This is a genomic window from uncultured Paraglaciecola sp. (genome assembly GCF_943787955.1).
GTDB lineage: Bacteria > Pseudomonadota > Gammaproteobacteria > Enterobacterales > Alteromonadaceae > Paraglaciecola.
Window position 1 is genome coordinate 57,672 of the sequence record NZ_CALSOK010000008.1, and the last position, 57,671, is coordinate 115,342.

The 57,671-nt window shown below is 39.1% G+C and carries 46 protein-coding genes, 4 tRNA genes, 1 other RNA gene and 3 pseudogenes (2 of these 54 cut by a window edge); 36 read left to right on the forward strand and 18 right to left on the reverse strand.

Going from position 1 to position 57,671, the window contains the following annotated elements; genetic code table 11:
- Positions 1-3,361, forward strand: partial view of a phosphoribosylformylglycinamidine synthase gene (gene purL, locus Q0Y52_RS06600; protein ID WP_297819665.1) — the 3' portion only. 530 nt of this gene lie to the left of the window's left edge; 3,361 of the gene's 3,891 nt are visible here — the last part of the coding sequence; the start codon falls outside the window, past its left edge; the stop codon is at positions 3,359-3,361.
- 283 nt (positions 3,362-3,644) lie between these two features.
- Complete coding sequence (locus Q0Y52_RS06605) at positions 3,645-3,803, forward strand: hypothetical protein (protein ID WP_297819668.1); 159 nt, start codon at positions 3,645-3,647, stop codon at positions 3,801-3,803.
- A 31-nt stretch (positions 3,804-3,834) separates the two neighbouring features.
- On the opposite strand, the gene smrA is transcribed toward Q0Y52_RS06605, so the two are convergent.
- Positions 3,835-4,425, reverse strand: a complete 591-nt coding sequence (gene smrA, locus Q0Y52_RS06610) for a DNA endonuclease SmrA (protein WP_297819671.1) — start codon at positions 4,423-4,425, stop codon at positions 3,835-3,837.
- A 137-nt stretch (positions 4,426-4,562) separates the two neighbouring features.
- Here smrA and Q0Y52_RS06615 point away from each other — a divergent pair, with 137 nt between their 5' ends.
- Entirely contained in the window at positions 4,563-6,491 is a 1,929-nt protein-coding gene (locus Q0Y52_RS06615; RefSeq protein ID WP_297819674.1) for a M1 family metallopeptidase, read from the forward strand.
- A gap of 90 nt (positions 6,492-6,581) precedes the next feature.
- On the opposite strand, the gene Q0Y52_RS06620 is transcribed toward Q0Y52_RS06615, so the two are convergent.
- Positions 6,582-6,776, reverse strand: coding sequence for a bacterioferritin-associated ferredoxin (locus tag Q0Y52_RS06620; RefSeq protein WP_297819677.1), 195 nt, complete (start codon positions 6,774-6,776; stop codon positions 6,582-6,584).
- Between the two features lie 264 nt (positions 6,777-7,040).
- On the opposite strand from Q0Y52_RS06620, the pseudogene Q0Y52_RS06625 reads away from it, so the two are divergent.
- Positions 7,041-7,552 (forward strand): annotated as a pseudogene (locus Q0Y52_RS06625) (redoxin domain-containing protein).
- Between the two features lie 54 nt (positions 7,553-7,606).
- Here Q0Y52_RS06625 and rnt read toward each other — a convergent pair.
- The gene (gene rnt / locus Q0Y52_RS06630; RefSeq protein WP_297819680.1) at positions 7,607-8,233 is read right to left on the reverse strand and encodes a ribonuclease T; all 627 of its coding nucleotides are present in this window, start codon (positions 8,231-8,233) and stop codon (positions 7,607-7,609) included.
- 155 nt (positions 8,234-8,388) lie between these two features.
- On the opposite strand from rnt, the pseudogene Q0Y52_RS06635 reads away from it, so the two are divergent.
- Both Q0Y52_RS06635 and Q0Y52_RS06640 read left to right on the forward strand, forming a co-directional pair.
- Positions 8,389-9,267 (forward strand): annotated as a pseudogene (locus Q0Y52_RS06635) (OmpA family protein).
- A 231-nt stretch (positions 9,268-9,498) separates the two neighbouring features.
- Positions 9,499-9,714, forward strand: a complete 216-nt coding sequence (locus tag Q0Y52_RS06640) for a TIGR02450 family Trp-rich protein (RefSeq protein ID WP_297819682.1) — start codon at positions 9,499-9,501, stop codon at positions 9,712-9,714.
- A 301-nt stretch (positions 9,715-10,015) separates the two neighbouring features.
- Here Q0Y52_RS06640 and Q0Y52_RS06645 read toward each other — a convergent pair whose 3' ends face one another.
- A complete protein-coding gene (locus tag Q0Y52_RS06645) occupies positions 10,016-10,657 on the reverse strand; it encodes a TetR/AcrR family transcriptional regulator (protein WP_297819685.1) in 642 nt (213 codons plus the stop codon).
- Positions 10,658-10,810: 153 nt separating this feature from the next.
- On the opposite strand from Q0Y52_RS06645, the gene Q0Y52_RS06650 reads away from it, so the two are divergent.
- Entirely contained in the window at positions 10,811-11,662 is an 852-nt protein-coding gene (locus Q0Y52_RS06650) for a crotonase/enoyl-CoA hydratase family protein (protein WP_297819688.1), read from the forward strand.
- 41 nt (positions 11,663-11,703) lie between these two features.
- Positions 11,704-13,752, forward strand: a complete 2,049-nt coding sequence (locus tag Q0Y52_RS06655) for an NADPH-dependent 2,4-dienoyl-CoA reductase (RefSeq protein WP_297819691.1) — start codon at positions 11,704-11,706, stop codon at positions 13,750-13,752.
- 419 nt (positions 13,753-14,171) lie between these two features.
- Here Q0Y52_RS06655 and Q0Y52_RS06660 read toward each other — a convergent pair whose 3' ends face one another.
- From Q0Y52_RS06660 to Q0Y52_RS06675, 4 genes are all read right to left on the reverse strand, one after another.
- A complete protein-coding gene (locus Q0Y52_RS06660; protein ID WP_297819694.1) occupies positions 14,172-15,275 on the reverse strand; it encodes an NADH:flavin oxidoreductase in 1,104 nt (367 codons plus the stop codon).
- Between the two features lie 43 nt (positions 15,276-15,318).
- Positions 15,319-15,618 carry a VF530 family protein gene (locus tag Q0Y52_RS06665; RefSeq protein ID WP_297819697.1) on the reverse strand — a complete coding sequence of 100 codons (300 nt, stop codon included), beginning with the start codon at positions 15,616-15,618 and terminating at the stop codon, positions 15,319-15,321.
- Between the two features lie 10 nt (positions 15,619-15,628).
- Positions 15,629-16,558, reverse strand: coding sequence for an S-adenosyl-l-methionine hydroxide adenosyltransferase family protein (locus Q0Y52_RS06670; protein ID WP_297819700.1), 930 nt, complete (start codon positions 16,556-16,558; stop codon positions 15,629-15,631).
- Positions 16,559-16,665: 107 nt separating this feature from the next.
- The gene (locus Q0Y52_RS06675; protein ID WP_297819703.1) at positions 16,666-17,247 is read right to left on the reverse strand and encodes a Fe-Mn family superoxide dismutase; all 582 of its coding nucleotides are present in this window, start codon (positions 17,245-17,247) and stop codon (positions 16,666-16,668) included.
- A gap of 292 nt (positions 17,248-17,539) precedes the next feature.
- On the opposite strand from Q0Y52_RS06675, the gene Q0Y52_RS06680 reads away from it, so the two are divergent.
- Complete coding sequence (locus Q0Y52_RS06680) at positions 17,540-17,881, forward strand: Grx4 family monothiol glutaredoxin (protein WP_297819706.1); 342 nt, start codon at positions 17,540-17,542, stop codon at positions 17,879-17,881.
- Between the two features lie 61 nt (positions 17,882-17,942).
- Here Q0Y52_RS06680 and Q0Y52_RS06685 read toward each other — a convergent pair whose 3' ends face one another.
- Entirely contained in the window at positions 17,943-18,728 is a 786-nt protein-coding gene (locus Q0Y52_RS06685; protein ID WP_297819709.1) for a hypothetical protein, read from the reverse strand.
- A 90-nt stretch (positions 18,729-18,818) separates the two neighbouring features.
- Positions 18,819-18,893, reverse strand: a tRNA-Arg gene (locus Q0Y52_RS06690).
- Positions 18,894-19,720: 827 nt separating this feature from the next.
- Between Q0Y52_RS06690 and Q0Y52_RS19415 the strand changes: the two genes are divergently transcribed.
- From Q0Y52_RS19415 to Q0Y52_RS06710, 5 genes are all read left to right on the forward strand, one after another.
- Complete coding sequence (locus Q0Y52_RS19415) at positions 19,721-19,816, forward strand: transposase (RefSeq protein ID WP_366939258.1); 96 nt, start codon at positions 19,721-19,723, stop codon at positions 19,814-19,816.
- Positions 19,817-20,996: 1,180 nt separating this feature from the next.
- A complete protein-coding gene (gene metA, locus Q0Y52_RS06695; protein ID WP_297819712.1) occupies positions 20,997-21,917 on the forward strand; it encodes a homoserine O-succinyltransferase in 921 nt (306 codons plus the stop codon).
- A 54-nt stretch (positions 21,918-21,971) separates the two neighbouring features.
- A complete protein-coding gene (locus tag Q0Y52_RS06700) occupies positions 21,972-23,030 on the forward strand; it encodes a homocysteine S-methyltransferase family protein (RefSeq protein ID WP_297820018.1) in 1,059 nt (352 codons plus the stop codon).
- A gap of 9 nt (positions 23,031-23,039) precedes the next feature.
- The gene (metH, locus tag Q0Y52_RS06705; RefSeq protein WP_297819715.1) at positions 23,040-25,703 is read left to right on the forward strand and encodes a methionine synthase; all 2,664 of its coding nucleotides are present in this window, start codon (positions 23,040-23,042) and stop codon (positions 25,701-25,703) included.
- Between the two features lie 19 nt (positions 25,704-25,722).
- On the forward strand, positions 25,723-26,310 hold the full coding sequence (locus Q0Y52_RS06710; RefSeq protein WP_297819718.1) for a DUF938 domain-containing protein: 588 nt from the start codon (positions 25,723-25,725) through the stop codon (positions 26,308-26,310).
- Between the two features lie 29 nt (positions 26,311-26,339).
- Here Q0Y52_RS06710 and Q0Y52_RS06715 read toward each other — a convergent pair whose 3' ends face one another.
- Positions 26,340-27,503 carry a GNAT family N-acetyltransferase gene (locus Q0Y52_RS06715; RefSeq protein WP_297819721.1) on the reverse strand — a complete coding sequence of 388 codons (1,164 nt, stop codon included), beginning with the start codon at positions 27,501-27,503 and terminating at the stop codon, positions 26,340-26,342.
- A gap of 617 nt (positions 27,504-28,120) precedes the next feature.
- On the opposite strand from Q0Y52_RS06715, the gene alaS reads away from it, so the two are divergent.
- The 8 genes from alaS (at position 28,121) to Q0Y52_RS06755 (ending at position 35,229) form a co-directional block, all read left to right on the forward strand.
- On the forward strand, positions 28,121-30,718 hold the full coding sequence (alaS, locus tag Q0Y52_RS06720; protein ID WP_297819724.1) for an alanine--tRNA ligase: 2,598 nt from the start codon (positions 28,121-28,123) through the stop codon (positions 30,716-30,718).
- A gap of 167 nt (positions 30,719-30,885) precedes the next feature.
- Complete coding sequence (gene csrA, locus Q0Y52_RS06725; protein WP_297819727.1) at positions 30,886-31,101, forward strand: carbon storage regulator CsrA; 216 nt, start codon at positions 30,886-30,888, stop codon at positions 31,099-31,101.
- 310 nt (positions 31,102-31,411) lie between these two features.
- Positions 31,412-31,501, forward strand: a tRNA-Ser gene (locus Q0Y52_RS06730).
- 23 nt (positions 31,502-31,524) lie between these two features.
- Positions 31,525-31,601, forward strand: a tRNA-Arg gene (locus tag Q0Y52_RS06735).
- Positions 31,602-31,654: 53 nt separating this feature from the next.
- Positions 31,655-31,731 (forward strand) — tRNA-Arg (locus Q0Y52_RS06740).
- A gap of 275 nt (positions 31,732-32,006) precedes the next feature.
- Positions 32,007-32,273, forward strand: coding sequence for an OadG family protein (locus Q0Y52_RS06745; RefSeq protein WP_297819730.1), 267 nt, complete (start codon positions 32,007-32,009; stop codon positions 32,271-32,273).
- A gap of 25 nt (positions 32,274-32,298) precedes the next feature.
- Positions 32,299-34,089, forward strand: a complete 1,791-nt coding sequence (gene oadA / locus Q0Y52_RS06750; protein ID WP_297819733.1) for a sodium-extruding oxaloacetate decarboxylase subunit alpha — start codon at positions 32,299-32,301, stop codon at positions 34,087-34,089.
- Positions 34,090-34,098: 9 nt separating this feature from the next.
- Positions 34,099-35,229, forward strand: coding sequence for a sodium ion-translocating decarboxylase subunit beta (locus Q0Y52_RS06755; RefSeq protein ID WP_297819736.1), 1,131 nt, complete (start codon positions 34,099-34,101; stop codon positions 35,227-35,229).
- 68 nt (positions 35,230-35,297) lie between these two features.
- Here the strand turns inward: Q0Y52_RS06755 and Q0Y52_RS06760 are convergent, their stop codons facing one another.
- The 6 genes from Q0Y52_RS06760 to pspF form a co-directional block, all read right to left on the reverse strand.
- The gene (locus Q0Y52_RS06760; protein ID WP_297819739.1) at positions 35,298-36,089 is read right to left on the reverse strand and encodes an ATP-binding cassette domain-containing protein; all 792 of its coding nucleotides are present in this window, start codon (positions 36,087-36,089) and stop codon (positions 35,298-35,300) included.
- Complete coding sequence (locus Q0Y52_RS06765; RefSeq protein WP_297819742.1) at positions 36,089-37,084, reverse strand: oligopeptide/dipeptide ABC transporter ATP-binding protein; 996 nt, start codon at positions 37,082-37,084, stop codon at positions 36,089-36,091. Before Q0Y52_RS06765 ends, Q0Y52_RS06760 begins: the two co-directional genes overlap by 1 nt.
- Entirely contained in the window at positions 37,084-37,977 is an 894-nt protein-coding gene (locus tag Q0Y52_RS06770) for an ABC transporter permease subunit (protein ID WP_297819745.1), read from the reverse strand. The genes Q0Y52_RS06765 and Q0Y52_RS06770 overlap by 1 nt, the downstream gene beginning before the upstream one ends.
- On the reverse strand, positions 37,964-38,995 hold the full coding sequence (locus Q0Y52_RS06775) for an ABC transporter permease subunit (protein ID WP_297819748.1): 1,032 nt from the start codon (positions 38,993-38,995) through the stop codon (positions 37,964-37,966). The genes Q0Y52_RS06770 and Q0Y52_RS06775 overlap by 14 nt, the downstream gene beginning before the upstream one ends.
- A complete protein-coding gene (locus Q0Y52_RS06780; RefSeq protein WP_297820021.1) occupies positions 38,995-40,575 on the reverse strand; it encodes an ABC transporter substrate-binding protein in 1,581 nt (526 codons plus the stop codon). Before Q0Y52_RS06780 ends, Q0Y52_RS06775 begins: the two co-directional genes overlap by 1 nt.
- A gap of 66 nt (positions 40,576-40,641) precedes the next feature.
- Entirely contained in the window at positions 40,642-41,739 is a 1,098-nt protein-coding gene (gene pspF / locus Q0Y52_RS06785; RefSeq protein ID WP_297819751.1) for a phage shock protein operon transcriptional activator, read from the reverse strand.
- Positions 41,740-41,955: 216 nt separating this feature from the next.
- Between pspF and pspA the strand changes: the two genes are divergently transcribed.
- The 8 genes from pspA (at position 41,956) to tyrR (ending at position 48,626) form a co-directional block, all read left to right on the forward strand.
- A complete protein-coding gene (gene pspA / locus Q0Y52_RS06790; protein ID WP_297819754.1) occupies positions 41,956-42,633 on the forward strand; it encodes a phage shock protein PspA in 678 nt (225 codons plus the stop codon).
- Between the two features lie 41 nt (positions 42,634-42,674).
- Entirely contained in the window at positions 42,675-42,911 is a 237-nt protein-coding gene (pspB, locus tag Q0Y52_RS06795; RefSeq protein WP_297819757.1) for an envelope stress response membrane protein PspB, read from the forward strand.
- A complete protein-coding gene (locus Q0Y52_RS06800) occupies positions 42,908-43,120 on the forward strand; it encodes a PspC domain-containing protein (RefSeq protein ID WP_297819760.1) in 213 nt (70 codons plus the stop codon). Before pspB ends, Q0Y52_RS06800 begins: the two co-directional genes overlap by 4 nt.
- Positions 43,110-43,373, forward strand: a complete 264-nt coding sequence (locus Q0Y52_RS06805) for a hypothetical protein (protein WP_297819763.1) — start codon at positions 43,110-43,112, stop codon at positions 43,371-43,373. Before Q0Y52_RS06800 ends, Q0Y52_RS06805 begins: the two co-directional genes overlap by 11 nt.
- Before the next feature lie 76 nt (positions 43,374-43,449).
- Entirely contained in the window at positions 43,450-44,880 is a 1,431-nt protein-coding gene (locus tag Q0Y52_RS06810; RefSeq protein WP_297819765.1) for a YcjX family protein, read from the forward strand.
- On the forward strand, positions 44,877-45,941 hold the full coding sequence (locus Q0Y52_RS06815) for a YcjF family protein (RefSeq protein ID WP_297819768.1): 1,065 nt from the start codon (positions 44,877-44,879) through the stop codon (positions 45,939-45,941). The genes Q0Y52_RS06810 and Q0Y52_RS06815 overlap by 4 nt, the downstream gene beginning before the upstream one ends.
- Positions 45,942-46,102: 161 nt before the next feature.
- Entirely contained in the window at positions 46,103-46,903 is an 801-nt protein-coding gene (phhA, locus tag Q0Y52_RS06820) for a phenylalanine 4-monooxygenase (protein ID WP_297819770.1), read from the forward strand.
- Positions 46,904-47,066: 163 nt separating this feature from the next.
- Positions 47,067-48,626: a transcriptional regulator TyrR gene (gene tyrR, locus Q0Y52_RS06825; protein WP_297819773.1), complete on the forward strand. Its 1,560-nt coding sequence runs from the start codon at positions 47,067-47,069 to the stop codon at positions 48,624-48,626.
- 164 nt (positions 48,627-48,790) lie between these two features.
- Here the strand turns inward: tyrR and Q0Y52_RS06830 are convergent, their stop codons facing one another.
- Positions 48,791-49,258, reverse strand: a complete 468-nt coding sequence (locus Q0Y52_RS06830; protein WP_297819776.1) for an Lrp/AsnC family transcriptional regulator — start codon at positions 49,256-49,258, stop codon at positions 48,791-48,793.
- 213 nt (positions 49,259-49,471) lie between these two features.
- Between Q0Y52_RS06830 and Q0Y52_RS06835 the strand changes: the two genes are divergently transcribed.
- The 6 genes and pseudogenes from Q0Y52_RS06835 to Q0Y52_RS06860 all read left to right on the forward strand — a co-directional run.
- Positions 49,472-50,518 carry a Glu/Leu/Phe/Val dehydrogenase dimerization domain-containing protein gene (locus tag Q0Y52_RS06835; protein ID WP_297819780.1) on the forward strand — a complete coding sequence of 349 codons (1,047 nt, stop codon included), beginning with the start codon at positions 49,472-49,474 and terminating at the stop codon, positions 50,516-50,518.
- 115 nt (positions 50,519-50,633) lie between these two features.
- An RNA gene (gene ffs, locus Q0Y52_RS06840) (signal recognition particle sRNA small type) lies at positions 50,634-50,730 on the forward strand.
- A 905-nt stretch (positions 50,731-51,635) separates the two neighbouring features.
- Positions 51,636-52,196 (forward strand): annotated as a pseudogene (locus tag Q0Y52_RS06845) (IS3 family transposase); the annotation flags it as partial.
- Between the two features lie 80 nt (positions 52,197-52,276).
- Positions 52,277-54,892 (forward strand): TonB-dependent siderophore receptor, encoded by a 2,616-nt coding sequence (locus tag Q0Y52_RS06850; protein WP_297819783.1) that lies wholly within the window; start codon positions 52,277-52,279, stop codon positions 54,890-54,892.
- 112 nt (positions 54,893-55,004) lie between these two features.
- Positions 55,005-55,886, forward strand: a complete 882-nt coding sequence (locus tag Q0Y52_RS06855) for a class I SAM-dependent methyltransferase (RefSeq protein ID WP_297819786.1) — start codon at positions 55,005-55,007, stop codon at positions 55,884-55,886.
- Positions 55,887-55,908: 22 nt separating this feature from the next.
- Positions 55,909-57,671, forward strand: partial view of a prolyl oligopeptidase family serine peptidase gene (locus tag Q0Y52_RS06860; RefSeq protein ID WP_297819791.1) — the 5' portion only. The gene runs 181 nt beyond the window's last position; the window shows 1,763 of its 1,944 coding nt (coding positions 1-1,763); it begins with the start codon at positions 55,909-55,911; its stop codon lies beyond the right edge, outside the window.

Below are 57,671 nucleotides of genomic sequence, written 5' to 3' on the forward strand. Positions count from 1 at the left end.
GGGTTTAGCTCTAGCTGATGATGAAGTGGATTATCTATTTGAGAATTTCAGTTTATTGGGACGTAACCCTAATGACGTTGAGCTATATATGTTTGCTCAAGCCAACTCTGAACATTGTCGCCACAAAATATTTAACGCTGATTGGACGATCGACGGTCAAGTAATGCCTAAATCATTATTTAAAATGATTAAAAATACCTATGAACAGTGCGGTGAAAATGTTCATTCAGCATACAAAGACAATGCTGCGGTCATGGAAGGTAATTTTGCAGGGCGTTTTTTCCCAACATCACAGGATAACGAATACCGTTATCATCATGAAAATATTGATATTTTGATGAAGGTCGAAACTCATAATCATCCCACTGCTATTGCACCATTTTCTGGGGCTGCCACGGGTTCTGGTGGCGAAATACGAGATGAAGGGGCAACTGGAAGAGGCTCTAAACCTAAAGCGGGCTTAATCGGTTTTTCTGTGTCTAATCTTCGTATTCCCGGCTTTGAGCAACCTTGGGAAACAGATTTCGGCAAACCCGCACGTATTGTTAGCGCTTACGATATTATGATGGATGGCCCCCTTGGCGGAGCTGCCTTTAATAATGAGTTTGGTCGTCCCAGTATTTTGGGTTATTTCCGTACATACGAACAAAAAGTCATCAGTTTTAACGGTGAGGAGGTGAGGGGATATCACAAACCTATTATGCTCGCTGGTGGTTTGGGTAATATTCGTAAATCACATATTCAAAAAGGCGAAATCACAGTTGGGGCTAAGCTAATTGCTTTAGGTGGCCCGGCTATGAATATTGGTTTGGGCGGTGGAGCAGCTTCATCTATGGCGTCAGGTCAATCTAGCGAAGACTTAGACTTTGCGTCGGTACAACGCGGTAACCCAGAAATGGAACGTCGTTGCCAAGAAGTGATTGATAAATGTTGGCAGATGGGAGATGCAAACCCCATTCAATTTATCCATGATGTGGGTGCTGGTGGTTTATCTAATGCCTTCCCAGAGTTGGTGAGTGATGGCGGACGCGGTGGCAAATTTGAACTGCGCGATGTGCCTAATGACGAGCCTGGTATGTCACCCTTAGAAGTCTGGTGTAATGAATCACAAGAACGTTATGTAATGTCAGTTGCTCCAGAAAATCTTGAGGTTTTTGCTGACATATGTTGCCGCGAACGCGCGCCTTTTGCGGTAGTGGGCGAAGCAACTAAAGAAGAGAACTTGACACTTAGTGACCAACACTTTGATAACAACGCGATTGATATGCCCCTCGAAGTATTGTTAGGTAAAACACCTAAAATGCATCGTGATGTAACATCCAAAACGCTTGAGACAGCAGCGATTGACACCAGTTTGATGAATTTAGCTGAGGCAGCACACAGAGTGTTAAGTTTACCGACTGTGGCTGAAAAAACGTTTTTGATCACTATTGGCGATCGTTCAGTGACAGGTTTAGTGGCCAGAGATCAAATGGTGGGGCCTTGGCAAGTGCCAGTGGCCGATGTTGCAGTGACTGCCAGTTCCTTTGATAGTTATCAGGGCGAAGCTATGTCTTTAGGTGAGCGCACTCCAATTGCATTAATTAATTATGCCGCCTCGGCTCGTATGGCTGTTGGAGAGGCGTTAACTAATTTAGCCGCAGCAGATATTGGTGATTTAAAGCGTATCAACTTATCAGCTAACTGGATGGCAGCAGCAGGACATCCAGGTGAAGATGCAGGCTTGTACGAAGCGGTCAAAGCTGTAGGTGAAGAGTTGTGTCCTGCTTTGGGTATTACTATTCCTGTAGGCAAAGATTCGATGTCTATGAAAACCACTTGGCAGGATGAGCAAGGTGACAAATCGGTTACGTCACCACTTTCTTTGGTGATTACCGCTTTTGGAGCCGTTCAAGATATCCGTAATACTTTAACGCCAGAATTAAAAAGTAATGTGGGCGAAACTGAATTATTACTGATTGACTTAGGACAAGGACAAAATCGTCTAGGTGCATCTTGTTTAGCTCAGGTATATCAGCAGTTAGGAAATGTGGCTCCAGATATCGATTCTCCCTCAATATTAAAAAACTTTTTTCTTGCCGTGCAACAATTAGTCAATGAAAAGCGTTTATTGGCTTACCACGACAGATCTGATGGTGGCTTGTTTACTTCTGTCGTAGAAATGGCCTTTGCGGGCAAAACAGGTGTCGATATTAATTTAGATACGCTTTCCGGATCAGTACTTGAATTATTATTTAACGAGGAATTAGGTGCTGTTGTTCAAATTTCTGGGCTAGAAAAAGGACGTGTATTAAAGGTGTTTGCTAAGTATGAAATTCAACATTTAGTTCATAGTATTGGTAGCCTCAATAACACTGACCAGATTGTATTCAAACAAAACAGACGAGTCGTTCTCGAAAATAGCCGTGTGTTTTATCGCCAGACTTGGGCTCAAACTACGTTACAGATGCAAAAACTGAGGGACAACCCAAGTTGCGCAGAGCAAGAGTATGCCGCTAAGGCTGATATTGAAGATCCTGGTCTGCATGCCAATTTAAGTTTTGATGTCACTGAAGATGTTGCTGCTCCCTATATTCTAAGAGGTGTGGCTCCACGTATCGCTATATTGCGTGAGCAAGGCGTTAACTCCCATGTTGAGATGGCTGCGGCATTTGATCGTGCAGGATTCAGTGCGATTGATGTGCATATGAGCGATTTATTATCAGGTAAACAGTCTTTAGATACATTTAAAGGTTTAGTGGCTTGCGGCGGGTTTTCTTACGGGGACGTTTTAGGGGCTGGGGAAGGCTGGGCAAAATCAATTTTGTTTAACAATCAAGCCAGAGATCAATTTGCTGAATTTTTTGCGCGCCAAGATTCTTTTTCTCTAGGGGTGTGTAATGGTTGTCAGATGATGTCTAATTTGAAGTCACTAATTCCAGGTGCAGAGCTGTGGCCACATTTTGTGTCGAATCAATCAGAGCGTTTTGAGGCACGTGTAGCGATGTTAGAAGTTAAATCATCAAAGTCAGTATTTTTTGATGGTATGCAGGGCTCAAGAATGCCAATTGCAGTTTCTCACGGTGAAGGGCGTGCAGAGTTTGCCACCGAACAAGGTGCATTCAACGCTTTACAAAGCGCAGCCGTTGCTCTGCAATATGTGGATAATTACGGTAGTGTCACCCAAAACTACCCTGCTAACCCAAATGGGTCTCCACTAGGTATTGCTGGATTAACTAGTACTGATGGTAGGTCAACGATTATGATGCCCCATCCTGAAAGAGTATTCAGAACTGTTGCAAATTCTTGGCATCCAGATGATTGGCAAGAAGATAGCGCTTGGATGCGCATGTTTAGAAACGCTCGAGTTTATTTAGGCTAGCAGGAACTTTTATTAAACTTAGGCTAAAAATACTGACTGTAAGTGGTCAAAATTGGTTTGTAAAACTGATATTGATTTTATTAGTGATAGGAATATTTACAACTTCAGTCACTTTAAGTTGTTTGATAATTTCAAGTTTCTTTTTGAAAATTAATAAAACCCTTGTTTATAAGTGAAATAGTGATTATTATTTGCTCAAATTTGACAGGGAGTTCTAAATCTATATCTCTTATGAAGTTTTAAAAGATATATGTTCGATAAAAAAAAATAATAAGAGACTCTCATGAATCGTTCAAATAAAGGCTTTGGTTTAACCGGTGTAATAGTCACTGTTATCTTTTTGATTGTTGCTGCTATCTTTAGCGCTTCAGCCAAGTCTTCTACAATTTCACAATTTTCTGCAGATATATCATCAGAGCACTTGATTAAAATAGATTCTTAAACTTAGAAAGCAGTATCTCTATATTAAATCGTTACTTTTTGCGATGTAATTCCCTGTTGTTGTTTTTTTCTTGCTGATTCTTTTTTATTAATGCATAAACCGCGCTGTTTCCTCCATGATTGGGTTGTGCCGTGTGGTATGCAATCACTTCAGGCATTTGTTGTAACCATTGATGCAGGTAACTTTTTAAAAGTGCCGGAAATGGCTGACTGCGTAAACCAAGACCGTGTTTAATTAATAAGGTGCGCTCACCTTCATTGTGACTATTTGTTATCTGAGTAAAAATAGCTGTTCTTGCCTGTTCAAATTTATATTGTTGAAGATTTAATACAAAATCAATTTTGTATTTTCCTAACCTTAAATTTTTAAAAACCCCGTGTTGTACGCCGTCTTGTCTGAAGCTGATGTGGTCGTATGGATCTACAGGCTCAACTTTTTCGACACTCAGATAATTATTGATAAGATTTTGATTATCCTCAATTGCTTGTCTTTTTAATTGTTGTGCCAATGTGTTTTTTGGTTGATTAGTAAGAGCCCTATCTGTTTGTTGAATAGGTTTAACGTCTTTAAGCTCGTTTAAAAAGGCATCTAGACCATCGTCCAACATTTCATTATTTGTCATTTTTGTTTCCACTTGGAATCGCAGTGTATATTTATGTTCAACTACTTGTTATTTCAAGCAACCTCCAGCGATTACATATTTTTATGTGCTGGTAAATATGCCACAATTTAAATAGGTACTTTCTATCAGGTAAAATCATGATTATAAAATATATTATTGTTGCTGCTGCTTTGGCGGCAACCATTCTGAGTAGTTGTTCTGAGGACCAGTCATCTAATGTTAATCCATCTTACACCAACGCTAACCCTAAAGTAGATCAATCTGTACCTTCTGCTGAAGTTGCAAAAAATGCGATTCAAGTGGGTAAAGATTATCATTCGTTTGCCAATCCAGAGTTTATTAAAGTGACTCACCTAAAATTGGATTTGACAGTGGATTTTATGAAGAAGGTGTTAGTTGGCACTGCAGAGTTAAATTTTCAGAAAGTAGCTCACAATGCAACACAACTGATATTAGATACACGTGACTTAACTATTAACAGTGTCACTGCTATGGGGAAAGAGGTAAATTTTAATGTGGCCAACGGCGATTCGTTTTTAGGAGCTGCTTTAACTATTGATGTACCTTCTGCTGTCGATAGTGTATTGATAAGTTATCAGACTTCACCTAGAGCATCTGGCGTACAGTGGCTCACTCCAGAACAAACTGCAGGTAAAAAACACCCGTTTTTATTCACTCAAGCGCAAGCTATACACGCTCGCAGTTTTATTCCGCTGCAAGACTCCCCTCAAGTCAGGATGACCTATGAGGCTACTATTCGCACGCCTAAGTCACTACTTGCTGTAATGAGTGCGTCTAACGATCCTAACACCGAACGAGACGGGATTTATGAATTCTCGATGCCACAACCTATTCCGTCATACCTAATCGCTTTAGCTGTAGGTGACTTACACTTTAAATCAATGGGTGAGCGCACAGGAGTGTATTCCGAAAAAGGTATTTTAAATGCCGCTGCTGCTGAGTTTGCTGATACTGAGTCTATGCTTATTGCTACGGAAGAAGCCTTTGGACCCTATAGTTGGGATAGATACGACTTATTAATTTTGCCTCCATCTTTTCCTTTTGGAGGTATGGAAAATCCAAGGCTGTCTTTCATTACCCCCACTGTGATTGCGGGTGATAAAAGTTTAGTGTCGTTGATTGCACATGAATTAGCCCACTCTTGGTCAGGTAATACAGTTACTAATGCCACCTGGAGAGACCTATGGTTAAATGAAGGTTTTACCACTTATTTGACTTATCGAATCATGCAGATGGTCTATGGAGATGAACGATTTGAAATGGAAGCGGTATTAGGTCGTCAAGATTTACAGGCCGATATTGATTCTTTGTCTAGCAAAGATCAGATTATGGCCATTGATTTAAGAGGCCGAGATCCTGATGATGTTTTCAGTAATATTCCTTATGAGAAAGGTGCATTATTTTTGCGGGAATTAGAGCTCAAAGTGGGTAGAAAGAATTTTGACCAATTTTTATTGAATTACTTTAAAAAGTTTGCATTCAAAAGCATAACAACAGATCAATTTATTAGTTATTTGGAACAAGCATTACTTAAAGAGCATCGTGACAAATTATCAAAACAAAGAATAGAGGCATGGATTTTTCAATCCGGTATCCCTGAAGATGCACCTGTTCCAGAATCTGATGCCTTTAGTATAGTTGATCAAGCAAGAGATGCTTGGTTAGCAGGTAGCATTCAAGCTGATGAGATTGATAGTGAAAAGTGGGTAGTACATCAATGGTTGTATTTTTTAAACAATATGCCTGAAAAATTAAGCCAAGAACAGTTAGCCGATTTGGATAAGGTATTTGCCTTAACTAAGAGTAAAAATAATGAGATTGCCCATAGTTGGTTATTGATCAGTGTTAATAATTGGTATCAACCTGCTTTTAAACGGTTACACGAGTACTTAACTTCTATCGGCCGTAATAAATTAGTTAAGCCTCTATACAAAGCGCTTTCGCTAACACCACAAGGAAAAGTCATAGCTCAGAAAGCTTTTGCTGAAGCCAAGGCTGGTTATCATCCATTAACTGTTAAAGCCAATGAAGGCTTTGTTCAGTAATTGTTATTGGGGGTTTAAGTAATAAAAAGCCAGTCATCTAGACTGGCTTTTTATTTAACACCGAGAACTGTTTCAACGAGTAATTATTTGTTAACACACCTCTTTAAATAAGGACTCATCAATAATAGTGTTGTCTATGATGGATTGGGCCATTTGTGCACATTTGCCACATTGGGTGCCGACACCTAACTGTTTTTTTAGGTCACGTATATTACCGACACCATCTTCTAAGACAGCCAATTTAATCGCTTTATCTGTAATGCCATGGCATAAACAAACGTACATAAAACACTCCATGAATCTTTATGCAAATAAGAATAATTGTTATTTGCATAAAGATCAAGTGTTCGATTTGAACATTGTTGCTTCTAATACTGTGTAAAAAACAAACTCATTTGATTTTAAATACTTAGCCTTGAATAAATTCTCAGACTAAACATTGTTTTATCTAAACAAGTTCATATGATTGTCATCAATTACAAAATTGTTTGTTCTAACAAAAGTGTGACTATGTTATGGCCCCTTCCATAATATAAATAGGAAAATTTAATGAGTGTATTAGTGAGTCGTCCAACCCGAATTTTAACGCTACAGAGGTACTTGGCAGCGGTGAGATTGTTGACAGTTTTACCTTAAGTGAAGCCATTAGAGGTAAAAAAGCGGTGTTGAAGTGATTGCTGTTTCAATCGATTCTCAATTTACGCATAACGCTTGGCGTAATACTCCAATTAACGAAGGCGGTATTGGTCCAGTAAAATACGCTATGCTTGCCGATGTTAAACATGATATGTCAAGCATATGACGTTGAGCATCCTGATACTGGCGTAGCTTTCCGTATTTCTTTCTTAATTGATGTTGCAGGTATAGTTTGTCACCAAGTTGTGAATGACTTACCTCTTGGTCGTAATATTGATGATATGTTACGTATGGTTGATGCTTTAAACTTCCATGAAGAACATGGCGAAGTGTGTCCAGCTGGTTGGACTGAAGGTTCAAAAGGTATAGTAGATAGTCCTGAAGGCGTGGCAAGTTACTTAGCTGAGAATGCTGGCCGTTTATAATTAAAAATAATTCATATGAAAAAACCGCGGAAGCGATTTTTTCATGATTTCGCATCAATTATGTGCTTCTAATCCTCCTAAACTCTGCCATCTGTTGAGAATGTAGCAAAATAGCTCTGCCGTTTTTTCTGTATCATATAAGGCTGAGTGTGCTTCATTTTGATCAAAGCTGATACCTGCCGCCATGCAGGCTTTTACCAATACGGTTTGACCTAAAGCTAAGCCGGATAATGTGGTGGTATCAAAGGATACAAAGGGATGGAAGGGACTGCGCTTAATTTGACTGCGCTCAATAGCTGCGTTGACAAAGCTTTGGTCAAAAGCTGCATTGTGAGCAACGATCACCGAGCGTTGGCAATCTGCTGCTTTTTGTTCTTTTCGCACTTTTTTACACAGGTCTTTCATCACTTCTGCTTCGTCCAGAGCTCCTCTGAGCGCACAAAACGGATCAATGCCATTAAAATCTAAAGCCGCTTTTTCTAAATTAGCGCCTTCAAACGGATTAACGTGGTAATGAAAAGTTTTGTCTGGGTAGAAGAATCCATTTTCATCCATTCTAGTGGTGACAGCGGCAATTTCTAGTAGTGCATCGTTCTCTGAATTAAATCCAGCTGTTTCAACATCAACCACTACAGGGAAATATCCCCTAAACCGATTTTTTATTTTAAATGATTCTGACATAGAAACCTAAAGAGTTTTTGTAATTTATGATTATGACAAGGTTCTATTTCAGTAGCCAGCCTAAAACATTAAACCACAGTAATTTAAATCAAACTTAATTAAACGTTTCTTGTATTCAGTCGATATACTATCCAGAAGCGGGGGGCTTCTTATTCATGCTCAATAAAATTATACAAACTATTATTTGTGTCACCTTAGTGTCTCTGTCTGCTAATTCGATAGCTACGTTACGGCAGTATATCGCTAAAGTTGAGAATTCAACTTGGCATCTTAAAGATGAAACTCGTTTGCAGTGCACTTTAAGTCATTTACTTCCCGGTTATGGTGAGGCTTTGTTTAGCAGTATTGCGTCAAAAAAGTTAAATATGGAGTTTGAACTGGACATGTTACGCTTGCCTAACTCTTATGGCGTAGCGGCTGTGTATTCAGTACCACCAAAATGGATGCCGGGGCAAGTACAACGTACTATTTCCGACATGACAATCCGCAAACAATATAAAGGTGATCTACCTGAAAAAGCCGCTTGGACTATGTTGACTGAGTTGGAAAAGGGTTTTTGGCCAACTATTTATTATCAGGATGAGTATAATCAATACGACAAAGTAGCAGTTGGGTTAAACGCTGGTAATTTTGCTGTACCTTATGAAAAATTTGCTGAATGTGTGGCAAATTTATTACCTTATAGTTTTCAAGATATTGCGTATACCGTGCTCACATATCAATTTAATAATACCAAATTAACTAAATACTCACAGAAACGTTTAGCCATGATCGGCGAATAATTAAAAGAAGATACTAATTTAGAATTGGTTTTGTTAGATGGATATTCTGACAGTTTTGGCGGCAGCGCTATCAACAAACAAATTTCTATACGCAGAGCTGAGGAAATAAAAGCGTTTTTCAGTTCTTTGGGAGTTTCACCACAGCGAATAGAAATAACAGGGCACGGTGAGAGACGTCATTCATCACCTAATACTAACGAAAGCACAAGAGCTAAAAACCGCCGAGTGGTCATTAGGATGTCAAAGCCCTGATATCATTATTGTTAGGCTAATCCGCATGATATTTTGCAAAATTATGCGGGTTTTAAGCTAAAGTCATCATTTTCAGCAAGTCCCCCCCCAAACTCCAGATTCAATAAATATTGTAAAAATTATAAATTAGATTGTCTCATTCGAGTATATTATCAATAAATTATTTTTAATCATTTTGACTGCATTTCAGGTATTAACAACCTTAAAGTACTTATCCGATTAGGAAACACCATGAACAAAATCTCCCCTAAAAAACTACTGAACAGTAAATGGACGGCAGTAGTTCCTTTAGATAAAGAAAAACACTTCATTATTATTGAGGTCGAGTATGATGAAGATGGAGCGGTTATGTCATGTTTAATAGAAGCGATCATGTCAAAACGTTCAATACAGATCCAGTGGAGAGACTTAAAGAACCCATTGAGATGGGTTCAAGGTTGGAAATAAATTGAGAGGCTTTTAGTCTAAATCACTTTTTATTAGCTCAGCCAACAAGCTTTGTTAACAATTTCTTTAAAGATACCCATGTGACAGTTATGCATTCATTTAATGGTTGTAGGAAAAACTAATCGAAATTTAATTATCACTTTCTCTGGTATATACGGGATCTAAGTTAAAGGCATATATTGTTCATTTAGTGAGTCCGTACACGTTCATTTGTAGGTCCGAGTGAGGTCTATCGCAATATGATAACGATTTTACCTTTGATTGGTTTTATACTTTCAACATAAAAAATGAACGCATCAGTTTATCTTTTAACTTGTGTTATTTGATGTGTAAACAAATTCACTGCGCAATCGCACATCTCATCAATATGGCTGCGGTCAGCGTAAATACCATCAATTAATAAGCGCGCGATACCGTGCATCGTGCCCCATGTGACTTGCGATAAGCGTAAGGTATCTTCATCGCTGGGCATTAATCCTTGTTCTTGCCATCTCTTGGTCATTTCTACCTGATGGTGAAAACTTGGGTAGGCTACGTCCCGTAGTTCATTAGTGGCACTATTTTGTTTCCAAATTGTCCGACCAAACATCAAGTCGTACAGTTCTGGGTTATCAGCTGCGTAACTTATATAGCCATGGAAAAACTGTCGATATTTTTCTTTGGGAAGTAACTCATTTTGATTGAAAATAAACTCAGCATCTTGTTGCCAATGGACAAAACCTTGTTCAGCTATAGCGCAAAGTAATTGATTTTTATCTTTAAAGTGATGGTAGGGTGCGGTGCGGGACACCCCTACTTTGTCGGCTAATTTGCGTAAAGATAAGCCTTCAATGCCCATTTCTTTTATAAGTACACTAGCGGCACTGAGAAGAGTGCTTCGCAGGTCACCATGATGATAAGTTTGCTTGTTATGTTTAGGCTTCAGTTCTGATTGATGACTCATAAACGTCTATTAATAAATTTGATGTTTGTTATCTTGACAGCGTCAACATATGCTTTTATCTTGACGATGTCTAGTTTAATATTTTGTTAACAATGGGTGCTTTATTTACTGACCTATTTTGTTCATTGCATAGCTAACCTGAGGAGAAAACCTGTGCCGAATATCGATTTATCTGCACTAGAAACTTTATCAGTGGGCATTGAAAATCATATTGCTCATATCCAATTGTGCCGTCCAGAAGCGCTTAATAGTATGGTGCCTGCTTTTTGGCGGGAACTGCCTGCTGTGGTGAGAGAAATTGATGCGGGGTCTCAAGCGCGAGTGATTGTGATCTCATCCCAGGGTAAGCATTTTAGTGCGGGCATGGATTTGTCTGTCTTCACTAATATGGCAAAAGACTTTCAAGGTGAGCCAGCGCGACGTGCAGAACGCACACGCAGACTAGTACTTGAATTACAAGATAGTTTTAATGCACTCGAAGAAATACGTATGCCTGTATTAGTCGCAGTACAGGGTGGTGTGATTGGTGGTGCTGTGGATATGATCTGTGCTGCAGATAGTCGTTATTGTACAAAGGATGCTTATTTTACTATCAAAGAGACAGAGTTAGGCATGACTGCTGATGTAGGCACATTGCAACGTTTACCCCATTTAATACCACAAGGTTTGATCCGAGAATTGGCCTATACAGGGCGCAACATGCCAAGCAGTGAAGCCAAAGAGTGTGGCTTTGTTAATCAAGTGTTTGAAGATCAGCAAGCTATGCTGGAGGGTGTAATGAAGATAGCAGTTAAAATTGCCATGCATTCACCTATGGCTGTGGCGGGTTGTAAAGAAATGATTAACTACACCCGAGATCATGGTGTCTCAGATAGCTTAACCTACATGGCCACATGGCAAAGTGGTATGTTTCAAATGCCCGATGTGCAAGAAGCCATGGCAGCAGGACAGGCTCAACGTTTGCCTATTTACGCAGAACTACATAAAAAATCTTTTGGTATATAAGCTCGATAATTCAATAAATACATTACAGGACCGACATTCAAATGATAGATAATACCGCTTTAGAACAAGGCTTCGAAAAATATCCCAATTTACTTAAACCCTTAGATTTGGGTTTTACGCAACTAAAAAACCGCGTGATTATGGGATCTATGCATACAGGCTTAGAAGATTTGCCCGATGGACATGTGCGCATGGCAGCATATTTCTCTGAACGGGCTAAAGGTGGGGTAGGGCTAATTGTTACAGGTGGAATAGGGCCAAATGATGAAGGTGCTACCCACAAAGGTTCTAAACGTTTAGATACTGATAAAGCCATTGCTGAACATAAAACCATTACTGATGCAGTGCATGAACATGGTAGTAAAATATGTATGCAAATATTGCACACTGGGCGTTATGCCTATAACCCAGCTCAGGTTGCACCATCAGCTTTACAAGCCCCCATTAACCCTTTTAAGCCCAAGGCTTTAGATGCACAAGGCATAGAAAAACAAATACAAGATTTTATTGACACATCAACACAAGCGCAAAAAGCAGGTTACGATGGTGTGGAAATAATGGGCTCTGAAGGGTATTTCTTAAACCAATTTATCGCAGCACGCACTAACCATAGAGATGATGAGTGGGGCGGTTCTTATCAAAATCGTATTCGTTTGCCGTTGGAAGTCGTACGTCGAGTACGAGAAGCTGTAGGTGAACAGTTTATCATCATCTATCGTTTATCGATGTTGGATTTGGTCGAAGGGGGGTCGAATTATGAAGAGGTGGTTGAGTTAGGACAGGCCATCGAAAAGGCAGGCGCTACCATTATTAACACAGGTATTGGTTGGCACGAAGCACGTATCCCGACTATTATTACCAAAGTCCCAAGAGCAGCCTTTACTTGGGTAACAGCCAAGTTTAAAAAAGCGTTGTCTATCCCTGTCATTACCTCAAACCGTATCAATACGCCAGAAGTGGCGGAAGAGGTATTAGCTCGCGGTGATGCCGATATGATTTCAATGGCGCGACCTTTTTTGGCTGATCCTGAGTTTGTAATAAAGGCAATTGAAAATCGTTCAGATGAGATTAATACCTGCATTGGTTGCAACCAGGCTTGTTTAGACCACGTATTTGACGGGAAAACGAGTAGCTGTTTGGTTAACCCTCGTGCTTGCCATGAAACAGAGTTGGTCATTGAACCTGCTGTAGCAGTCAAAAGTATAGCGGTAGTAGGTGCTGGACCAGCTGGTTTAGCCGCGGCTACAATCGCTGCTAAACGTGGCCACAAGGTTACCATTTTTGATTCTGCTAGTGAGCTTGGTGGGCAATTCAATATTGCTAAGCAAATCCCTGGTAAAGAAGAGTTTTCTGAGACACTTCGTTATTATGCACGCCAAATGGAGTTGCACAATGTCACCGTAAAGCTCAACACCCGTGTGGATGCAAAGACCCTCAATAGCAGCGAATTTGATGACGTTATTATTGCTACAGGCATCGCTCCGCGTACCCCTCCTATTGAAGGGATTGAGCATAGTAAAGTGATGAGTTACATAGATGTGATTGTGAATAAAAAGCCGGTTGGTAAGAAAGTCGCCATCATAGGAGCTGGGGGTATTGGTTTTGATGTCTCCGAATATCTGTCCCATGCAGGCGAGTCTACCAGTCAAAATATTCCTGCTTTTATGAAAGAGTGGGGAATAGATATGACGCTTGGTTCGCGATCGGGTATTGAAGGGGTGACACCTTCCCCAGCACCATCAACTAGAGAAATCTTTTTGTTACAGCGTAAATCAACAAGAGTAGGTAAAGATTTAGGTAAAACAAGTGGTTGGGCACATAGAGCTGGACTGCTCAGTAAAGGTGTAAGCATGCTGGCGGGTGTTGAATATCTAAAAATTGATGACGCTGGTTTGCATATTAAGGTGAATGATAACGTGCAGGTACTGGACGTCGATAACGTGATTGTTTGCGCTGGTCAAGAGCCTCTCAGGGAATTAGTCGATGGTTTAACTAAGCCTCATCATTTAATCGGTGGTGCGGATGTGGCAACAGAATTAGATGCTAAGCGAGCGATTGGCCAAGGAACGCGATTAGCTGCTTTGTTATAAAAAAAACTATTTTAAAGTGATACCTTTGTGCCGATTCTGTGAATCGGCTTTTTTATGAGCTATTTCATATTCTTCCCCCTGTAATGTTTCGGTAATATTCATTCACATAAATGAATGTTGAGGCCAATTGGTAGAGATATTAGAGATCAATTATTGTTTCATAGCTTAAATCTAAGCAACTATCATGCTACCGGTTATTGAAAAAAGCGATGATGCAGTGGATTAAAGCTTATGAACAAAGGCTTGCTGCTTTGAAGGTTGATGATGCCAAACGTGTCATGAATAAGTATCTGAAGCTAGAAAAGTTCTTAATCATTAAAGCAGGGATATGCCTAATGTGGCAGGCTAATCTATTGAAGTTTTTTAGATTCTAAATGCGCCTATACATATGGGCGCTTTTTATGTGTAGTCTTAAACTATTAAGACAGAGTCGCTAAAGCGTCGCCGGAATAGGTTTCTAGTGCGTTCATATTTCCCTGATGGATTTTGTTTGTCCACTGAGGATCTTGAAGCAAAGCACGGCCAACAGCGACTAAATCAAACTCGCCTTTATCAATACGTTCGATTAAATCATCTATCGAGCGGGTACTTGAGCTTTTCCCTGCAAAGGCTCCAAAGAAGTCTCCGTTTAAACCGACAGAGCCTACCGTCATCGTTGGTTTGCCTGTGAGTTTTTTGGTCCAGCCCGCAAGGTTTAAGTCACTACCATCAAATTCAGGCTCCCAGTAGCGTCTGGTCGAACAATGAAAAATGTCTACGCCAGCCTCAGATAGGGGTGCTAAAAACTCTTCTAATAGCTGTGGCGTCTCTGCCAATCGAGCGGTGTAATCTTGTTGCTTCCATTGAGAGTAACGCAACAGAATGGGAAAGTCAGGGCCAGTAGCTGCGCGAATGGCTTTGACTATTTCTACTGCAAAACGGCCTCGGTTAGCCATGCTGCCGCCCCATTCATCTATGCGCTGATTGGTACCGTTCCAAAAAAACTGATCGACTAAATAACCATGTGCCCCGTGAATTTCAATCCCATCAAAACCGATACGTTTTGCATCAGCTGCTGCGCTGGCGAAACTTTCGATTAGGTTATGAATTTGTGCCATAGTTAACGGCTCGGCAACTTTTTTGCCTGGTGATAATAAACCTGAAGGTCCTACACTGGGTAATTCAGGGAAGGGCGCTTTTTGGGGGTTGCGCGCCATGCCAACATGCCATAGTTGAGGCATGATTTTTCCACCCACTGCATGCACTTGCTTCACTACATTGTTCCAACCTGCTAGAGGTTGTTGGCCATGTATTTGCGGGACTTTTTGATTCATGGTAGCGACCGGATCATTAATAGTTGTCCCTTCGGTAATGATTAAACCAGTGCCACCCTCAGCGCGGCGGCGGTAGTAACTCGCTACATCCTCTGTGGGAATGCCTTCTGGTAAAAAGCTACGAGTCATCGGAGCCATGGCAATTCTATTTTTAAGTGATAAGCTTTTTAAGCTAAAAGGTTTAAATAGCGAGTCTACATTTTTACTCACTCAGCTCTCCTTAAATTGATGTAGATATTTTGATCAATGTGATTTATGTGTTTTTATCCACATTACCCTTGGTTATATCTGGCCAAACAAACCCCTCCGTTAACTTTTTAGTATTTTGAATGGCTGAAGCATTGACAGTGAATAAATACAGCTGCTCAACCTTTTCTCTTGCCCAAGGTGTTTTTCTCAGAAACTTCAAGCTAGATTTAATTGAAGGCTCACTAATAAAACAATTAATCTTGACTTGTTGGCCCATTTTTTCAAAGCCCAGTTGCTTTTCAAGCGTTTCAAGAATGTATTGCAACGTCAGGCCATGCAGTGGATTGTTTTGTTGATCAGTCATTAGGAATTCTTTATTTAGTGACAATTTCAATTCGCCATTCACCACCCGCTTGGATATTGAATTTCGCTGCAAAGTTGGCCTGATTGAGTGCTAACGCTAAGTTTTCTAAACTATTCACGTAAAGTAGAGGCTGCTCCTCTTTTACACCCGCAAAGGAACGTTCAAAACTGATAGTTTCAGATAATACAATTTTACCCTCTTGCGCCAAGGTGACTAAAAACTCTTGTGTATAAAGGCTCGCATAGTCTTTGGACTTAGTGAGTGACAGCAACAATGTCATAGGAATATTGGTCCATACATTGCCATATGCGGGATCTAATATAGGAATACCACCAATTAGCTTATTGTCGTCGATACGAGCTGTTTCAAATGGAATACTTAAAACTTCTGCCGCTAATATAGGCCCAACTTCCTCAAAATTGATTGCGCGGGCTGCTAAACGTGCCCCAGTATACGCATATACGTCACGGCCATGAAAGGTGTGGGATGCCTCACTGCCTTTTAATCGATTGGTTTTTTCGTCTATTTCTCGCACCTCAGCAATACCTAATCGTTTAGCCACTAGTGTTAAAGTTCCGTTATCTGGTGTGACAAAATAATGATTTGTCTTGGTTTTTAACACCACTGATTTTCGTTGACTGCCTACGCCCGGATCGACAACAGAAACAAATACCGTGTTAGCAGGCCAAAAATCAGCTACTGCATCCAAACGATATGCACCTTCCCATATATTGTAGGCAGGAATATCATGAGTAAGATCTTCTACTTTAAGGTTTTTATCGACTCCCAATGCCACGCCATGCATGGCTGATACAGCCTGATCACTCAAACCAAAATCTGACTGGAATACCACGATGCCATTACCTTTTGCATGAGCGAAATGTGATATTTGGATGAAAAAAGTCATAACAATGACGAAAGTAATATTAGTAACTGACATAAAATTCCTGTTTTTGTATTTGCTTATAATCACTATTGTCTGCTGAAAAATAGCAAAAAAAAGCCCTGTTCAACAGGGCTAATATTTATTTTTTGGATAGTTAGCTATTAAGCAAAGTTTGCCGCTGCAAAATCCCAATTTGCTAATGCCCAGAAACCTTCAAGGTACTTAGGACGAACATTACGATAATCTATGTAGTAAGCGTGTTCCCACAAATCAACCGTGAGTAATGGAGTAAGGCTAGGATCAGTTAATGGTGTGGCTGCATTGCTAGTGTTGACTATGTCTAAGCTACCGTTAGCTGTTTTCACTAACCAAGTCCAGCTAGAGCCAAAGTTGTTAACTGCTTTATCATTTAACGCTGCTTTGAAGTCTGCGAATGATCCCCACTTAGCATTAATTGCATCGGCTAAAGCATCTGTAGGCTCGCCGCCACCATTTGGGCTTAAGCTATTCCAGTAAAATGTGTGATTCCAGATCTGTGCCGCATTATTGAATACGCCGCCTTCAGAATCTTTAACAATATCTTCTAGGCTTTTACTGGCCATTTTAGTGCCTTCGACCAAACCATTTAACTTAGTGACATAAGTTGCGTGGTGTTTGCCGTAATGGTATTCCAAGGTTTCAGCAGATATGTGTGGTTCTAGCGCGTTCTTTTCGTAAGGAAGGGCTGGTAATTCAAAAGCCATGTTATTTCTCCATAAAGTGTGATGTGTAATTTAATGCTAACCGGTAAATGCCAGTACTTTCTATTGCAATGTAAAAGCACTGCTTTGTTATTATCTAAAACTTATTTGCTGTGTACAAAGATATTGCGACATGAGAATATTTTTCAAGTGTAAGATTGACTTATTTCGAATAACTATTGTTCTATAAGTTACTAAATCGATCCAACAAAAGATCAGTAGAGTATTAATCATTACTTGAAAGCGTTAAACTTGTCGCCAGATCATCTGCAACAAAATTAAAATGAGAGCCGTTATGGACACTATTGAAAAAATTAAGCAACAAATCGAAGAGAATCCTATTCTTTTATATATGAAGGGCTCGCCTAAATTACCTAATTGTGGTTTTTCTGCTCAAGCCACCCAAGCTTTAATGTCTTGTGGTGAACAGTTTGCTTATGTGGATATTTTACAAAACCCTGATATCCGGGCCGAGCTACCTAAATACGCAGATTGGCCCACTTTCCCACAGCTTTGGGTTGATGGTGAATTAGTCGGAGGTTGTGACATTATTATGGAAATGACTCAACAGGGCGAGTTACAGACCTTAATTAAAGAGTCTGCGGCCAAAAGAGTGGATAAAAGTCCTGTTGAATAACATCTAATTATAAACAAAAAGATAGAGCTATTCATTGCTCTGTTTTTTTATCTGCATTTTATTAAAGAGGCGTAATACCCGGTGCTGGTATTACTTTAACTTCACTAGCCTTTTTTTCTGCTGCCAATATTTTTCTGCGTAGTTCATCGATTTGATTGGTTAAGTTATTATTCGATAATGCCGTCGATATTAGTTTTTCACGCAAACTCGCAAGTTGCTGTTCAAAATCAACATCCATACTCTTAATTTGGCCAAATCTATCATTTAATTGTTTTAGCAAGCTCGCCTGGCTTTGCAATTGTTCTTTGATTAGCCCAATGGTCGTATTGTTATTAGCAGTTTCAGTGCTGTTATTAGCAGTATCAGTGCTCAGGCTTTTTGTGCTTTTATCAGTTGATGCTTTTAGTGACATGATAGTTTTATTTAAAGCACCAATTTCAGTCTGGTTTCGACGCCAAGCGGATGCCCAAAGTTTGTCCACCTCGCCCCATAAATTATCAGCCTTCGCACTTAGTTCAGATACTTTAATTTGAATTGCTGCAGCTGATTGGCCCATATCTTCATCGGTAGCAGACAGACGGCTTTCTAACCCTGTAATACGACTTTTAGCTTGTTGTAACACTTTAAATTGTTCAAACGACCAATAACCAGCTGCACTAATAATAACGGCAAGTAAAAACAGAATACCAAGCCAAGATGGGGAGTTTGAAACAGAAGGAGACTCATCAGGCAGGCTACCTTTTTTTGAGCTTTTCTTGGTTGATTGTGACCTAGTACGATGAAAAGACTCCAAGTCATCTTTTTCAAGCCTAATTTTGGGCATGTCATCTAAAGGATCGGTTGGCATGTCATTCTTTATTAAAGTGAATATGTGCTTGATTATACATAACTATCAGAGCAATAAGATAGAAGTTGAGAGTATTTTATTTGAACTCAATGGTATCCCCACCTGGAATCGAACCAAGATCTAAGCCTTAGGAGGGCCTTGTTTTATCCATTAAACTACGGGGACTTCGAGTTCAGTGCTTATTTAATTATAAAGTATTATGTACTAGCCGAGACGGGATTTAAACCTTCTAGTGTTTTTATCTTCGCGCTACAAAATCGTTTGGTTGAATATTAGCCAAAGGGGCACAGCTTACTTAAACACAGAATGCTGTTTCAGCAAATAGTTATCTCATCACCAATTCCTCTGGATATGATTTAAGGTAATACTGAGGAAATTTTGGGCATCGAGGAACTAATCAACTCAAAATCATGTCAAGTTATATCATTTTTTAGATTATTATGCTGACGAATATTAATATTCAGGCCTCCAAATGTGCTCTTTATTACTGCCCAAATTCAGGTAAACAACTCACTGATTCATCAATAAATAACCTAACACTCTCAATTTTCATTAAATATGGTTAACCTTATTTAACCATTGGATTATTGGTGTTCGGGAAACTAGAGGAACTGGAGGCCAGTCGTCAATGTGTTGGTAAATGCCGATATATATGAATACGTAATTTAACGAGCAAAGTGACAACTAGTTTGACAAATACCGAAGTGACTAAAATATTTTACTTTAAAAAACACTTTTAACAGAAAGTTAATAATTTGTTATTAGCTGATAAATCGAAAAATACGGAATTTTTAACCAGCGGAGTGAAAATATCGGTAGCTTGTCCAGGTATTTATTAGTGTAAATTGGTTTTTTTCAATTTATGTTATTTAACATATGGAACTTCATAAAATTACACATCACGTATATTGATTAATGTATTCATTTGTTTGGATACCCCAATATAGTCAAAAAATACTTGTTGAGCTTTATTGTGAAGCGATGAGGCTATTATTCACAAGATTGCATATGATTACGATATTTATATTCAGGAGTTAGAAATCCCAGAAGATCACATTCACATGATTATCAAAAACTCACCAAAGTAGCTCCTAGTCATGTAATGCAAGTTATAAAAAGTTTCTCAGTGAGAGAATTTTTTAAGTTATATTCAAAGATCAAAAACGAAACATTTGCGATGTTTACTTGAATTTATAGCCGTTTATTTTGCAAGCGAATCAAAGAAAATTAAACGTTAATAAGGTTACGGCCCACGCTTATCGTGTCAGTACCAAGTGCTAGGTATATAATATGCATCGTTGCGGCTATTACACCTGGATAAAGAAGCCGTTATCAAAGACAGCACAGGACAACGTGTGCTTACTTGAAACTATCAAGACAAGTTATGTGTAAAGTTGTGCAGTGTATTGGAGACTACGGATAACCCACAAACTACGCCGCCAAACTGAATCTTTCAGTGAAAATCGTGTGACTAAACTTAAAGTTAATGTCTGATTGATCTTCAACTAACTCTGAAGACACTTTTTACTTGGTACCGAAGTAAGGTAAAAAGTGTTATGAATAAAAATACCCCGATGAATTTAAAAAAGAAGCCGTTCGCCTAGTGGTTAAAAAAGGCTATTCCGCACCTGTCGTTTTTAAACGTTTAGGTATCTTTTATTAGACAATTAGGCGGTTTAAACGATAATTGAACTTATCCAAGTATTTTTGTTGGTGTTTACCTAATACACAGTGAACAATCTCTGACAAAATATTTTAACATTGTCTATAGCGTAGTGAATCCAAGCGATTCATTCATTAAATTTTGACAAACTCATCCACACTTAAGTTGCATGAACTATTGAACGCTTCCATAGCCATAAATTCGGATTTTTTCTGACCGATTATCAGCGAATTCAATCTACCACTTGCATCCCAACCTCTTTTGTCCTTCTGCCTTTCAGCAATCAGGGTGTCATCCAGCTAAATGATGCCGTCTAATTTTCTCAAATAGGCTCAACAATTTTTTCTTTACTAAAATGTTGTGGCCAAGTTAAAAATATTAGCTTGTTACATGTTAATTTATTATTCCGGTAAATTGGTACTAATTCATTTTTTAGGCACCTTAGTCAAATTGCTCAGATGCCTTTTTGAGATGTTTTTGCTTGCTCTAAGACTAATTTTTACAATTTTATTTTTTTTCATTTAGACGTCTAGACGTAAAGATGTTGACTTTTTTAGCGTGTTAAGCCAAGTTTGTTAGTATCTTTTTTAAGCCTCAGATCCTTTATGCCGATTAGAATCCCAAGTAGCTTACCTGCACAAAATGTGCTCGACAAAGAAAAAATCTTTGTCATGGATACCCATCGTGCTGCGACGCAAGATATTAGGCCAATGGAAGTGGGTATCTTGAATTTGATGCCAAATAAAATGAAAACAGAAGAGCAGTTTTTACGCTTACTCTCGAATACACCTTTGCAAATTAATATTGATTTAATTCGCATTGATAAACAAGCACCCAAAAATACACCAGCGGCGCACATGGATAATTTTTATGTGGAATTTGATGATGTGGCTAATAAAAAGTATGACGGTTTAATTGTCACTGGAGCGCCGCTTGCGCATCTTGATTATGAGGATGTCAAATATTGGGAAAAAATAACAGTCATCATGGACTGGGCCCGTCGTAATGTGCAGTCTACTTTATTTTCATGTTGGTCGGCACATGCAGCCATTTATCATTTTTTTGGTAAAAATAGGGCGCTTCGTGATCACAAATTAAACGGCGTTTATCAACATTTTGTACAAAATGAGCACGATGAATTATTGAGGGGGTTTGACCCGGTTTTTAATGCGCCACAATCACGTTACGGTGAAATAAGTATGGCAGATTACGCTAGTATAACTGGATTAAATGTATTGGCTAAGTCAGATGAAGGGGGGGCTTATATAGTCGCTTCTGAAGATAAACGTTTGGTATTTGTTACTGGGCATCCCGAGTACGACTGTGAAAGTTTAAAACAAGAATACCAAAGAGATTTATTGACTAATGCACAATCGCAGATCCCAGTAAACTATTTCGTGAATAATGATCCAAATAGAGAGCCTATGGTTAGTTGGCGAGCACATGGCAGCTTATTGTTTACTAATTGGTTGAATTATTATGTTTATCAAAATACCCCCTATGACTTGGCTCAGCTTTCTGAGTAAAAACAGTTAATTTAGTTAGTGTCAGAACGAAGAGGAATAACATTGAGTCAGCGAATGGCCCCAGAGCAACGAGAAGAACAACTGATTAAAGCTGCTAACAAACGTATTTTGTTACTTGATGGTGCCATGGGCACCATGATCCAAGAATATAAATTCGAAGAAGAGGATTACCGTGGTGAACGTTTTGTTGACTGGCATTCTGATGTTAAAGGTAATAACGATTTATTAGTATTGACTCAGCCTAAGATTATCTATGACATTCACTGCGCATACCTTGAGGCGGGTGCTGATATTATTGAAACTAATACGTTTAATGCCACCACTATCTCCATGGCTGATTATAATATGCAGGCGTTGGCAAAAGAGATAAATATCGAGGCGACAAAATTAGCTAGAGAGGCAGCAGATAAATTTACCACCCAAACACCTGGTAAACCTAGATTTGTTGCAGGTGTCTTAGGACCCACTAGTCGCACCGCTTCTATTTCTCCTGATGTGAACGACCCTGCTAAACGTAATGTGACTTTTGATGAGTTGGTTGAAGCTTATGTTGAGGCTTCTCATGGCCTGATTGAAGGCGGTGCGGATTTGATAATGGTGGAAACAATTTTTGATACATTAAATGCCAAGGCTGCAGTGTTTGCCATACAAACAGTATTTGAACAACTGGGTATTCAGTTACCAGTTATGATTTCAGGGACTATTACCGATGCCTCTGGTCGAACATTGTCTGGTCAAACGGCTGAAGCTTTTTATTATTCGATGAATCATATAGAGCCGTTTTCTTTTGGCTTAAATTGCGCTTTGGGCCCTGACCTACTTCGCCAATATGTGGATGAAATATCCCAAGTATCCGAATGTTTTGTTTCCGCCCATCCTAATGCAGGTTTACCAAATGAGTTTGGTGAATATGATATGGAAAGTGACGAAATGGCTTCGCACATTCAAGAGTGGGCAGAATCAGGATTATTGAATATTGTGGGGGGATGTTGTGGCAGCACACCCGAACACATTCGGGCCCTGGCAGATGCTGTAAAAGATTACGCACCTCGTAAAATAGTGAAGCGAGAGGTGAAGATGCGCCTGTCTGGTTTAGAACCTTTTGTCCATTAGGCGGTAGTGATGAGTAAAATTGAAATAGATATTGAGCAACCCATTCTTGTCAAAGCAAAAGCCTCAGCAAATTTTATCAATGTAGGTGAACGAACCAACGTAACCGGCTCTGCTATGTTTAAGCGTTTGATCCTTGAAGATAATTATGAAAAAGCTTTAGATGTTGCACGCCAGCAAGTTGAAAACGGTGCGCAAATAATAGATATCAATATGGATGAAGCTATGTTGGACTCTGAAGCCGCCATGACGCGGTTTTTGAACCTGATTGCTTCTGAACCAGATATTTCTCGCGTGCCTATCATGATTGATTCATCCAAATGGACGGTTATCGAGGCAGGTTTAAAGTGTGTGCAAGGTAAAGCCATTGTTAACTCAATTAGCTTAAAAGAGGGGGAAGACAACTTTTTAAATCAAGCTAAGCTGTTAAAGCGATATGGTGCTGCCACTGTAGTGATGGCATTTGATGAGAAAGGCCAGGCCGATACTGAAGAACGCAAATTCGAGATATGTGAACGTAGTTATAAATTACTCACTGAAAAAATTAGCTTCCCACCACAAGATATCATTTTTGACCCAAATATTTTTGCAGTGGCAACCGGGATTGAAGAACATAACAATTATGCTGTAGATTTTATCAATGCTACTCGGCGTATTCGTCAACATTTGCCCCATGCTCATGTATCAGGCGGCTTATCTAACGTATCTTTTTCTTTTCGCGGCAATAATCCAGTTCGTGAAGCCATGCATTCTGTATTTTTATATCATGCTATTAAAGCGGGAATGGATATGGGCATTGTAAATGCCGGACAATTGGAAGTGTACGACCAAATTCCTCCGGAGCTAAAAGAAGCCGTGGAGGACGTGATCTTAAATCGACATGACCAAGCTACGGATAAGCTCTTAGAACTTGCTCCCAAGTATCAAGGCGACGGTAAAGTATTGGTTAAAGACAACCTACAATGGCGTGAATTACCCGTCAACAAACGTCTTGAACACGCTCTGGTACGGGGCATTATGGATTTTATAGAGGAAGATACTGAAGCGGCACGCCTCGCGGCAGAAAAACCATTGCATGTTATCGAAGGGCCATTGATGGATGGCATGAATGTAGTTGGTGATCTGTTTGGTGAGGGTAAAATGTTTTTGCCACAAGTGGTCAAATCTGCCAGGGTGATGAAAAAGGCGGTGTCTTACCTTAATCCGTTCATCGAGCTTGAAAAAGACAAAGGTAGCAGTAACGGCAAGATTTTATTGGCCACAGTAAAAGGTGACGTTCACGATATTGGCAAAAATATTGTTGGCGTGGTGCTGCAATGTAATAATTTTGAGATCATCGACCTTGGGGTAATGGTACCTTGTGCAAAACTGTTGCAAGTGGCTAAGGATGAAAATGTCGATATGATTGGCCTTTCTGGCCTGATTACCCCTTCTCTTGATGAAATGGTATATGTGGCCAAAGAAATGCAGCGCTTAAAGTTTGATCTACCATTATTAATTGGTGGTGCTACCACGTCAAAAGCACATACCGCAGTTAAAATTGAACAACATTATCATCAACCAGTGGTCTATGTACCCAATGCCAGCCGTGCCGTGGGAGTATGTCAGAAACTGATCACTGCCGAGAATCGTGCTATTTATTCAGAAGAACTAAAACTTGATTATGAAAAAGTGCGCGAGCAACACGCCAAGAAAAAGCCTCGTACCCGCCCCATAACGTTAAAGCAAGCTCGTGAAAATGGTTTTAAGTTCGACTGGAACAACTATCAGCCACCTGTTCCCAACAAGTTGGGTGTGAACGTAGTAAGTATTGGATTGGCAGAGTTGGTTGATTATATAGATTGGACACCATTTTTCTTAACCTGGTCTTTGGCAGGTAAGTATCCACGCATATTACAAGACGAAGTTGTAGGCAAAGAAGCACAGATTTTATTTGCTGATGCTCAGTCCATGTTAAAAACTCTCTGTAACAATTCTAAGCTTAAAGCTAATGGTGTGGTAGGCATTTTTCCGGCTAATCGAGTAGAAGACGATATTCAAGTCTATGCGGATGAAAGCCGCAGTCAAGTGGTACACGTTGCTCACCATCTTCGCCAACAAACTGAAAAAGCTAAGGGGGCAAACAATTGTTTAAGTGACTTTGTTGCGCCTAAGTCTTCAGGTAAAGCCGATTATATTGGTGCATTCGCTGTAACAGCAGGAACCTGGGAAGATGAATTGGCCAAAGTATATGAAAATGACGGCGATGATTACAATTCTATTATGGTTAAATCCCTAGCCGATAGGCTTGCAGAAGCCTTTGCCGAATATTTACATAAAATAGTGCGTAAGGAAATTTGGGGGTATGTACCCGATGAAATATTATCAAACGAAGAGCTAATTCGTGAAAAATATCAAGGTATTCGACCTGCCCCAGGTTATGCCGCTTGCCCCGAACATACAGAAAAACAATTGATTTGGGATTTACTAGATACTCAAAAAAATACTGGTATGAAACTAACAGAGAGTTATGCTATGTGGCCTGGTGCAGCTGTATCTGGCTTTTATTTTTCTCATCCACAGTGTCGTTATTTTGCAGTAGCCCAAATACAAGAAGATCAATTGCTCGATTATGCTGCACGTAAAGATTGGGATAGGTTAGAAGCTGAAAAGTGGTTAGGGCCCAACCTTCAATAGACAATGGATTAGTAAAAGTATGTTAGAGAAGCCTTTCAGCCAATCGTGTGAAAATAACAAACAACCAATTTTAGATATATTGAGTCGTGTTTTGGTGGATAAAACAACACTTTTAGAGATTGGTTCTGGTACGGGGCAACATGCCGCGCATTTTGCTCCTAGACTAACGCATCTTCAGTGGCATACCAGTGATATGCCTGATAAACATCTTGCCATAGCCGCGTGGCTAGAAGATGTAGACGTGGATAATGTGCATCAACCTTTTTCATTGACTATCGGTGCTTCTAGCACTTGGCCACTAGCCAATATTGATGCTGTGTTTACAGCGAATACCACACATATTATGCAACCATTAGAAACACAATTTATGATGCAATTAGTGGCCGATAACTTGCCAGTTGGTGGAGTGTTTTGTCAATACGGCCCTTATAAATTTCAAGGGCAGTATAGTAGTGAGTCAAACAAAGCTTTTGATCAACACCTAGCACAGCAAGGGTGCGGTGGTATTCGTGACATTAATGAATTAACCCTTTGGGCTAAACCTTTGTTTCTTCTTGAGACCGTCGTAATGCCAGCAAATAACTTTATGCTAGTCTGGCAAAAATAATAAATGCTTTGATATCAGGTTAAGTTTAGTTAGTCTTGTGTTTGTTTAAAAGGTAATAGCTTTTCGGCATTATTTTTATATTGTGTGATTTGAGTGTTTTCTTCATCTATAAATCGCTCAACGGCCTCGTGAAACGCCAACTCTGTAAGTGAATGGTTTGAATAACAATAAATAGGTTCAAAGCCCCTTAATATTTTATGTTCTCCCTGCGTGCCCGGGTTAAATTTAGCGATGTTTCTTTCAATGCAAAATTCAATACCTTGGTAGTAACAACATTCAAAATGTAAGTTATCTATATCTTCTAAAGCCCCCCAGTATCGACCACAAAGTTGATTTTTATCAAATACAAATAAAGCGCTAGCAATAGGTGTATTGTCTTTTAAAGCAATGACTAGCATTAAGTTCTGATGTAAATTTCTAAAAATTTTCTGGAAAAAGTCTTCGGTTAAGTAACCATCATGACCACTACGTTTTAGATACGTTTGTTTGTAACAATCATAAAAAAAACGCATGTTCTTTTCAGTCAAACCTTCCCCATACAACCTAACAACTTTTATACCTTCAGTTGTAATTTTAATGCGCTCTTTCCTAACATTCTTTCTTTTGCGCGAATTAAAATGTGTCAAATAATCATCAAACGACGAATATTGACGATTGAACCATTCAAATTGAACGGCTTTACGTTGTATTTGGTGATGCTCATGCAGTGTTTGGCTAATATCTTGCTCCACAAATAACCAATGCATGGAAGACATGCCAAACAACGTTAATTGATTGGTGATTTCTTGGCATAGAATGGGTATCAGTTGCTGTCTATCTATTGTAGCGTTGAGCATTAACCTTGCTCCAGTCACAGGCGTAAAAGGTATGGCGGCCACTAATTTAGGGTAATAGTTAACGCCATATTGCCGATAAGTGTTTGCCCAAGCAAAATCAAATACATATTCGCCGTAACTATGTGTTTTTTTGTATAAAGGTAAAATGCCAACAGGATCAGAATTTTGATAGATTACTAAGTGGAAAGGCTGCCACCCAGATTTTCCACCTACCGAGCCAGAGGTTTCTAGGGCATGCAAAAAAGGATATTGGCAAAATGGACTATTGCCATTAGCTAAATTGTCCCAAACTGTTTGACCCACTTGTTCAATTGAGGTGCTAAATTTGAAAGTATATTCTGTGCTATATATTGACAATGTTGGGTCTAATTCTTTGCTGAATTTATCTTCCTAATATGGCAGAAAATGAAGTTAAGATCATTAAATATACCATCACTAGCTGGCTTGCGGGGCGAGATTATAATCAATGCAAAATTCTCAAAGAACTCTTGTTACGTGAACTTGAGCGTCATCTGTGCGTCGAATGAATAGATACAATTAATCAGAATATTCTGTAAAATAATGTGAGATTTTAAGCGTTTTTGATGTGAGGTCAAACGAGCAAACGCACAGGCGAACCAAAAATACGTCATGAATTGAAAAAATATCAGAATTTTCTGAAATTATGGCTGCAGCAATGAGTGAACTTAATATCAATTGGTTTGAATTAGCTGCAAAGTGTTTGAAAAAATATGGAGGTACGCCTGCTGCAGCTGGGTAAAAAAACAGAAATAACCACAATCTTTATATTATCTTAGTTTTACCCATGAACAAATTTGCTATGCTATTGAGCCGTGAAAAGATTAACTCTCTTAAGTGTAAACACTAACCTTAACAAAAGTTCTCTAAACTGATATCTTTGGCGACATTCGCAGTTTTTATGTTGTTTTGGGCATATTTGAACTCCATTAATCATTAATATTTCAGGATTGTAAATGAGTAAAACAACCGCCGAGATCCGGTGTGCATTTTTAGATTTTTTTGCCGCAAGAGGACATCAAAAAGTATCCAGTTCATCTTTAGTTCCTACAAACGATCCGACGCTTTTGTTTACAAATGCGGGTATGAATCAGTTTAAAGATGTGTTTTTAGGTACAGAAACCCGAAGTTATGATAGGGCGACATCTTCTCAACGCTGTGTGCGAGCAGGTGGTAAACATAATGACCTCGAGAATGTAGGTTATACCGCTCGTCATCATACTTTTTTCGAAATGTTAGGTAATTTTAGTTTTGGTGATTATTTTAAAGCTGATGCTATTCAATATGCCTGGGATTTTTTGACTAAAGAATTAAAACTATCTAAAGATAAATTGTTAGTCACTATTTATCACGATGATGAAGAAGCCTTTGATATCTGGGCAAACAAAATAGGTATTTCAGAAGACAAAATTATTCGTATTAGTACTTCAGATAATTTTTGGTCTATGGGCGATACTGGCCCTTGTGGTCCTTGTTCAGAAATTTTCTATGATCACGGAGAACATATCTGGGGCGGACCTCCGGGAACCCCAGAAGAAGATGGTGATAGGTTTATTGAAATCTGGAATCTGGTATTTATGCAGTTTAATCGTCAAAGTGATGGAACCATGCAGCCATTACCAAAGCCTTCCATTGATACGGGTATGGGTTTAGAGCGCATATCAGCTATTTTACAAAATGTGCATAGTAATTATGAAATTGATATTTTTCAAAATTTAATTGATGCCGCTGCTAATATTATTGGAACACAGGACAAACAAGACAAATCTTTACGTGTTATTGCAGATCATATTCGCTCTTGTTGTTTCTTAATTTGTGACGGTATTATTCCCTCAAATGAAGGCAGAGGGTATGTTTTAAGACGTATTATTCGCAGGGCAATCAGACATGGTAATAAGCTTGGTGCCAGTGATGTTTTTTTCTATCGTTTGGTAGAGGCATTGGAGTCGCAAATGGCTGAAGCTTACCCAGAGCTAACTACGAATCGCTTACTTATAGAAAAAGTATTAAAAACTGAAGAAGAACAATTTTCTCGAACCCTTGAACGTGGCATGAGTATCCTTAACGATGCACTTGAGCAGCTGTCATCTGATGTAGTGCCAGGCGAATTAGTATTTAAGCTTTACGATACATATGGTTTCCCTGCGGACTTAACCAATGATGTGGCCCGTGAAAAAGAACTTCGTATTGACGAAGAAGGTTTTCAAGTCGCTATGAATGCCCAGCGTAAACGCGCGCAACAAGCTAGCCAATTTGATACAGATTATAATGAGCGACTAAAGTCTAATTGTGTTTCTGAATTTACCGGTTATGATCAAAAAGGCGAGCAAGCTAGAGTTATTGAGTTGTTTGTTGACGGTCATGAAGTAGAACAATTAAGTAAAGGTGATGAGGGTATTATTGTTCTTGATAAGAGCCCTTTTTATGCTGAATCAGGTGGTCAAATTGGAGATTCTGGCGAAATTAAAACTGCTAATGGCAGCTTTAAAGTCAGAGACACGGTTAAGTTGGGTAATGCAATTGCTCACATGGGGACGGCTTATTCAGACTTTAAACTGGGTGATATTGTGCAAGCTGAGTTTGATCTTGAGCGCCGTGAAGCTATAAAATTAAATCACAGTGCCACGCATCTTATGCATGCTGCTTTAAAACAAGTCTTGGGCGAGCATGTAAACCAGAAAGGTTCACTGGTGTCGGACGAGCGTTTTCGTTTTGATTTTTCACATTTTGAAGCTGTTACCAATGAGGAACTTAAAAGTGTTGAAAAGTTAGTTAATGAGCACATTCGTTCCAACCACTGCCTTGATACCAAATTAATGAATTTGGACGAAGCAAAGTCTGCAGGTGCAATGGCGTTATTTGGTGAAAAGTACTCAGAAGATGTTCGCGTAGTATCTATGGGAGGATTTTCAATGGAACTTTGTGGTGGTACGCATGTTAATAGAACTGGCGATATTGGATTCTTTAAGATTCTTTCAGAAAGCGGTATTGCGGCAGGTGTCAGAAGATTAGAGGCGGTTACTGGGAGAAAAGCGTTAGATGCAGTTCAAAGTCAATCGCAGCAAATAAGTCAAATTGCTAGTCTATTAAAAATAGATCCTCAAGGCTTAACTGGTCGTATAGAACATGTACTTGATCAGAATAAAATAATAGAGAAAGAATTAGAAAAGCTTAAACGACAAATAGCCAATAGTGCTGCTACAGATGTGTTGTCGGAGTTATATGAAATCAAAGGTGTGAAAGTGCTCTGTACAGTATTAAAGGGTGTTGAGGCAAAAGCTCTTAGAGCTATGGTCGATGATTTCAAAAACCAGTTAGGTAGCGCAATAATTATTTTAGGCATAGCTGAACAAAGTAAAGTAAGCTTAATAGTCGGTGTGACCAAGGACTTAGTGTCTAGGGTTAAGGCAGGGGAATTGGTCAACTTTGTTGCTCAACAAGTTGGTGGTAAAGGAGGAGGTCGCCCTGATATGGCTCAGGCTGGCGGAACCCAACCGCAAAACTTAGACTCAGCCATTAATTCAGTGCAAGATTGGTTACAAGAAAAGTTATAAATAATATAAGAAAAAGTAGAAATTAAAAGATAAGAATTTTTCGGTTGTTTTTTGTGGTGACAACAAAAATAGGGAAAAACCGACTGGGTAAATCTAATGGCTATGCTGCTGATTTACACTAATTTTAGTGAGGGAACAGTAATTTTAACGGATAAAGGAGCAATATAATGCTAATTTTAACTCGTCGTGTTGGTGAAACCCTAATGGTCGGTGATGATGTCACAGTGACAGTATTAGGTGTAAAAGGAAATCAGGTAAGAATTGGTGTAAATGCGCCTAAGGAAATATCTGTGCATCGTGAAGAAATTTACATGCGTATCCAAGCTGAAAAGAATGTTCAACTTGCTGCCCATGAAAATGTAGAAAGTACTGACGAAAACTAGTCGGTTTTGGACATAAAAAAAGCTGGGTAACCAGCTTTTTTTATGTCTGGTTTTTAGCTTAGATTAATCTGTGACATTGTTCATATCTGACAAATAATAAGCACTTAATCAATAATCGTTTAAAATGCCAGCAAGCCATCATTAACTTCATAAAAAGTGTTTGACATACTCATGTGGATCGGTAAAATCCTGCTCCTCATTTAGGAGAGGTTAATCTTAAGTCAAGGGCCTTAAAGCTTGTGGTGAAGGTAGTTAATCTGGATTAGTCGAATAGGCTACCATCCTATTATGTGTAAAAGATTCAAGTTCCGGAGAGGTGGGTGAGTGGCTGAAACCAGTTCCCTGCTAAGGAACCGTACGTTTATTCGTACCGAGGGTTCGAATCCCTCCCTCTCCGCCATTGGGTTTTATTATAACAGTATTGCGCGTGTAGCTCAGCTGGATAGAGTACCTGGCTACGAACCAGGCGGTCGGAGGTTCGACTCCTTCCACGCGCACCATCACTTTCTATATTGTGTTAGAAGATTGAATATACTTTACGCAAACAGTGTATGCGCGTGTAGCTCAGCTGGATAGAGTACCTGGCTACGAACCAGGCGGTCGGAGGTTCGAATCCTTCCACGCGCACCACACATTAAAGTCTACAGATTTATTTGTAGGCTTTTTTATTTTTAGAAGATTACTTTTGTCGTTAATGTTTAGCTAATTGGATTAAACTATTTTATTGGCTTGTAAATTTCTATGTAAGTCGCTTGTTAATTATTTTGCATATTTGGGTAAATATTCACTATATCCGAATATTTTCTTATTCTTTATGCACTTTTCCTCTTGTTGTTTTGTTGTGTTTTATCAAGCTGCATGATACTTATCACTTATTGAGATTTCATTATTGAGATAACGTTTGTATGCAACCTGAAGTCGCAAATGCTCTTGCTGAAGCCGCTAATTTATTATTAGTTGGAATGGTAGTGGTGTTTTTGTTTTTATCAACGCTAATTGGTGCAATTACTCTTATTGCTTGGATAAACAAATTTTTTCCTGATGAGTCGCTAAAGACTATACAAAACCAAACAGCCCCTAGTCACAGCTCTTTTATCAATAACCAAGGCGTGTCACCAAAAGTGGTAGCTGCAATAAGTACAGCTATCACTGAGCATAGAAAGTCACACTAATTTAATATTTTAAGGAAGTATCACCATGCGTAAACCATTAGCAATTACAGATGTTGTATTGCGTGACGCTCACCAATCATTGTTTGCGACCAGAATGCGTCTGGAAGACATGTTACCTATTGCAAGTAAATTAGATGATATTGGCTATTGGTCTCTAGAAACTTGGGGTGGGGCAACGTTTGATGCTTGTATTCGCTATCTGGGAGAAGATCCATGGGAGCGTATTCGTCAGCTTAAAAAGGCCATGCCTAAAACTAAGCAACAAATGCTGTTGCGTGGCCAGAATCTTCTAGGTTATCGCCACTATGCCGATGATGTGGTTGAAAAGTTTGTGGAGCGAGCCCACGCGAATGGCGTTGATGTTTTCCGCATATTTGATGCGATGAACGATATTCGTAATCTACAAACTGCCGTTAAGGCGGCCATTAAACAAGGTGCACATGCTCAAGGAACCATGTCTTACACTGTGTCACCTGTTCATTCCTTGCAAACGTGGTTAGATATGGCCAACGAATTACAAGATATGGGCGTGCATTCAATTTGTATAAAAGATATGGCTGGTTTACTCAAACCTTACGAATGCGAAGAGTTAGTGACGAGATTAAAAGAATCTATCGATGTGCCTATTGCCATGCATTGTCATGCAACAACTGGCTTGAGCACAGCTACCTACCAAAAAGCGATTGATGCGGGTATTGACATAATAGATACGTCTATTTCCTCAATGAGTATGACTTATGGTCATACGGCGACAGAAACTATCGTGTCAATTGTCGAAGGTACTGAGCGTGATACGGGGTTGGCATTACCCGCTTTTACTGAGATTGCTAGTTACTTTCGTGATGTGCGTAAAAAGTATGCACAGTTCGAAGGCAGTCTTAAAGGTGTTGACGCACGTATTTTAATAGCACAGGTTCCTGGTGGCATGTTGACTAACATGGAAAGCCAATTAAAAGAGCAGGGTGCTGAAGATAAAATGGATGAGGTGCTTCTTGAAATTCCAAAAGTAAGAGAAGATCTTGGTTTTATTCCTTTGGTAACACCGACGTCTCAGATTGTCGGCACTCAGTCTGTTATTAACGTAATCACAGGTGAGCGTTACAAAAGCATCAGTAAAGAAACCGCAGGTGTTCTTAAAGGTGAATATGGTGCGACTGCTGCACCCGTTAACAGAAAATTGCAACTACGTGTATTAGACGGTAAAGATGCCATTACATGTCGCCCAGCAGATTTAATAGAAGACGAGCTGGTTGCGCTTACCAGCGAACTTAAAAATATTGCCAAAAAAGAATCTATCCAAACAGCAGATGATTTGGTCGATGACGTGTTGACTTATGCGTTATTTCCACAAATTGGCTTAAAGTTTCTTAAAAATAGAAATAACCCTGATGCATTCGAGCCTGCACCTGTTGAAACATCACCAGTTGTCACAAATACCGTGGTCTCACCTAAATCACAAACCCCTGGCGCGGTGGCATATTCTGTTCGTGTTGACGGTCAAATATTTGAGGTCGAGGTTGCTCAAAGTGGTGAATTAACAAATGTGCAAGCGGCGCCTCATTTTTTACCTGAGCCACAAGCAAATAGAGCACCTTCTGAGTCAGGCCAAGCATTAAACTCACCATTGACAGGAAACATTTTTAAAGTGTTGGTCAAAAACGGTGATGTAGTCAATTCAGGTGACGTAGTTATCATCATGGAAGCTATGAAAATGGAAACAGAAATTCGAGCATCTATATCTGGTGTGGTATCCAATATCTCAACTAAAGAAGGTGATGTTGTGCAAACGGGTCAATCTTTATTGTTCATAGGATAAGAAATACACATGGGAAAGCTCGAATTATTATGGCAAAGCACCTCTCTGGCTCACTTCGAGTTAGGTCAGGTGATCATGATGAGCGTTGGCGCATTACTACTCTACCTAGCTATTGTTAAGAAGTTTGAACCTTTATTGTTGCTACCAATTGGTTTTGGTGCCGTTTTAACCAATATTCCGTTGGCTGGGTTTAGTGATCCAGGTGGATTACTTTACCTTATTTATGATGTGGGTATAGGCACAGGAGTCTTCCCTTTGCTTATTTTTATGGGGGTGGGAGCTATGACAGACTTTAGCGCCTTGATTGCCAACCCTAGAATGTTGTTATTGGGTGCTGCAGCACAATTTGGCATTTTCGGTACACTGTTTGGCGCTATCGCCTTGAACATGGTGCCCGGCTTCGAGTTCTCACTGCAAGATGCAGCTGCCATCGCTATTATTGGTGGTGCTGATGGGCCTACAGCGATATTTTTAGCCTCTAAGTTAGCGCCTGATCTTCTCGGCGCTATTGCGGTTGCCGCTTATTCATATATGGCTTTAGTGCCTATTATTCAGCCTCCTATCATGCGCTTATTAACTAGCGAAGAAGAAAGAAAAATAGAAATGCCTCAACTTAGGATAGTATCTAAGCGAGAGAAAATAATTTTTCCCCTAGCGGTACTTTTTCTTTGTCTTCTGTTTTTACCTACTGCCACTCCTTTGGTTGGAATGTTCTGTCTAGGTAACTTGATGAAAGAGTCAGGTGTAGTCGATAGGTTAAGTAACAGCGCTCAAAACGAATTGATCAATATTGTGACAATCTTTTTGGGGTTAGCCGTTGGTTCTAAATTATCGGCTGATAAATTTTTAACTGTTGAAACCTTAGGTATTTTGGCACTGGGTGCTATAGCTTTCTCTATTGGTACTGCAGCAGGTATATTAATGGCAAAAGCAATGAGTAAACTGAGTAGTCAAAAAATCAATCCATTGATTGGTGCTGCTGGCGTATCTGCAGTGCCTATGGCAGCCAGAGTGGTGAATAAGGTTGGACTGGAAGCAAATCATCATAACTTCTTATTGATGCATGCTATGGGGCCTAATGTGGCCGGTGTATTAGGCTCGGCTGTAGCTGCTGGTATATTGTTGGCCTTAGTAGGATAAACTAGCTCGATGGTGTTAAGTGATTTTTTATTTAGCACTATCAGTTCTAAAATCAGTTCTTAAGTTTTTCAGCGTTGACTATTTTGTCCATTAATTAATGCCTGATGAGAATCAACTAATTTTTTTGTATATTCATTCTTAGGCCAATTAAAGATGGCATCAGTTTTCCCTGATTCCACTACTTTTCCAGATTTCATGATGATCACTTTGTCAGATATATGTCTAACAATGCCTAGGTTGTGGGAAATAAAGATAAAACCTAGCCCTAAATCACGCTGCAATTTCATTAGTAGGTTCACCGCTTGAGAGCGAACAGATGGATCTAATGCTGCAAAGGGTTCATCTGCAACAATCACTTTTGGGTTCAGTATTAGCGCTCTGGCTAAGGCTATTCTTTGGCGTTGCCCATCAGACAACATATGCCGATAAAAAAACTGATGTTCTGCCATTAACCCCACTTTTCTAAGAGTCTGCTCTATTAGCGACTTGCGCTGTTGACCATTAAGTTTAGTATTGAGACGCAACGGTTCTTCCAAAATGGTGCCCAATGTTAACCCAGGATTGAGGGACTCATGACTATTTTGAAAAATCATTCTAATATCATGGCATCTGACACTAATATTTGATTTATTTAGTTCCACTCCATTCATAAATATTTTTCCACTTTTAGGTGTTTCTAAACCTACAAGTAGTTTAGCCAGCAAGGACTTACCCGAGCTATTATTGCCGACAATAGCTAAGGTTTCGCCTGCTTTAACATTAAAACTGACGGGTCCTAAATCAAAAGTTACCTTGCTTTTTGACCACATGCTTTTTGTTTTATTTTGAAAGGTTAAAGCTTCAAGATTGATAAGATCCATTACTTAGCATCCCAATGAAGAGGAAAGTGGCAACTGTAGAAATGCGTATGAACCCGTCTAATTTGGGGTGTTGCCACACACTCTTTGCGAGCTCTCGGGCACCTTGGGCCCAATCTGCAGCCTATGGGTAAATGATGCAAAGTAGGGATAGTGCCATCTAATGAGCTAAGAGGAGATTTGGGTGGGAGGTCTTTACGAAAGCTTGGTGCGCTATCTAATAGCGCCTGAGTATAAGGGTGAAATGCACGTTTTTTTAGTTGTTTCAAGTCACCACTTTCAATTGTTTGCCCACAATATAAAACAGTCATATAACTGGCCATACTGGATATAGCTAATAAGTCGTGGCTAACAAACAAAAGGCTCATACCTTTTACTTGATTGACTTTACTGAGTAACTTTAATATTTGTGTCTTTGAAGTAACTTCCATCCCTCTAGTGGGATCATCAGCAATAATTAATTTAGGCTCAGATGCCAACGCCATTGCAATCATAAACTTCTGGACCACATCATTGGCAATTTGATGTGGATAGCTAGTTAGACATAATTGGTGATTTTTAATGCCTACTTTATGCAGCAGTTTAATCGCCAATGCTTGTTTTTCGTCGTTGCGCTGCCAAAACCACGTTTTTGTTAATTTGTCTCTTGGAAGCATTTCTTTTAGCTGCTGTCCTAAGGTCAATGATGGATCGAGTGACTCAATAGGGTTTTGAAAGATCACTGATATATCTTTACGAATAAGCTTTCGCCTAGCTTTCGCAGACATAGTCAATAGGTTTTGTCCTTTCCATGTCATACGGTCAGCAGTAATTCGCCAGCGCTTAGGTAGTGCCCCAACAATGGCTTTGACTATTAAGCTTTTCCCTGATCCTGACTCACCGACTAAGGCATGAATTTGACCTTCATGGATCACCATGTTTATTTTATCAAGCGCCTTTACCCATCCTGCTGATATATCAATTTCTAAGGTTAGGTTTTTGATATCAAGCAAGACCATTAGTGCAATAACCTATTTCTAAATGCTGAGCGCAAACCATCCCCTACCAAGTTGATAGAAATCATCATCATAAACAATGCTCCACCGGGCAGTGCAATCGTCCAAGGGGCAATGTAAGCCACCTCAATACCTTCCAATAGCATTGCACCTAGTTCTGAAGCGGGTGCCTGTGCACCTAATTTGAGAAATCCCAAAGCGCTAATGTCTAGAATAGAAATTGATAAAGCTAAGGTGGCTTGAACCACTAACATCTCACCCATATTAGGCAATATGGAGTGGGCAAAAATATGTGCTTTACTGGCACCGTCGAGTTTAGCTGCCATAATATATTCTTTAGACAATTCATGTCTTATAAAGTCGCGAGTTTGGTGCATAAACTGAGGTGTCAGTGCCAAAGCTATAGCCCACATGCTATTGACTAATCCTGGACCTAAAATGGCAATAATAATGATGGCGATGAGCAAAGTTGGGATCGCTTGAATGGAGTCTAAAGTATGATTAAGAAAACTCGAGCGGAATCCTTTACTCATGCCTGCCAATGCTCCTAAACCTACACCTAGAAGCATAGCGACCATTACCAACAACAAACTAATACCGAAGGTCATCCTACAGCCGTAGATAATTCGAGATAACAAATCACGGCCTAAGGCATCAGTTCCAAATACATGGCTAATACCACCATTGGGATCCCAAGCTGGAGGAATCATCAAATCACCTATTTGTTGCATATTCGGATCAAAGGGCGCTAATAATGGACAAAAGATAGTAATGATTAAAAAAAAAGCAAAACAAAATAATCCTGCGACAGCGATATGATTATTTTTGAATTCTATCCAAGTGAACTGCAGTGGAGAGGGATGATGCTCTTCCTGATATAGTCTAGATTGCGACACGTTCAGCCCTTCTGCGTCTTGGATCAGTTAGGCGAATAATAAGATCAAGAGACATAGTGAAAATAACAACCAAAACAGATACAGCTAACATTCCTGCTCTTATTGCGGGGTAATCTTGTTGATAAATAGCCTGAATAAGCCAGCTGCCTATACCTGGCCAAGAAAAGATACTTTCTACTATCATGGCGTTGGTTAATAAAGTGGGAAATTGCATAGCTAATAATGGCAATATAGGCATGAGTGCATTCCTCACACCGTGGCGCATTAACACTTGTCTGGGTGTTAAACCTCTGGCGTAAGCCGCTAAAATAAACTCGCTATTTAGCGTTTTAATTACCGAACGTCTTGTAATTCGAAATATCATAGTCGTGGTGACAACAGCAATAGATATAGTTGGTAAAATAAGATGTCTTAAAGCATCAATCAATGCTGATTTTTTATCAATAAAATCAGATAATAAAATATCTATTAAAATGAAGCCAGAAATGCTCGGAATTTCATATATTAAGCTAATACGTCCAGATAGTGGAAGCCACCCTAGTTGCAAAGAAAATACTAGGATCATGATCAAGGCTAGCCAAAATACTGGTATGGAATAGCCCAATAAGCTCACCGTTAGCAAGCTGTAATCGGTAAGTCTGTGATGTCGCAATGCAGCTAAAAACCCTAAAGGCAGGCCAATGAAAAAAGACATTAAGAGCGCATAGAAACTCAGCTCTATGCTAGCGGGAAGGTAATGGCCAACGTCTTCATATAGCGGTAAACCCGAATTGAAGCTGACCCCCCAGTTGCCTGAAAATAGTTCGCCCATGTAATGGGAATATTGGATAAATATGTTGTCATCCACAGAGTATTTTATTTGACTATTTTGTAGTTCAGTCAATTCGTTAAACCTCAGGCCAGTAAGGTTTTCCAAGGCTTGTCCAGGAAATAAATAAGCCAAGAGAAAAGACAATAAGCTTAAGATAAATAGGGTAACAAGAACTAAATTTGTATAACGCAGTAATACATTCGCCATTAGAGCTTTTTCACTCCAGCAAAGCGCACACCGCCATATGGGTTAATCACCAACCCGTCCAAATTCTTCCTATATGCTTGATAGCGAGATGCATGAGCTATGGGAATTAAAGGCAGTTGTTCAGCCAAAAGTTCATTGGCTTTGCCATAAAAATAGGTCCGTTCGCTGATGTCGGTGTACTTTAAAGCTTCATTAATTAATAAATCATACTCGTCTGAACACCACATTGCTCTGTTAGTGCCTGACTTTATAGCTGAACAGGATAAAAGTGGACGGTAAAAATTATCTGGATCGCCATTATCTGCTGACCAGCCAATTAAAACAGAATCATGAAGTCCTTCCGACAAACGCTCTCTAAATGTTGACCATTCGTAACTGACAATATTGACTTGTATACCGACATCTTGAAGATATGCTTGAATTAATTCAGCCATTTTCATGGCATTTGGATTATAAGCGCGTTGCACGGGCATCGCCCAAACAGTCATCGAGAAGCCCTCTGGGACGCCTTGCTTACGTAATAATTTTTTTGCTGCAATCGGATTGTAACTAAGAGGCTTAACATCAGCTTGAAACGCCCACGATGTGCGGGGAACAATGTTTTTCGCGGCAACGGCACTATTAAAATAAATGGCTTCAATCAGGGCGTTTCTATCAATTGCCATGCCTAATGCTCTTCGCACCAGTGGATTATCAAATGGAGGTTTAGATGTATTAAACGCCCAAAATCCTACATTAAAGCCTGGCTTTTCAACTAAAACTAAATCATCTTGTTGACGTATGACCTCAAGTTCACTGTGCGCCGGTAAAGCTATAGCATCACATTCGCCGGTAAGTAATTTAGCTAATCTTAGTGAGCTAGAAGGAGTAATATCAAATATGAGTTTGTCAGTTAACTCAATTTTACGCCAATACTTGGGATGTTCGGTGTAGCGTATATAACGGTCTTTGCGAAAGCTAGCCAGTTGATAAGGCCCAGTTCCCACAGGATTATGATCTATTAATTCTTTTTGATTTCGTGATATTAACTTGTCAGCATACTCAGCGGATAATATGACAGAAAAATCTGTCGCAAGATTAGCTAAAAAGGAGCTTTCTCGTTTATTAAGTGTAATTTCTACCCTGTAGCCATTTAAACGTTTGACTTGAATTATTAAACCATCAAGATTCAAGCTGTCAGTATAAGGATACCTTCCACCTGATATCTCGTGGTATGGATGATCATCCAGACGCCAACGATCGATACTGAATAGTACATCTTCGGCATTAAAAAAGCGGGTTGGGCTAAACGTTTCAGTATTGTGAAAAGGGACCTTTTGTCTCAGCTGAAAGGTATAGGTTTTTCCGTCATCACTGACTAACCAACTGGTTGCTAACGCAGGTACTATATCTCCAGTCACAGGGTCAAAATCTATTAATCGGTCATAGATTTGGTGGGATGAAGCATCAACCGTTGTTCCTGAGGTTTCTAATTGTGGATTAAAATTAGCCGGGCTTCCTTCTGAGCAATAAACAATACCATTGGGGTCTGTTTTAGATTGAAGAAGCGCATCGCAAGAACACAGTAAAGCACTCGCCAAAACAATCAGACTTGTTTTGAACCAAATATTTTTATTGTGTTTTTTTAGAATATTCACAGCTCTAGTTTAATCTATATCTTCGTTGGTTTGCTCTAACAAATTATACTTTTTTAAATAACCCCGTAATTGATGATAAGTTAATCCCAGTTTTTCTGCGGTCTTCTTCTGATTAAATTGACTTTCGGCTAATGCTTGATTAATTAAATCAATTTCAAAGTCTTGGGAAAGTTCTTTTAAATCAACAGGGAAATCATAAAAAGAGTGTGTTTTGGGCTGAGTTAGAGCTTGGTCTTTTGACAACGTTTCAACTGAATTGACGGGGGAAGTAACCGCTTCAGATTGAGTAATTCTATCCTTAGTTTTAATTCTTTTTTGTGGTCGATATATAGATTCGAAAGGATCTAACACAATATTGTGTACGGGTAGGTTGGGATTGTTGCTGCGATACACTGCTCGCTCAACCACATTTTTTAATTCACGAATATTACCTGGCCAATGATAATCCAATAAAATGCGTTTGGCTTTTTCAGTAAAGCCACTGAAAAGTTCCATCTCCAATTCTCTGGCCATATTAATCGCAAAGTTTTCAGCTAAGATCATAATGTCATCTCTACGTTCACGCAGAGGGGGCAAGGTGATAACATCAAATGCCAATCTATCCAATAAATCTGCTCGAAATTCGCCTGAGTCAGCTAGTGCAGGTAAATCTTCATTTGTTGCTGCAACTAATCGAACATCCACTTTCACACTGCGAGAGCCACCCACACGTTCAAACTCACCATATTCAATCACTCGCAGCAACTTTTCTTGCACCATGCCTGATGTATTCGCCAGTTCGTCTAAAAATAGGGTGCCGTTATCTGCTGTTTCGAATCGCCCTTCTCGGCGTTTAGCTGCGCCAGTAAAAGCGCCTGCTTCATATCCAAATAATTCACTTTCTAACAAACTTTCGTTTAGAGCTGCGCAATTTAATGTCAGATAGCTTTGTTCCCAGCGTTTTGACAAAAAATGCATACGGGCGGCTACAAGTTCTTTACCTGTGCCTCTTTCACCAATAATTAAAACAGGTTTATTTAAAGGTGCAATTTGTGAGATTTGCTCTAGCACTTCTAAAAAGTTATTAGATTGACCTAGCATTTTATCTTGTTGGCGAAAGCGGCTCATTAATATCCTTAAAAATGGTCTAAACGACTAAATTATAGTCTGCTCATTAATTATTGTAGATCTCAGGCTTCGGCGTGTAAATTAATATTTCTTTTAAATCAATAATTTAGTTAAAATGTGATGTTGGCCTACAAATTGAATGGTAATGGCAGTTGATAAGAAAAACCAATTAAGTAACAGTATTTTACTAACATTTGATAAAAAGAGGAAAAGACTATGGGTATCTTCTCGCGTTTCACAGACATAGTGAACTCAAATATTAATTCCATTTTAGATAAGGCCGAAGATCCAGAAAAAATGGTACGTTTAATTATTCAGGAAATGGAAGACACTTTGGTTGAAGTGCGCTCTGCTTCAGCAAAGACATTGGCCAGTAAGAAAGATATCTCTTTGCAAATTAATAAAATGCAAAACGAAGCACAAGATTGGAAATCGAAAGCAGAGTTAGCTATTAGTAAAGACAGAGAAGACTTAGCTCGCGCCGCGCTTCAAGAAAAGAAAAAGTGTGACGAACACGGTAGCGCTTTGTCGTCTGAACTTAAGGGGGTAGACGAGCAAATCACTAAATTACAAAGTGAAGTTGGGCAGTTACAAGATAAATTGGCCGATGCTAAAACACGTCAAAAAGCCATTATTTTGCGACAGAAAACAGTCAGTTCTCGGCTTGAAGTAAAGAAAACGTTAGACAGTGGCAAAGTGGATGCTGCAATGGGCCGATTTGAGCAATACGAGCGTAAAATTGATGATTTAGAGTCTCAAGTCGATGCTTACGACTTAGGTAAAAAGACCTTAGCCGATGAATTTGCTGAACTTGAGTCAGATGATGAGATCGATGATGAACTAGCGGCGTTAAAGAAAAAAATGCAAAGTAAAGCAACGGTTGATAAAAAGTAAATTGAAAGAGTCAAAAGACACTGGTAAAAAGGAGATTAATTTTGGAAGACGTGATTGGAATCATAGTAGCACCTATCATTATTTTTATGATCTTTGTCGCTCCGATATGGCTGATAATGCATTATCGGAGTAAAAAGCAAATGAATCAGGGATTGACTGAAGCCGAATATGGAACATTACAGGAATTAGCTGACAGAGCAGAAAAAATGGCAGAGCGCATTCATACATTAGAGTCAATTTTGGATGCAGAGGCACCAGATTGGAGGAACAAAGTATGAAAACTTTTGGCAGTTTACATCGTGACCCGAGTAAGGGAAAAATTGCCGGAGTGTGTGCGGGTATCGCGGAATACTTTGGCATGGAAATATGGTTGGTAAGAATTTTAACACTTACTGGGTTTTTCTTGTTAGCTCCGCCATTTTTCTTCGTCGGTTATGTTGCAGCTTGGTTTATTTTGGAAAAAAAAGCCTCGAGGTTTGTCAGCTAGACCAAGAGATGATGGCTCTGCAACTAAAAGCCAACACAATAAAGTTCAAGGCAAAGGATGGCATAATGTGTCAGAGGCTGAATCAGAAAAAGTTGTAGTGAAGTCTAAAGTTTGGCAAGCAGGTGAACCACCTAAACAGGCTTTTATTGATATCAAAGAACGTTTTGCAATAAACGAAAGTAGGCTCAGAAAAATGGAGACCTATGTGACATCCTCTGAGTTTCAACTCAATCGAGAATTAAGTAAACTGTGAATGATGTTTAATGGGACTGGCTAAATGTTAGTCCTTCATGTTTTTTTTCTCATTCTATTAGGTTGATACAGTTTTTATGCAGACTTCCTTTTTTCAATATCCTAAGATTCAACACACCAAACAAAAGCTAAAAACAACAGCAGCAAGACTGGTAAATAATCATGTTAATTTGGCCGTAACAGGTTTGAGCAGAAGTGGCAAAACGGCATTTATTACCTCTTTGGTTAACCAACTTATTGAAGCTAATGAAGCGTCACACCTGCCTTTTTTTTCAGTAGTAAGAGAGTCTCGTTTGATTGGTGTAAAACGAGATGTCCAACCTAACTTAACCTTTAGTCGTTTTGCTTACGAAGACGCTATGGTTAAACTAACCCAAACCTCACCTGAATGGCCTTCGTCCACAAAAGGTATCTCTCAAGTAAGGCTGAAAATAAGATACAAAAAGAGTCAGGGCTGGAGTCAATATCTAACTGAAGACGCAACGCTAACCTTGGACATCACAGACTATCCTGGAGAATGGTTACTGGACTTGCCGTTATTGGATATGGATTATGCTCAGTGGTCTAGGCATTGTCAGGACGAACTAAATAACCCACTAAGACATGACATAGCCGGTCCTTTTTTTACTGCTGTAAACCGCTTAGATTTAAATGCTGAAGGGGATGAATTAGCGCTACAAAACATTGCAGCGCTATACACTCAATATTTAATTGATTGCCAAACTAATGGTTATCAATTGTTGCAACCTGGTCGCTTTATTTTACCAGGTGAATTGTCTGGAGCGCCTATTTTACATTTTTTTCCTATTACAGATGTTCAACTCCAACATCAGAAGATTGATTTAAATAAACCAGTAAAAGGCAGTAATTTAGAACTATTGAGTCAGCGCTTCGAACACTACAAATCCGAAGTGGTAAAACCATTTTATAAAGAACACTTTAAAGGTTTTGATAGACAAGTTGTTTTAGTTGATTGTTTGTCAGCACTTAATCGTGGTTTTCATAGTTACCAAGATTTACAAAAGGCGTTAGATTGGTTGCTGGGGAGCTTCCAGTATGGCTCTTCCAATATACTTAATCGTTTGTTTCAACCTAAAATTGATAAGTTGGTATTTGCTGCAACTAAGGCCGATCACATCACACCTGACCAGCAAACTAACTTGGTCAAGTTGTTGGAAAGTATGTTGCATAGTGCAAGGAAACAAATACAGTTTGATGGTGTGAGCACCGAGTCAACTGCTGTATCAGCTATTCGCGCTTCGAAGTCAGGTCTTAGTCTACTCAATGGTGAAAGTATTCCAGTGCTTCAAGGGAGAAATGCTCAGGGCGCAGCCATCACTTTATTTCCTGGAGAAGTACCACAAAGTTGCCCAGGCCCGGAGTTCTGGAAACAGCAAAAGTTTGAGTTTCCAAATTTATCACCACCTCTGATGAATACTCCATATGGTTTGCCACATATTAGAATGGATCAAGTGCTCGATTTTCTGCTAGCGGATAAATTAATATGAAACAATCGTCTGTACCTCATGATGAGGGGCTGTTTGATGTAAAGACATCTTACACACTCAAAAGTGCACATGTTTTTAACAACCTACACGGTGATACTCAGTCACAACCCGAAGTTAAACCAGCATTTATGGTTAATGAGGTTGATGTAATTGAGGTGAATGATGATCCCACAGATAAGGTGCAACCACAGCAGTATTCAGATGAGTTAACTATTAAAAAGACGAGAAAAAAATGGTTACCATTTTTGTTTGTTGCGATATTGCTAGCAAGTAGTGCCGAGTTAATATTTTTTATTATTGCGATGCTTGAGAAAATGGATTGGTTAGCAGGTGTTTGGCTCGCTATTTTTACTGTGCTAGGAATGTTGGCTTTGCGTCAAATTATTGTTGAATACACAGGACTGAAAAAATTTAAGCGTCAAGGTGATATTCGAACCCAATCGGAGCAAATGGCCAACACCAGTGTTATTGGGTTGGCCGAGCAACATTGTTTAAATATAGCCAAAAGCCTTCCCAATAATTATCAGATTTTGGTAGCAAATTGGCACGAAAGTTTTGACCTTCATCACTGTGATAGTGAAGTCTTACGTTTATTTGAATACATAGTGTTAGCTCCCATTGATAAACTGGCCATGAAACAAGTGACCAAAAATGCCTCTGCAGCAAGTGTCATGATAGCTGTTAGCCCTTTTGCATTGTTGGATATGTTAATAGTATTGTGGCGTAATATTCGGATGATAGACCAAGTGAGTAAAATATATGGTTTAGATTTAGGTTACTGCGGAAGAGTTAAGCTAATCCGTAAAATATTCCACACAATGCTGTATGCAGGTGCTTCTGAAATTTTATCTGATGCCGGTAATTACGCATTTAGTGCAGGGATTACCGGTAAGTTATCAACTCGTATCGCACAAGGAATGGGTGCTGGGGTTCTAACTGCCAGAATAGGTTTAAAAGCGATTAATGAAAGTCGCCCCTTACCTTGGTTATCCGAAGAAAAGCCCGGTTTGTCGGTTATTAGCAAGCAGTTGCTGGCTGATTTACACAACCAGTTAAGATAAAGTTTTTGTTTGTATTTTCTAGTGTTATTCGTTGTGATTTAGAGTGTTTGTAAGCTTATATTTACAATTAAGTAACAAAGTGAAAACACCCACAAGTCTTTTGATTTTGCGTGGGACGAGTATAATTTTGGTATTGTTAGCTAAAAAATTATTGTAATTGCATGTCAAAGAATACTCGTTATAAATCTCATCAACCAGATGAGAGTGGTCTTGTAAATTGGTCTTCTGAAGAAAATAAAATATGGGCGGCATTGTTACAAAAACAATCAAACTTACTTAAAGGAAGGGCTTGTGAGGAATATTTACATGGGCTTGAATTATTGGACTTACCCTCGGATCGTATTCCACAGTTAGCTGAAATCAACTCGATACTAATTAAAGCTACGGGATGGCAGGTAAAACAGGTGCCATCGTTAATAAATTTTGATGATTTTTTTAGTTTATTAGCCAATAAACAATTCCCAGTAGCGACCTTTATTCGTTCAAATGAAGAGTTTGATTATTTACAAGAGCCAGATATTTTTCATGAAATATTTGGTCATTGTCCGCTATTAACCAATCCTGCTTTCGCACATTTCACCCATACCTATGGAAAACTTGGTTATGCGGCTAGTAAAGAAGACAGAGCCTTTTTAGCCAGACTGTATTGGTTTACTGTAGAGTTTGGTTTAGTGAATACAGCGCAAGGAACTCGTGTTTATGGAGGTGGGATTTTGTCATCACCTGGTGAAACACTCTATGCCATTGAATCAGATGATTGTGTGCATCTTCCAATGAATCCTTTAGATGCATTAAGAACCCCGTACCGAATCGACATTATGCAACCAGTATATTATGCCTTGGAATCATTTGACTCTCTGTTCGATATTGCAGAAATGGATATTATGGAGTTAGTCAGCCAAGCCAAACAATTAGGTCTATTTGCACCTAGGTTTTCACCAAAAGAAAGACAAGCAAGTTAATTTTTTATATATGGATGTTTTTGTATGCCCCACCCAAAGCAAATTTATTTAGCTGAGAAAACAGCCAACTAATAACACTGTCTTAGCTTAACCAATTGTAATAATATCTTTACGCTAGCTCAAATTGGGCTGGTTTAGACTTGTATTCAAATCGGGGTTGTAAATGCGCTTAGAAGTACACTGCCAGGATCGTTTGGGCATTGCTCAAGATGTGTTAGATATATTAGTTGAGCATGAAATAGATCTGCGCGGAATTGAAATTGATGCATTAGGAAAAATTTTCCTGAATTTCCCCAATATTGAGTTTGCAGATTTCCAACATTTGATGCCTAAAATACGTAAAATTGAAGGTATAGAAGATGTGAAAACCACCCCCTTTATGCCCATTGAACGTGAGCAGTATCAACTTAAAGCTTTGTTGCAGACTTTACCCGATCCGGTTTTTTCGGTGGATATCAAAGGTAAAATTATCTTGGTCAATGATGCCGTTGTATCAAGTCTAGACGTCCCCGAAACTGATATTATTGGAAGTGATATTTCTGAACTTCTCAAAGGATTTAATCTAAGTCGATGGTTGGAAAGTAAAACCCCTCAAGCCCAAGCACAAAGGATCAGGTTTTTAGAACAAGATTATTTGCTTGATATGTTGCCCGTTATGGTGCCTGACTCCGATGGTGCTGATATTTTGGCAGGGGCAGTTTTTATGCTGAAATCCGAACTCAGATTAGGCCAACAACTGACTGTTTTTCATAAGGCTAGCGCAGATAGTTTTATCTCTGTTCAAGCGGATAGTAAAGCAATGAAAAACGTAGTGAAAGAAGCCAAACGAATGGCCGAGTTGGATGGGCCTATTATTATCTTTGGAGAGACGGGAACAGGTAAAAAGATGCTTGCCAAGGCGTGCCATGAGGCAAGTAGACGCAATCAGGAGGTGTTTTTATCGTTAAACTGTGGGTCTTTGAGGGATAATATTACCGAGACAGAATTATTTGGTTATGGACCTGGGGCTGATGGACAGACTGGAAAACAACTTGGTTTATTAGAGCAATCGCAAGGTGGTACTTTGCTCTTAGATGAAGTAGGTGAGCTGTCTGCGCATCTTCAGGTAAAGCTTTTGCAGGTATTACAAAAAGGCAGCTATCACAGAATTGGCGATGAGGAAGAGTTGCAATTTGACGTTAGGTTAATTTGTACTACTCAAAAAGACTTAGGTAAGTTAATGCAAGAAGGGAAATTTAGAGAAGACTTGTTTTATCGTTTAAATATGTTGAGTTTGGTTTTACCTCCATTACGAGAACGTAGAGCAGATGTTGTTGTGTTAGCCGAGCGATTCGTTAAACAGCACAGTGTGAAATTGGGCCTAAAAGCCCCTAAGATGACTAAGGCTTGTCTCGATTATTTACAAATTTATCCATGGCCTGGCAATGTTAGACAACTTGAAAATGCACTTTATCGAGCTGTTTCATTACTGGAAGGTCGCGAATTAGAGAAAGAAAACATTCAACTGCCGTCATGCTCTGCAACAGTGAGTTTTGTATCAGAGGAATTCTCTGGGAGTTTAGATGATGAAGTAAAGCGTTTTGAAAAAGATATTCTGATGCGATTATACCCAAGTTATCCAAGCACAAGGCAGTTGGCTAAAAAACTAGGGTTAAGTCATACCGCCATTGCCAATAAATTGCGTGAATATGGGATCAACAAGAAGGCTGTAAAGATAGTCTGATCCTTTTGTTTAAACGTTGACTTATTTTTTATTATGGTCAAATTTTGAAGGTAATGACTGCCTATCATTGGGTCAACAAGACAACGATAAATCAGACGATGCGTGCAAACAGGTAAAAGAGTTTTTAATGTCAAAAATTTCGCTATTACGAAACTCGCAGTTTTTTATAAATTTTTAATGGGCAATTCAGTGGTGTTTTTAACCTGCTTAAGAGCAAAAGTAGAACTTAGATGGTCGACTAAGGGCAAGTTAGTCAATTTAGTTTTAAGTAGGTGTTCATATTCCTCAATACTTTCAACAATTACCTTTAGTAAATAATCCTTATCCCCACTTGTGGTATGACACTCAACTATTGATTCAATGTTTTGAACAGCCTTTTCAAAATCATTTAATGACTCACCATCATGATTTTTTAAGGTGACATAAATAAAAACTGATACACCTAAGTTTAACTTTTTATTATCTAGCAATGTCACTTTCTGCAGAATAACTTTTTCAGCTTCCAGGCGTTTAACTCTGCGCCAACATGGTGTGTGTGACAAACCCACTTTTTGACTTAAATCAGCCATCGAAACAGTTGCATCTTTTTGCATGGCTCGCAAAATTTCTCGATCGAATTTATCTAGCTTCATATATTTTTTTGTCTATTTAATGTTGTTGCCTTAATTCTAGCATGATGAAATTTTAATTCTTTTTCAAGATAAAAAAGAGGATATTTATCCTAATGACTCATTTCATCTGTGATTTATAAACTTAACTATTTTAACTGCTCAATAAAGTCGCAAAAAATGTCCTATTACTTATGGGGATAATGTTGTACATGGAACATTTAACGAGTGAATAATATGTCGGTTTTTGAACATAGCGAATTTGATGGACACGAACATGTGGCTTTTTATCAAGATAGAACAAGCGGCTTAAAAGCAATCATTGTTGTGCATAATTCAAATCTTGGCAGCGCTTTAGGTGGTTGCCGGATGTGGCCGTATGCTAATGATGAAGAAGCATTGCGAGACGTACTGAGGTTGTCCAAGGGTATGACTTATAAAGCTGCGATGGCGGGGCTTAAACAAGGAGGGGGCAAGGCTGTTATTATTGGTGATCCTCGCACTGAAAAAACTTCAGATAAACTGTTAGCTATGGGTAAGTTCATCGATAGTTTATCTGGGAAATACATCAGCGCTGAAGACTCAGGATTAACCGTTGATGATTTGAAGTTAATGGGAAGGCAAACCGAACATGTGTCAGGTATTTATGGCAAATATCATATTAATTCTGAACCTGCTGACGGAAACCCGGCCCCGTCAACAGCTTATGGTGTATTCGTTGGTCTAAAGACAACTGTTGGACATGCCATGAATTCAGGACTTGAAGGAGTGAAAATTGCGATTCAAGGTTTGGGGCATGTTGGTATGCGCTTGGCAAAACATTTACATAAGCAGAGGGCCATATTATATGTATCAGATATCCATCAAGAAAACATTGAAAACGCAGTCAGAGAATTCTCTGCAACCGCAGTCAGCCCTCAAAATATTTATGATTTAGATGTTGATGTATTTGCCCCTTGTGCAATGGGGGCCATTCTTGATAGCGATAATATTGCGAGACTTAAGGTAAAAGTGATTGCTGGTGCTGCTAACAATCAGTTAGCTAGGGAAGAATATGGACAGCTGTTAGCAGATAAAGGGATACTTTATGCACCAGATTATGTGATCAACGCTGGAGGAATAATTGACATTTATCATCAATCAATTATCAGTTCAGATAAAGGATTACGGGACCATATTGAAAAAATCAGCGATACACTCTTAGAAATATATCGTCGCGCTCAGTCACAAGGAATTGCCACCAATATTGTCGCTAATCAAATTGCAGAAGAACGTTTTGGCTAATATTTATACTGTAAACACATTGTCATAAAAAGTGGGTTGCATCTAACTTTAGCTTTGTTCATAATGCGGTCCCTTTGTAAGAATGATATTTTAATAAAGGGTTTCTATGGTGACCTTTCGGTCCCCTCGCAATGATAACTTGTGAACCCGGTCAGGCCTGGAAGGGAGCAGCCGCAGCAAAAGACTCATGTGCCGAGGTGTGGCTGGAAGGGCACCACCAATTTTTCTAAAATGTTTTAACTTCCTTAAATTCAAACAAAATTTTCAGATTATGTCCGGGACTTATAATCAAGAACAACGATGTATGCAGTGATATTTTACTGTGCTTAAAACTCCTCAATAAACCCCGTCACGTTTTTTTTTGATGTTCAGGTTAACCATGAAAAGTTATCAAAGACCATCCTGTTCGTATGGTTTTTTTGCTGATATTAGCTCAGTACTAAGACAGAATTAACAATGAGTAATGGGAGATTTCGGGTGTTTAAACACTATTGCTATGCTCAATATCGTATTAAAGGATATGAAATAATGTACCCACTGAAACAGGCTTACTGAACCTCCAAAACGCAGAAGTCTTCAAGTACAGCGCTGTTCTATAATTTCTTAAAAAATTAAAGGTAAATGGAAAGACATCAATAAAATTTTTAGCTACTTGCTTTTTATTTTTTTCTCGACTAATTTTTGACCTAAAAGTTTATCGTTCCATTTATAGCATTCATTTTCACTAGCTGGCTTTGAAATAGATAAAACGCCGTTTCAACTTTATATCCTGGGTAATGTGGACGAAATTGATTTAAGATTTACACCACATATCTGCCCAATAATCTTCATCCTAAGCCGTGTTTTAGCCCAAAGTTTCAATTCTTTCTGAGACAAGGTGTGATTCAATGCTATGAATATCATCATCCGACTTTTAGTGTTTTGCCCCAAATATTATATGTAAACATTTAATATATTTAAGATTTTTTATTTCTCATAGCAATTATAATTATTTGATTTGGTAACGAGAGCTTTTTACCTTCATTTATTGCATTCATATTTTAATTTCGGATATCTTTTTAATAAACATTTTTGAAGATATTTTTATTCAGTTTAAGTATTTATGAATACTTCCACTTATATAGCCAAAGCATTATTCAAGGCAAGTCGAAACAGTTTAGGCAGCAGAGAGCTTGCTAAAGCACTACGCAAAGAAGGCTTTGAAATAACGCGGTATCGCGCCATTAAGTTAATGGAACGGCTTAAATTAGTTGTGACTCAGCGAATAGCTTATAAAGTGACAACCAAGCGCAAACACAGTGATGCTGTGGCTGACAACTTGCTAAATATGAATTTCAATCCTGTTGGACCCAATCAAATTTGGGCGGGTGATGTGTCCTATTTAAAGACTGGTGAGGGCTGGTTGTACTTAGCCATTGTCATGGATTTGTATTCACGCCGGATTGTAGGTTGGCATATATCAAAACGCATGACGCGTGATTTGGTCGAGCAAGCACTGACAAAGGCTCATAATTTACGCAAACCACCAAAAGGTTTGGTGTTTCACAGTGACAGAGGCTCTCAGTACACGAGTAAAGGCTTTAGAAATCTACTGTCGCGATTAGAGTGTCGAGCTAGTATGGGAGCTTATAATCTAATGATTCCACTAGTTGACCTTATGCACAAATCACGTATATGATGTAAGCGAGGTTCACTACCTTTAACACTAATGTCGTATAAACGATAATACACACTAAATTGTGGTCCAGGGAGACTTACATGTTTACAAATTCAAAATTGACGAAGTCAATTCGTCTAGCAGTAGCTGCAAGTGCAGTTGCCACTGTATTTTCATCAAGCAGTTTATTTGCACAAGAAGCAGATGTAGAAGAAGGTTCAGATTCGCTTGAACGAGTCGTAGTTACAGGCTCACGTATTAGGCGCGCTGATTTAGAAGGATCTTTACCTGTAACCGTTATTGATCGTGCGGCTATTGAGTTTTCTGGTCAGACTTCTGTTGCAGATTTACTGCGTAACACGTCTTTTAACTCAACTGGTTCGTTTCGACCACAATCAGGCTCATCTGCACAAGGTGTTTCTTCGATTGATTTAAGAGGTCTGGGTTCTAGTCGCTCGCTCGTATTGGTTGATGGCCGTCGCCTAGCGCGCTCTCCTTCTACTGGTTCATCTCAAGATTTGAATGGTATACCTGCAGCAGCTGTTGAGCGTATTGAAATTCTAACTGATGGTGCATCTGCCGTTTATGGTTCTGACGCTATCGGTGGTGTTGTAAACATCATCACTCGTAAAGATTTCAACGGTGTTGAAATGAAAATCGGTGCTGCTCAAATTGAACATGAAGGCGGCGACCGCGAAGAAGGATCAATCATTTTTGGTACCTCTGGCGAAAAAGGGTCAATGTTAGGCGGTGTTTCTTGGAACAGCCGTGACATAGTATTTGCTCGTGATTTCCCGTGGTATAATCCAGGCGGATCATTTTATTCACAGAATTTCCGTGATTATAATAGAACAGCCAATTCTTGGACAAAAATTACAGGTGCTTGTGACCAAGGTGATTTTTACTCAATAGATTACGGCCCAGCTATTCCTAACTCTGCTGGTGATACTCAACGTTGTGGATTTAACTTTGCAGCGGTATCTGCTGATGAAGCGTCAACTTCTAATCTAGGTTTCTTCTTGAACAGCCGTTATGAAATTAATGATGACTGGTCTATTTATTCAAATATGAATATTTCAAAGTCGAGCTCATTCGGTCGTTATGCTCCTTCATTAGCATTTGTTAATGTCGATGCAGCTAGCCCAAATAACCCGACTAACCCAACTAGCCCATATTATGACCCGCTTTTCAATCAAACAACTTATGATCCAACTGCTGATGCTACAACGGGTTCTGACGCTGTTTCAATTCTGCACCGCTTTGCTGGTTTAGGGAATCGTGATAACAACGTCGATAACTATTTACAAGATTTACTTGTAGGTGTTGAAGGTGAAGTTGGCGATATGTTTTTTGAATTTGGTGTGCGCCGTAACAAATCACGTACCTTTGATATTGGTAGAAATTACGTAGTAATTCCAATCGCAGAGCAATACATGAATTCTGGTGATTACCTAGTTGGTGACCTAGATCGTAACCCTGCAGAAGTTCTTAATTCAATGAAAGCAACGATCTCTCGTATTGGTGACTTTAACCAAGACGAAGTGTTTGGGTCTGTTCAATTTGACTTGTTTGATATGGAAGGTGGTCAAGCAGTGGCAATTGTTGGTGGTGAATGGCGTGATATTTACTACTCCGATCAATATGATTCACTCTCAGAAGGTGGTGTAATCGGTGGTTCTGCAGGTAACTCTGCTGGTGGCGGTCGTCAAGCCAAAGCAGCATTTATTGAATCAGTCTTTCCAGTACTAGACGAACTAGAAATCACAGCCGCTTTGCGTTACGACAGCTACTCAGATTATGGTTCAGACGTTTCTCCTAAGGTATCGTTACGTTACACTCCGACTGATGAATTAGTGATACGTGCATCATACGGTGAAGGTTTCCGTGCCCCAACGCTTGATATTTTAACTCAAAAAGAATCATTCTCTGCTGATTCAGTTCGAGATGAGCAACACTGTATTGCAATTGGTGCAGCTCCAACATGTAGTGATCAGATTAACGCTTATGTTATTGCTAACCCTTTCTTAGAGTCTGAGACCTCATCTCAATATGCAATGGGAGTTGCATACGAAGTTACTGATTGGCTTGATTTTTCTCTTGATTATTTTAATATCCAAATCAACAACCGAATCAAAGCTTTCGGCTCGGGTGAATTGATTAATTTGCAAAATCTTGGTTTGAACTTACCTGCAGGTATGTCAGTAACTCGTAATCAATTTGGCGAAATTGAAGAAGTGGTACGTGGTTTCGGTAACCAAGGTGATTTAGAAACTTCAGGTCTTGATTTGAACTTAAATTCACGCTTGGATTTAAATGAATTTGGATCTTTACGTTCAAATTTAACCATGTCTTACACTCAAAAATATGATGTTGATGGTCAAGACCAACTTGATTTTGAAGCGTTTCCTGGATACCGAGGTGTATTGTCTAATGTATATAGCATTGGAGACTTTGACATCGCTTGGAACATGAACATCATTGGTGACACGGTGCGTCTATCTGGTTCAGATTATTTACCAGTTGCTCATTGGATAACTAACGATGTCAATGTTAATTACAATGCCTCATGGGGTGGTAAGGTTACATTGGGTGTTAACAACGTTAGTGGAAAAGAACCAATCTTGAACACTGATCCAGGCGGCAGCCGTGATTATAACTTTGCTCTTTATGATGGTTACGGACGAATCGTTTACGCTCGTTACTCTCAATCTTTCTAGTAGATTAGTTATTTTATAAAAAGCGAGCTTAGGCTCGCTTTTTTCTTATCTAAAAAAGCACTATTAATCCATTAGTCATATATCATACACACACCCTTAGTAGAGAAAATATATGCCATTAAAAACAGAAGCTTGGGAACACTATTGGGAAAGTAATGCCACTTTGAACAGCTTTGCTTTTGATTATTCTGCTAACGAAGGCCCTTATAAAATAATTAATGAATTTTGGGTCAGAGCATTCGAAGAATTTACATCGTCGGATACTATTGTTGATTTAGGGGCAGGTAATGGCGCACTAATGCACCTTTTTCTGCAAAGAAAAGGACTTCAAAATATTGAAAAGTGGCTAAATATTGATTCTGCAAAAGCTGTAGCTCGAATTGAGCACTCCACCGTGATTTATCAACAAGATGATATGTGCAAGTTGAGTTTATCTGATAACAGTGTCAATCAATTTGTGAGTATGTTTGGATTGGAATATGGCGATTTCGCTAAAACAATACCCCATCTTTATAGGTGTTTGCGATTGGGAGGAAAATTTCATATTATTTTACATCACCAAGATTCGATAGTCAGTAAACAGTCTCAGTTGACTATAAACGTTATGAAAAAAGTCTTGGCATCAAATTTGTTGAATAATTTAACTCATTTTGTCAGTATAGATAGGTTGAAAACACACTTACTTTCAGGTTTAAACCAAACTTTACAGAGTGTTGAAGGGCATGCAATAGACGATGTCAAAATTATAGGTAAGGGAATTTATAACATCATACAATCCTCAAATGACTTGTCCATTAAAGTGGATATGTTGTTATCTTTAAAAAAGGATATGCTTTGGCAAGTTGAACGTTTGCAACAACAATTAGCTGGGGCACAGCAAGTTAATTTGTTATCAACATTTTTACATGATAATGGGTTTAATGAATTTTGTATGTCACCATTATCTTATGATAACGAGATTTTATGCTGGTCTCTGACCGGGATTAAAGTTTAATAACAGAAATAAAGGAAATAAAATGCGACGTGGGATAATTCTAGTAACTCTGCTGCTTTTCACTATAAATATCAAAGCAAGTCCAGTAAATATACCTGTAGAAGCGTTTTTTAAAAACGCTAAATTTAGTGATATGAGCATATCACCAGACGGAAAACATCTTGCAGTGACTTATGACACAGGTACGTCAAATAGTGTTGCCATCATGGATGTCGGTTTAACTAAGGTTTTATCAAATATTAATTTTGGCGATTACATGCGAATTGGTCGTGTCTATTGGCCAAGGGCAGATCGTTTTATACTCTCCTATTCTAAATTTGTGGGTTATTTAGATAATAATGGCACTCCTCCTATCCATGTTGCGTTCGACTTAGACGGTAAAAATGGTCGTCAATTGACTATCCCTCAACGCACACGTTACAACATCATCAGCTTACTCCCAAATAAGCCAAACAAAATATTGGTTACAAAAGGCCATTATTTTGATAAAGGTGCCGTCAAGTTGTTTGAAATACAAATAGATAAAGGCAAAGAAGATTATATTGGTGGTGAGCCATTGAAAGCTACTTCTATTATCGCTGATTCTGACGGTATACCGCGTGTGGCAGTCATATTCAAAGATCTCGAAGAGGAAGACGAATTAGGTAACGTTGAGATTTTTTTGAAGGTAAAGCGAACCCCTAAGAGTGATTGGGAAGTGGCAAATTTACCTATTTTGGCGGGCATTGATACTAAAGTCGGTCTTTTAGGATTTAATGCTGACAACACGATCGCGTATGTCTCGTCTGATATAAAAACAAAAGTCCCCAGTATTTATTCTGTCGACCTTATGACTTGGGAAACTAAACTGGTTCACGAAGAGGAGATATCCGCAATAACGGGGAGAGGCGAGTTGTTCAACGGAGCATTAGAGGTTTTGGCTTTTTCTCCTGATTATAACCGAACGGTATTCCTATCTGATAATAGTGAAAGTAAAAAAATCATGATGCAACTTTATGTGTCTATGGGTATAGATGATGAAACATCCGATATACGTATTACTTCTTTTACTGAAGACGGCGGCAAGCTAATCTTTAACGTAAGGTCCGATCGTGATCCTGGTGTATTTTATTTATTTAATCGTGGGATAGATGGCTCTAAACCAAACATTAGAATGCTATCGTTAGCTAACGAACAAATTGATCCTAGTCAAATGGCTGCCATGGAGCCTATAAAATTTCAGTCTCGTGATGGGATAAGTTTAAACGGTTATATGGTACTCCCAACTTACGGTGAAGCACCGTTCCCCATGATACAAATTATACACGGTGGCCCTCATGGTCCACGTGATTATTGGGGATGGAATAGAGAAGCTCAATTTTTGGCTAGTCGAGGCTATGCTGTCGTTAGCGTAAACTTCAGAGGGTCTGGTGGTTACGGCAAAGCATTCGAGCGTTCTGGTTACAAGGAGTGGGGCGGAAAAATGATTAATGATATGACCGATGCCACTATGTGGATGGTAGACAATGGCTACGCTGACAAAGAGCGTATGTGTGTCTATGGTGGGTCATATGGCGGTTACGGAACCTTACAGAGTGTGGTGCGTGAACCAGACTTGTATAAGTGTGCAATTGGTTATGTAGGTGTGTATTCACTTCACGAAATGAAGAAATCTGGTGACATAGTTGACCGTAAAAGTGGCCGGAAATTTTTAGACCGGGTGCTGGGAATGGATAAAGACCTACTGACTGAATTTTCACCGGCATTGAATGTTGAAAGGATAAAAGCCGAATTGTTTATTGCCCA

Coding starts and splice junctions, on each gene's coding strand:
- Q0Y52_RS06605 (WP_297819668.1), top strand. CDS start 3,645: ATGAATCGTTCAAATAAAGGCTTTGGTTTAACCGGTGTAATAGTCACT.
- smrA (WP_297819671.1), bottom strand. CDS start 4,425: ATGACAAATAATGAAATGTTGGACGATGGTCTAGATGCCTTTTTAAAC.
- Q0Y52_RS06615 (WP_297819674.1), top strand. CDS start 4,563: ATGATTATAAAATATATTATTGTTGCTGCTGCTTTGGCGGCAACCATT.
- Q0Y52_RS06620 (WP_297819677.1), bottom strand. CDS start 6,776: ATGTACGTTTGTTTATGCCATGGCATTACAGATAAAGCGATTAAATTG.
- rnt (WP_297819680.1), bottom strand. CDS start 8,233: ATGTCAGAATCATTTAAAATAAAAAATCGGTTTAGGGGATATTTCCCT.
- Q0Y52_RS06640 (WP_297819682.1), top strand. CDS start 9,499: ATGAACAAAATCTCCCCTAAAAAACTACTGAACAGTAAATGGACGGCA.
- Q0Y52_RS06645 (WP_297819685.1), bottom strand. CDS start 10,657: ATGAGTCATCAATCAGAACTGAAGCCTAAACATAACAAGCAAACTTAT.
- Q0Y52_RS06655 (WP_297819691.1), top strand. CDS start 11,704: ATGATAGATAATACCGCTTTAGAACAAGGCTTCGAAAAATATCCCAAT.
- Q0Y52_RS06665 (WP_297819697.1), bottom strand. CDS start 15,618: ATGACTGATCAACAAAACAATCCACTGCATGGCCTGACGTTGCAATAC.
- Q0Y52_RS06670 (WP_297819700.1), bottom strand. CDS start 16,558: ATGTCAGTTACTAATATTACTTTCGTCATTGTTATGACTTTTTTCATC.
- Q0Y52_RS06675 (WP_297819703.1), bottom strand. CDS start 17,247: ATGGCTTTTGAATTACCAGCCCTTCCTTACGAAAAGAACGCGCTAGAA.
- Q0Y52_RS06680 (WP_297819706.1), top strand. CDS start 17,540: ATGGACACTATTGAAAAAATTAAGCAACAAATCGAAGAGAATCCTATT.
- Q0Y52_RS06685 (WP_297819709.1), bottom strand. CDS start 18,728: ATGCCAACCGATCCTTTAGATGACATGCCCAAAATTAGGCTTGAAAAA.
- metA (WP_297819712.1), top strand. CDS start 20,997: ATGCCGATTAGAATCCCAAGTAGCTTACCTGCACAAAATGTGCTCGAC.
- Q0Y52_RS06700 (WP_297820018.1), top strand. CDS start 21,972: ATGGCCCCAGAGCAACGAGAAGAACAACTGATTAAAGCTGCTAACAAA.
- metH (WP_297819715.1), top strand. CDS start 23,040: ATGAGTAAAATTGAAATAGATATTGAGCAACCCATTCTTGTCAAAGCA.
- Q0Y52_RS06710 (WP_297819718.1), top strand. CDS start 25,723: ATGTTAGAGAAGCCTTTCAGCCAATCGTGTGAAAATAACAAACAACCA.
- alaS (WP_297819724.1), top strand. CDS start 28,121: ATGAGTAAAACAACCGCCGAGATCCGGTGTGCATTTTTAGATTTTTTT.
- csrA (WP_297819727.1), top strand. CDS start 30,886: ATGCTAATTTTAACTCGTCGTGTTGGTGAAACCCTAATGGTCGGTGAT.
- Q0Y52_RS06745 (WP_297819730.1), top strand. CDS start 32,007: ATGCAACCTGAAGTCGCAAATGCTCTTGCTGAAGCCGCTAATTTATTA.
- oadA (WP_297819733.1), top strand. CDS start 32,299: ATGCGTAAACCATTAGCAATTACAGATGTTGTATTGCGTGACGCTCAC.
- Q0Y52_RS06755 (WP_297819736.1), top strand. CDS start 34,099: ATGGGAAAGCTCGAATTATTATGGCAAAGCACCTCTCTGGCTCACTTC.
- Q0Y52_RS06760 (WP_297819739.1), bottom strand. CDS start 36,089: ATGGATCTTATCAATCTTGAAGCTTTAACCTTTCAAAATAAAACAAAA.
- Q0Y52_RS06765 (WP_297819742.1), bottom strand. CDS start 37,084: ATGGTCTTGCTTGATATCAAAAACCTAACCTTAGAAATTGATATATCA.
- Q0Y52_RS06775 (WP_297819748.1), bottom strand. CDS start 38,995: ATGGCGAATGTATTACTGCGTTATACAAATTTAGTTCTTGTTACCCTA.
- pspF (WP_297819751.1), bottom strand. CDS start 41,739: ATGAGCCGCTTTCGCCAACAAGATAAAATGCTAGGTCAATCTAATAAC.
- pspA (WP_297819754.1), top strand. CDS start 41,956: ATGGGTATCTTCTCGCGTTTCACAGACATAGTGAACTCAAATATTAAT.
- Q0Y52_RS06800 (WP_297819760.1), top strand. CDS start 42,908: ATGAAAACTTTTGGCAGTTTACATCGTGACCCGAGTAAGGGAAAAATT.
- Q0Y52_RS06810 (WP_297819765.1), top strand. CDS start 43,450: ATGCAGACTTCCTTTTTTCAATATCCTAAGATTCAACACACCAAACAA.
- Q0Y52_RS06815 (WP_297819768.1), top strand. CDS start 44,877: ATGAAACAATCGTCTGTACCTCATGATGAGGGGCTGTTTGATGTAAAG.
- phhA (WP_297819770.1), top strand. CDS start 46,103: ATGTCAAAGAATACTCGTTATAAATCTCATCAACCAGATGAGAGTGGT.
- tyrR (WP_297819773.1), top strand. CDS start 47,067: ATGCGCTTAGAAGTACACTGCCAGGATCGTTTGGGCATTGCTCAAGAT.
- Q0Y52_RS06830 (WP_297819776.1), bottom strand. CDS start 49,258: ATGAAGCTAGATAAATTCGATCGAGAAATTTTGCGAGCCATGCAAAAA.
- Q0Y52_RS06835 (WP_297819780.1), top strand. CDS start 49,472: ATGTCGGTTTTTGAACATAGCGAATTTGATGGACACGAACATGTGGCT.
- Q0Y52_RS06850 (WP_297819783.1), top strand. CDS start 52,277: ATGTTTACAAATTCAAAATTGACGAAGTCAATTCGTCTAGCAGTAGCT.
- Q0Y52_RS06855 (WP_297819786.1), top strand. CDS start 55,005: ATGCCATTAAAAACAGAAGCTTGGGAACACTATTGGGAAAGTAATGCC.